This is a genomic window from Pseudomonas sp. LBUM1651 (genome assembly GCF_059716135.1).
In genome coordinates, this window is record NZ_CP166805.1 from 1,484,940 (window position 1) to 1,541,836 (window position 56,897).

Consider the following 56,897-nt stretch of genomic DNA (forward strand, 5'->3'; position numbering starts at 1 on the left):
TCGGACGTATCCTCCCAGGTCACACGGAGCAGTTGCTCCATTCGTTGGCCGCCCAGGTAGATTAAACCTTTGCAGATCGCCATCTCTCGGGGAGGCAGGGTATCCAAGTGACGTAAAAGCTCACCAAACTCTTCTGGCGTCAGGGATTCAGTCTGACCGCCGCGTGTATTAGCAAGGGTAGGACCTTGGTAGCTGGATTGACCCCGATGTCGAAAACTTTCGAATCGCTTACATCTCGATCCAAGGAGAGGTGTGCCTTCCCGCCATAGCTGAATGCAGCCTTTAGATATCGGTGGACGCTGGCAGCTGTTGATCGCATGTCAGTATTGGCCGTTTTTGCTTTGTTCCCGATACCTCGACCTTTAGGCTTGCGTGCGAGTAGCGCGCTCATCACTAAATGAATGTCTTCGCCGGTGATGGACTTTGCTGGACGCGTCATCAGATCTGGGTGGTGCTGGATCACGTGTGTCTGAAATAGGCGCTCTACTTCTTTTGCCTTGACCTTGCCGCGAGCGGTCAGATCTTTGACATATTCATTTAGTAGTTCTTCGAAGCTACCTTGTCGGGTCGCAAGCTGCTGCGCGAGCTCTACGGCCTGTCGTTGTGTTTTCTCTGCGGCGGCTCTGGCCGCCAAGTACACCTTAACGTCGCCGTGCTCGGAAGCAATTAATGCCATCTCTGCCGCTTTGTCGCGTAGCTCAGACAGCGTCAGTCCCGGCGCTCTGGCGCTCAAGCGATACTGGCCCAGAGAGATCATCGTGTCCTTTGCGTTGAGCCGATAGCGGAAGTAGGCGCTGATCGCACCACTTTGGCTGCGCTTGAACAAAAGGCTACCTCGGGAACGGCCAGGCACGCTTTCCGTCAACTTGGATGCTAGCGGCATGCCCTTGAGCTTTTGATCGTTCACGCTTTTGTCAGCTGTATTGGTGGCCAATTCTGGTCCCCACTTCTCGTGATGCAGAACGCTACAAGGAGAAACCTCAAGACACAAGTAGAATAGATAGGCCCTTTAAAAACAGATGTTTGCGGTGTTTCAGGAAGCGAACAGAATCAAGCTGACTCACCGAAGCATATGCCTCCTAAGGGGAAGGTTGGCAGTTCGAACCTGCCCTGGGACACCATCAAATTCCAGCCCTTCGGCTGTCAAAAAAGCCCCGCCAGGATCCTGCATCCGGCGGGGCTTTTTCATGGGCACTCACCCGACGACCAACATTGGAAAGACGCTCATTGCTGTGCCTTACTCCATAGACCACTCAGGGAGCGAAATCGATGCGACGCAGAGGCGCCCAGTTCTGGTTATGGACCAACACGCGACTACCTCTGCACACCCACGAAGAGGTGCTGGGCAATGGCGTGCAGATCGAGGTGCATGCGCGGATCAGTGTTGAAGGGGTTACCCAGGTTTTTCTAGGTGTCTATGGTGCTGATGGCTGGCCGATTTGTGAGGAGCATCATGAGCGCAACGTCGGTGAGCATTACTGCGCAGCACTGAAGTGGGGTACTCAGCGGGCGAGGGAGATTGTCGCGGACACTCAGGCGTTCGTCGCGCCGCACCGGGTGCAACTGACGTTGGGGCCGGTGATCACCGATGAGTCGGTCATCGCGTTGCGGCGGATGGAGATGACCGAACGTGAGCGCTTGAAGCTCAGGTCCGCCGATGCCTGGTCGGAGTATCTGGCCGCCAAGGAGGCCATGCTCGTATTGATGCGCTCCAGCAAGGTTGATCCCACGGTCTGGGCCGATCACAAGGAACGGCTCAGGCAGGCGATCGACCGGCGCGCCTGTGTGCAGCGCGCCTATCTGAACTGAACGCGACTCAGCGCTGGCGTCGCAACGTCTCGATGGTGCTGATCAGGTCATCGTAGGACACCGGTTTGCCGATGTGCTGGTCAAAGCCCGATTGCCGCGATTTCTGAATGTCACTGTTGGCGCCATAGCCGGTCAGGGCGATGGCCGGTACATCCTTCGCGAGCGGCAACTGACGCAGTGCACTCATCAGCTCGTGGCCGTTCATGACCGGCATGCCGAGGTCCGAGATGATCAGGTCGAATTGGGTGCTTTTCGCCGCGTCCAGCGCTGCAACGGGCCGGTCAAAGGCAATCACTTGCGCATCTTCCATCTCCAGCAGCATTTTCAGGGTTTCCAGCACGTCTGCGGAGTCGTCCACCAACAGGATCGTCAACCCGCTGAGTCTTCCGGAAGCATCGTCGGCGCACGCGGCGGGCTGTGCTTCGCCATGGGTCGTGGCCAAGGGCAAGTAGACGGTGAACGTACAACCCGTGCCCCTCCCGGCAGAGCTCACCTCGACCGTACCATGTTGCGCCTCGGTCAACTGGCGCACCAGCGACAGGCCAATTCCCAGCCCTTCACGGTTGTGGTTGATGTGTTGTTTTTCAGCCTGGCTGAACAGGTCAAACACATGCTCGAGGTTTTCCGGGGCGATGCCGGCACCGTTATCTTTAATGTCCAGCCGCGCCATGTCCCCGGACTGGCTGGCGATCAGTTGCACGCGGCCTTTGGGCGGGGTGAATTTGAGGGCGTTGTTCACCAGGTTCCAGATGATTTGCTCCAGCCGTGTCGGGTCGGCCTGGACCATTAGCGCGTCAGACGGCACCAGCAGTTCAACCTTGACGTCATGCTGGTCATCGAGCACGACGGTGTAGATGTCACGCAGCACACTGGCCAGGTCGACGGCGACCGGTTGCAGCTTGAGCTTGCCAGTGCGGACCCGGGCGACATCCAGCAGATCGTCGATGATCCGTGCCTGGCTGCTGACCGCGTCGCAAATGGTGTTCACCGCCTTGGCCGCCGGAGCCAACGACTTGGTCACCGGCAAGCGCCGCAGCAGCTCGGCGTTAAGCTGGATCAGGTTCAGCGGATGCTTGAGTTCGTGGGACATGACCGCGAAGAACTCATCCTTGAGGTAATTGGTGTTGCGGGTTTCGGCCAATTCCTGGCTCTGTGCTTCGTGCTGGCGTTTGTGGCCGGTCAGGTCACGGGCAATTTTCACGTAGCCCTGAAGGTTGTCGCCGCTGAGCAGGGTCATTTCGCCGCTGCAAAAGAAGCGGCTACCATCCTTGTGCAGATGCCAGCGCTCATCGTCGCTGCGGCCGTGGGTGCGCACGGCCAGCAATTCGTTTTCCGGCACGCCCGCCGCGCGGTCCTCGGGGGAGAAAATGAAGTCGTAGTAAGCGCCCTCGGCCTCGGCCTTGCTGTAGCCGAAAATCAACTTGGCGCCTTTGTTCCAGCTGGTGATCACGCCCTGTTCATCGAGGGTGATGATCGCGTAGTCGCGGGTGCTTTCGGCGACCAGGCGCATGCGTTCTTCGCCCAGGCGCAACTCCTCTTCGGCCGCCCGACGTTTGGTGATGTCGATGAACGTCAGTACGGTGCCGTCGATGTGGTCTTCGCTGGAGCGGTAGGGCAACAGGCGGGCGATGTACCAGCGGTTGTCGGTGCTGCTGACTTCGCGCTCGATCATGTTCAGCGATTCGAACACCAGCGCCGCGTCACCGGCCAGGTTGTCGTAATCCAGACGATGGGTGATGTCGAGCAGGGAGCGCCCGGTGTCCACCGGCAACATGCTGAAGATGTCGGTGGCGCGCGGGGTGAACCACTTGATGCGCATGGCGCGGTCGACAAACACGGTGGCAATGTCGGTGGAGGCGATCAGGTTGGTCAGGTAGTCGTTGATCTTGTCGGTTTCTTCGACCTTGGTTTTCAGCTCGAAATTGACCGTCAGCAACTCTTCGTTGATTGATTGCAGCTCTTCCTTGCTGGTTTCCAGTTCTTCGGTGGCCGAGCGCAGTTCTTCGTTGATCGCCTGCATTTCCTCGTTGGACGCCTTGAGCTCTTCGCTGGAGACTTCCGACTGTTCGATGGTGTCCTGCAGGTGCAGCTTGGTGCGTTGCAGTTCGCGCTCGAGGTTGGACAGCACTTGGTTTTCGTTCTGCAGCACGGTGGTCGCCGTCAGCTCCGAAGGGTCGACTTCGACCTCCTCGAAAATCACCAGCACGTACTCGCTGTCCGAGCCTTCATCCTTGTAGGGATGAGCGACCAGATCGATCAGGTAGCGCCGTTCATCACGCTTGATCGGCACCTCACGGGATTTGACTGACAGCGCGCTCTGCTGGACCTGGAACATCGTGGTGCGCAGTTCCAGGCGCAGTTCCGGCAGGATCAGCGTCAGCAGGTTGCGCGACGGCTCGCCACCGACATGTCGCAGGAAACGCCCGGCACTTTCGCTCATGTGCAGAATGTCGGCGTTGGCATCGACGATCACACTCGGTGGCGCAGACTGCTCTATGGCGCGTTGATGGATATCAGCGAAAGACAGTTTGCGCTGCACGTTGCTTTGCGCAGGCTGCTGGGAAATGTTGGTCCGCACGTAGCCTCCGCGGGGCATGGTCGGGGTGCGACGGCTGTTGGCCGTGCCGGTCTTGGCGCGGAAGATCCGGTTACGCTTGTCCACCGGGGCGAACAGTTCGTGGCAGGCATCTGCGCTCTCGGAGGAGCCGAGAAACAGGAAGCCGCCAGGGCGCAGGGCAAAGTGGAACATCTGCAGGATTTCGCGCTGTACCTCGCGATCCAGATAGATCAGCAGGTTGCGGCACACGATCAGGTCGATCTGCGAGAACGGCGGATCGGACAGCAGGCTGTGTTTGGCGAACAGGACTTTTTCGCGGATTTCCTTGCGGATCCGATAGTGGTCGTCTTCCTTGAGGAAGTAATGCCGCAGGCGCGAGGGCGGTACGTCGGTCACGATGGCTTGCGGATACAGTCCGGCACGGCCGACGCTGATGGCGCGCTCATCGATGTCAGTGGCAAACAGCTGCATCGACGCCGCGCTGGCGTCCAGTTGCAGTTGATCACTGAGCAACATGGCCAGGCTGTAAGCTTCTTCACCGGTGGAGCAGCCAGCGGACCAGACCCGGATTTCTTCCTTCTCGGGTTGCGCTGATACGGCGGCGCTGACCAGTTGCGGCACGACATCGCGCTCCAGCGCTTCGAAGGCTTCCCGGTCGCGGAAGAAGTTGGTCACGCCGATCAGCATGTCGCCGAGCAGGGCCTTGGTTTCTTCCGGATTGTCTTGCAGGTAACGATAGTAGGCCGCCAGGTCCGGCTGGGCCGTGACCTGCATCCGCCGTTCGATCCGGCGCAGCACCGTGGCGCGTTTGTAGTGCTTGAAATTATGGCCGGTGCCGGTGCGCAACTGGATGAGAACATCGTGCAGCAATTGTTCGGCTAGCAGCGATTCACGTTCGGAGATGACGGCAATGGTCTGTAATTCGGGGTCGCTGGCGGTGGGCAAGCTGATTTCCTGAGAGTTGCGCCACAGCTCCAGCAACTTTTGCGGCATTTCAACGACCGGCAGGACCAGGTCAACCATGCGGGTGTCGATGGCGGCGCGGGGCATGCCGTCGAACTCGGCGTCTTCCGGCGCCTGGGCCAGCGTGACGCCGCCCTGTTCCTTGATCCGCGACAGGCCGACAGCCCCGTCGGAACCGGTGCCCGACAGCACCACGCAGAAAGCCCGTTCCCGGTGCACATCCGCCAGGTCGCGGAAGAACAGATCGATGGACGCGTGACGGCTTTCCCGTGTTTCGCAGGCACTGACCTCTAGCAAGTCATCGTTCATCGACAGGCGTTGCGCCGGTGAAATGACGTACACCCGGTTTTTCTCGATGGACACCGTTTCGGTGACCTGCACGACCGGCATCTGCGTCGATTCCTGGATGATCCTGTCGGCGATGCTCTGGTGATCGGGGGAGAGATGCAGAATGATCACGAACGCCATGCCGTTGTCCTGCGGCATGTTTTCGAAGAACAACTTGATGGCTTGCAGCCCGCCTGCCGATGCGCCAATGCCCACCACCGGAAAGTCCAGGGTGCTGGGGCGCAAGGCCTTTCGCTCATCAGAAGTTGCTGAGCGATCGGGGGTGGTGGTCATAACTTCTGCCTTTGCCAACGAAGGAAGCGTCTTGATCTGAAACGGGTGGCAGACGCGTTGCAATAAATCAGGATAATCCCGTTTTTCAATAACACCTTCAAATATTTAGCCCAATTCGCAGCCCCTTGAAATTTGGACTCCAACTGCGCAAATGCATTCCCATTTTTTCAAGTGAATGGCCCTGCTGGCCGATAACCCGGACAGTCATGATCTTCTTCTTAAAATTGCCTGGAAATCTTCGATGCTGTCGTATCACCAAAAGCGTTTTCTGATCGTCGATGATTTTTCCGATTTCCGCAGCTCGGTCCGTTCCATGTTGCGTGAGCTGGGCGTCAAGGACGTGGACACCGCCGACACCGGCGAGCAGGCGCTGCGCATGTGTTCGCAGAAGTCCTACGATTTCATCCTGCAGGATTTCCACCTCGGCGATGGCAAGAAGAATGGTCAGCAGGTGCTCGAAGACCTGATGGTCGAGAAGCTGATCAGCCATGAAGCCGTGTTTGTCATGGTCACCGCCGAGACCAGCCAGGCGATGGTGCTCAGCGCCCTGGAGCATGAGCCCGATGCGTACCTGACCAAACCGTTCAACCGCTCGGGCCTGGCTCAGCGCCTGGAGCGTCTGGAGCAGCGCAAGACGTTGCTCAAGCCGATCCTGCAGGCCCTCGATCGCGGCAAACCGGTCGAAGTGCTCAATGCCTGCATCGCGCTGTGCAAACAGGACATCCGCTATTCGCCGCTGTGCCTGCGCTACCGCGCGGATGCCTTGCGGGACTTGAATCAGAATGAAGCGCTGGAGCGACTCTACGACGGCATCATTGCCGATCGGCCTTTGCCGTGGGCGTTTGCCGGGTTGGGCCAATTGCTGTTCAAGCGCGGTCAGGTCAGTCAGGCCAAAGGCGTCTACGAAAAAGCCCTGAAAGTGTTCCCGATGATGCCAGCGTTGTACGACGGTATGGCGGATGTGCTGGTCGCCGAAGGCGACACAAAGGCTGCGCAGCAAGTGTTGGAGGAGGCAATTCGCTTGTCGCCGCTGGCCGTGCGCCGGCAAGCGTTGCTGGGCAAATTGGCGATGGCCAACGAAGATTTCGACACGGCGTCCAAGGCTTATCGACAGGCGGTCAGTCAGGGCGCCCAGTCACGCTTCAAGGACGCGGAAAGCAACCTCGGTCTGGCCCATGCCTTGATCAGCAAGGGCAGCGAAAAAGGCCTGGATACCCGCACGCGGCTGGAGATCAACACCACGCTGAGTGCCGTGGCCAAGGAAAACCCTTCCGACCCGGGTCTGCAGATTCGTGCGCGGCTGATGAAGGCCACCAGTCTGTTGCTCAACGATGCCGAAACTGCGGAAAAGCTCACCGAGCAAGCGATGTTGCGCCTCGATGGCATGGAGCAGTTCATGAGTGCCGAAGCGGCGCTGTTGGTGGCCAAGCAGTTGCAAATGCTCGGGCAGGCCGATGCCGGCGCCTCGATGCTGAAAAACTGCGTGGAAATCTACGGTGACGATCCGACCGTGATGAAAAGCATCGCCAAACTGACCGACGACCCGACCATCCTCAACTCCGGCAACGATGCGGCGGAGCTCAACCGTCAAGGCGTGCGGGTGTACAAGACCGGCAACCTGGTGGAGGCGCGGGCGGCGTTCCGCAAAGCCCTGGCGATGCAACCGAAAAACATCAGTATCGCGCTGAACATGGCGCAGTCGCTGCTGCACGGCACCGACACCAGCGTGCCGTCGGCGGAGCTTGAAGAATGTAGGGCCTGCCTGAAAACGGTCGGCCTGATGCCCGACACCGACGCGCGGTATGCGCGTTATCAGAAACTGAAAATCAAGGCGTTCAGCGGATGAACCAAGACAACCAGGCACTGGATTTCTCCACGGTGATCGCTTCCACCGTGCACGACATGAAGAACTCGCTGGCGATGTTGATGCAGGCCCACAGCCAATGGCTGGCGCGCTTGCCCGACCCGGCGCGGCACACCCCGGAGCAGGGCGTGATCGAATTCGAGTTCGCCCACCTCAACGGCATGCTCGTGCAGTTGCTGGGGCTGTACAAACTCGGCGTCAATCAGATGCCGTTGCAACCGGCCTACCACGAACTGGATGACTTCATCGAAGCGCAGCTGGCCTGTCACCAGGACGTGTTCGCCAGCCGCGGCATCATGGCGACCTACGAAGTGGACCCGCTGAGCCCACTGGGTTTCTTCGACCGGGAGCTGATTGCGTCGGTGCTGGGCAATTGCATCAACAACGCCATCCGTTATGCCCGGCATGCGGTGTTGATCAGCGTCAGCGATGAGGCCGGGCAACTGGTGCTGACGATCAACGATGATGGCGACGGCTACCCGACCCAGATGATCGAGCGTCAGGCCGATTACGTGCAGGGCATCAACCACAGCAGCGGCAGCACCGGCCTGGGTCTGTATTTCGCCGGGCGGATTGCCGCGTTGCATCAGCGCAACGGCATCGGCGGGCGCACCGAAATCAGCAATGGCGGCCCGTTGGGCGGCGGTGTGTTCAGCCTTTATCTGCCGTAACGTTCTTTTTGTTTGCGGTGCTTGATATTCCGAACAGGCGGAGCCTATTTTGTACGGTCGCCGTTCGCGGCTTGCACAACAACAAAGGATTGCGTCATGACAACCGATGGCCAGCGCTCACTCGCACAGCGAATGACGGGCATTGATGAGATTGAATGTGTTACGCCTGACCTGAACGGCGTGCCCCGTGGCAAGGTCATGACAGCCGAGGGGTTTCTCGAAGGACGGCGGTTGCAGATGGCGCGGGGTGTGCTGCTGCAATGCATCATGGGCGGATATCCGCCAGCGCGTTTTTACGGCAGCGATGATGGCGACCTCGCACTGGTCCCCGATCCGGCACACATCCACCGCTTGCCCTGGAGCAAGCAACCACGAGCCTTCGCCATTTGCGACGCCGACGAACTGACCGGCGAAAGCTCGAGCCTGTCGACCCGTGGCCAACTCAAGGCGGTGATCGCGCGTTACGCGGCACTTGGCCTGGCGCCCGTGGTAGCGACTGAACTGGAATTCTTTGTCTTCGCGCCCAATACCGACCCGACGCAACCCTTCCAGCCGCCGCTGGGCCTGGACGGTCGGCGCGAGGACGGTTGTTCGGCGTTCAGCGTCAGCTCCAACAACGGCCTGCGCCCGTTCTTCAGTGAAGTCTACGAATGCATGGCGGCACTGGGCCTGCCCCGCGACACCTTCATGCACGAGATGGGCGTCAGCCAGTTCGAGATCAATCTGCTGCACGGCGATCCGCTGCTGCTGGCCGACCAGACGTTCCTGTTCAAGCATCTGCTCAAGGAAGTCGCGCTCAAGCACGGCCTGACCGTGGTCTGCATGGCCAAGCCGCTGGCGCACACGCCCGGCAGTTCGATGCACATTCACCAGAGCATCGTCGAGATCGGCAGCGGGCGTAACGTGTTCAGCGACGCGGCCGGTGAGCCGACCGCGACCTTCCGTCACTTCATCGGCGGCCAGCAGGCGGGCATGGCGGATTTCACCGCGTTGTTTGCGCCGAACGTCAACTCCTATCAGCGCTTGTGCCATCCGTTCGCATCACCGAACAATGCCTGCTGGTCCCACGACAATCGCGCGGCCGGTTTGCGTATTCCGGCCAGTTCGCCGGCCGCTCGTCGGGTCGAGAACCGCTTGCCGGGGGCGGATGCAAATCCGTATCTGGCGATCGCCGCGAGCCTGGCGGCGGGGCTGTACGGTATTGAAAACGAGCTGGAGCCGAGCGCAGCGATCCAGGGTGAGTTCGAGGTGCCGGATAATCTTTCGTTGCCGTGTACCTTGCATGCCGCTCTCGAACGTCTGAAACGTAGCCAATTGGCGAAGGAACTGTTTGGCAAGGAGTTCATCGAAGGCTACGTCGCTTCGAAGACCCTGGAGTTGACCAGCTTCTTTGATGAAATTACGCCCTGGGAGCGCCGTGTTTTAGCCGCCCAGGCCTGACGAACCTTCGTCTTCGGGCTATCTTTTCGGATAGCCCGTTTCTCACCGCAAGGAGCCGCTCGGAACGCCGATGCGCCAAATCTGGAAACCCTTTCGAGCGCTGTATTTTGCCTCGCTGATGATGTTGATCGGCTCGGGCTTGCTGAGTACTTACCTGGGCTTGCGCCTGGCGGCCGACCATGTCGACAGCCTGTGGGTCGGTGCGTTGATGGCTGCCAACTATTTTGGTCTGGTGCTGGGGGGCAAGATCGGTCACCGGTTGATTGCCCGGGTCGGGCATATCCGCGCCTATTCGGCCTGCGCCGGGATCGTCGGGGCGGCGGTGCTGGGCCATGGCCTGGTGGACTGGCTGCCTGCCTGGATATTCCTGCGGGTCATCGTCGGCCTCGGCATGATGTGCCAGTACATGGTCATCGAAAGCTGGCTCAATGAGCAGGCCGAAGCCTCGCAGCGCGGAACGGTGTTCAGCGGTTACATGATCGCGTCCTATCTGGGGCTGGTGCTGGGGCAACTGATTCTGGTCATGCACCCGGCGCTCGGTCTGGAGCTGTTGATGCTGGTCGCCCTGTGCTTTGCCCTGTGTCTGGTGCCGGTGGCCCTGACCCGGCGGATTCACCCGGCGCCTCTGCACCCGGCGCCGATGGAGCCGCGGTTCTTCATCAAGCGCGTGCCACAGTCGTTGAGTACGGTGCTGGGGGCGGGACTGATCATCGGTTCGTTCTACGGTCTGGCGCCGCTGTATGCCTCGCAGCAAGGGTTGTCCACGGAGCAGGTCGGTCTGTTCATGGGTAGCTGCATTTTTGCCGGCCTGCTGGTGCAGTGGCCGTTGGGCTGGTTGTCCGACCGTTATGACCGGGCGCTGTTGATCCGCTGCTTTGCGCTTTTCCTGGCCGTTGCCGCGTTGCCGCTGGCGATCATGAAGCAGGTGCCGCTGGAGGTGCTGTTTATCGCCGGCTTCCTCTGTGCATTGGTGAAGTTTTGCCTGTATCCATTGGCGGTGGCGTTCTCCAATGACCACGTCGAGGGTGATCGCCGGGTGTCGCTGACGGCGATGTTGCTGGTGACCTACGGTGTCGGCGCCAGTATCGGGCCGCTGGTCGCCGGGGTGCTGATGAAGATGTTCGGCAGCCAGATGCTCTATGCCTTCTTCAGTTTCTTCGCATTGGTGCTGGTGTGGCGGATCCGCCCGAAAGCGGTGACCAACCTGCACCAGGTCGACGATGCACCGCTGCATCACGTTGCCATGCCGGACAGCATGTCGAGTTCGCCGCTGGTGGCTTGCCTTGATCCACGGGTCGATGAACAAGTGGTGCAGGACCAGATGCAGAGTCCGGTCAATCCTGATCCAGCACCTGAACCGGAAGTGGAGACACAAACCACTCCACCTCCGGAGGACCCTGACACGGGTCGCGAGCAAAGCTTCACCGAGGCCAGACCCTAAATCGCAACACCTGTAGGAGCCGGCTTGCTGGCGATGGATTCAAATGCGCAGTGTTCATCCAGTTAACATGCGTCTTCGTTAACGATCATCGCCAGCAAGCCGGCTCCTGCAATGAACCGCGCAGACCAAACGAAAGGCGCAAAAAAAACGGGCAGTCACCGCAAGGGACTGCCCGTTTTTTATGCCGCTTCGAATTACATGTCGTCTTTGTCGAAGCGTCGTGCTTCGCGCTGGAGCTGATAGACGAAGCGCTCGACCTGACGCTGCACCAGGCCGCTCATGTTGTGAAAGCGGATGCCGGCGAAGGTGGTGGAGATTTTTTCTTCAAAGTGCAGGTAGCGCAGTTCGACCGGTGCCGTCATCTTGCCAAAGGGCAGGGCGGCGGAGAAACGGTCGTAGACCTGGCCCAGTTGCAGGCTGCCGGTAATGTCGCCGTCGAAGCGCAACTTGCAGCCGGTGGCGGAAATGTCCAGCAGCTTGCCGCTGATCGGTGCCTTGAGCTTTTCACCGTCCAGATCGACGTTGACCAGTTGCGCCAGCTTCAATGCCGCGCGAAAGGCATTGCGGCGCTGGTGATAGACCACTTCATCCGGCAGCGGGCCGCGATAGCAGCGACTGTCACCGGATTCGTCGATGGTCAGTTGACCGTTGCTTTCCCAGGCGATGCGCACGCCTTCGTGAAAGCCTTCGACCTTGAACGGTTCGCCGGCCAGCAGGAAGCGTTCGCCGTCACGCGGGATCATTTCGTCGAACGCGATGGTGCGGCCTTCGCGGTCCACGTCCACCAGATAGCTCTGGAAGCGCTGAGTGCGCTCATGGAACGTGATGATCAGCGGATCATGGCTTTCTTGCAGTTGGCGCAGGTTGCCGGAGATTTCCAAAGGCGTGGCAAGCACCTTGGGTGGCTGCGGGGCATCTTCCGCGGTTAAGGCATTGGACACGGTTCATCAATCTCCAGACAAAATATGACTACGGCTGGCCATCATATTGCCAGCATGTTGCGAGTCTTGATAGGGCGTGGTCATTTGAAGGCTCAAGCCTGACTGAGCGGGCGAGGCTTCGCAAGCTTGGCGGTTGATCCGCGGGCATCATAAAGGGCTGGCGGTTCGCCGCCGGTGAGGATTTTCAGCTGGTTGGCCGTGACGGTCTGCTGGACCAGGATCGACTGGCCATTATTGGCGTTCGCCGCCTGGCATTGAGCCAGAAGGTCGGTCAGCACATCGCTCTGCGCCAGCAACTCTTCGCCGATGCTCGAATGGCTGGCCAGTTGCTCCAGACCGCTGCGATTGACTGGCAGATTGAGGCTGACGAGGATTTCACTGCGCTTGCGGCCATGCTGTTCGAGCAGAATGATCAATGCCTGTTTCTGCGCCAGAATATCTTCGAGCAGTGGCATGTCACGACCGTGCAAGGCGATGGACTCGGTTTGCAGTAACTCCAGCAAATGTTGCGCTGGAGCAAAGTCGTCGGTGATCAGTTGCAGTAAGTTAGTGTCGTGCATGGCTGGCCTTGGGTTTTAAGCGTCCAAAAGCCTGGCGCGGGCCGTAGCCTAGCGCTGGGCTTCGAAGTTGAGCAGTTTGCTGGCTACACGGTTGCTGTCGACTTTGTAGCTGCCATCGGCAATCGCTGCTTTCAACTCGGCCACGCGGGCTTTGTCGACGGCAGGCTGATCGCGCAGCTTGTCAGTGACCTGTTGCAACTGTTGAGCCTCATGGCTGAGGTGTACCGATTCCCCGATTTTGACGGTACTGGCCTGTTCGGCCGGGGTATTCAGCGGCGCGGATTTGCCGGCTTCGGCAGTTTCCTTGGCAACGCTGGTACGTGTACTGCCCGTAAGTGACGAGGAACTGTTCAAACGGCTGAAATCGATGACCATGGTAAAAAACCTCTGAGTATTTGGACGCTTGCCATGTTTTCGGCTCTCCCTGTGAAAACTTTAGACCCATTTATCAATGAGCCTGCATGCGCCAGCACTTCTCCTGCATGCGGCACAGTTTAGGGAACAACCTCGGGCAACGCCACTTCTTCAGGAACAGGGTGTCTACATAGACACTTCCACCTGGCCCGGCGCGGTGACCTGCGCCTTGATGACCCGCTTGGAGTTGAGGTTTTTCACGCGGATCTGCTCGCTCATACCGCCATTGGACAGGGCTTCGCCGGGCATTCGCACGCTGAGCGTACCACTGCGGGCGGTAATCACCACTTGATCGCCCTTGCGAATGACTTCCGCCTGTTCGAGGTGTACGAGGGTGATCACCTGATCGGCGACCATTGGTCGGGTAAGTCGCTGGCCGATCGCCTGGTCGAGGGTCGTCAGGTAACCCTGGTTGATCAGGCTGATGTCACGCTCGCGCAGGAGCACGTCAGCGGGCTCGACAAAGTCGGCGCGGCGCAGCGGCCGGGTGGTGGTCACCACGTCGCGAAACAGGCGGACTTGAGCGGGTACGAACACCGTCCAGGGGGAGGTTCCCTCACAGCGAACCTTGACCGTGACCCGGCCCAGCGGCTTGGCCGGGCTCTCGAGGCTGGCTGTCAATTCCTTGTCGCACATGGGCATGCGCAGTCGCGGATCGAGCTGGTTGACCTGGATTTCGTAGCGACCTTCCGTTTGACTGGTCGCCAGATAGTCTTCTACGGTGAATTCAAGAAAGCCCTGGGTGACGCCGATAAGCATGTCAGGCAAGGTAACCGCGTCAGCAAGGGCAGGGCTGCCAGCGTTGAACAGGCAAACGGCCGACATTGCACAGAGCAGTCTGCGGAAGGGCGATGTCAGGCGTCGGAAAAATGTCGGTTCTGTGTTCATAAGAGTTAAAGAGCAAGCGCCGTGCCGTTTAGTGATGAATGTGCGTCGCAACACACTTAGCGTTGGTGTAGGAGTCTGGGCATGGCTGGTGTAATGGATTCGGTAAACCAGCGCACGCAACTGGTAGGGCAGAATCGCCTGGAGCTGTTGTTGTTCCGTCTCGACGGCCAGCAGCTGTATGGGATCAACGTGTTCAAGGTTCGTGAGGTGCTGCAATGCCCCAAGCTGACCCTGATGCCCAAGTCCAGTCCTGTCGTGTGCGGTGTGGCAAATATCCGGGGGGCGACCATTCCGATCCTTGATCTGGCAATGGCGACCGGTTCCGGGGCGCTGAAAGATCAAAGCAATCCCTTCGTGATCATTACGGAGTACAACACCAAGACCCAGGGTTTCCTGGTGCGCTCGGTGGAGCGCATCGTCAACATGAACTGGGAGGAGATCCATCCGCCTCCCAAGGGCACCGGGCGCGATCATTACCTAACGGCTGTGACTCGGGTCGACAATCAGTTAGTCGAAATCATCGACGTCGAGAAGGTCCTGGCAGAAGTGGCGCCGACACCGGAAGCGATTTCCGTCGGTGTGGTCGATGTCGAGACCCAGCACAAGGCGCTGTCGCTGCGGGTGCTGACGGTCGATGACTCGTCGGTGGCGCGCAAGCAGGTCACGCGTTGCCTGCAGACGGTCGGTGTCGAAGTGGTGGCGTTGAACGACGGACGGCAAGCGCTGGATTACCTGCGCAAGCTGGTCGACGAGGGCAAGAAGCCGGAAGAAGAGTTCCTGATGATGATTTCCGACATCGAGATGCCGGAAATGGACGGGTACACCCTGACGGCCGAGATCCGCAACGACCCTCGCATGCAAAAGCTTCATATCATCCTGCATACTTCGTTGTCGGGTGTGTTCAATCAGGCGATGGTCAAGAAAGTCGGTGCCGATGACTTCCTGGCCAAATTCCGTCCTGATGACCTGGCATCCCGGGTAGTCGACCGGATCAAAGCAGCAGACATCAGCTAGGGGCCTTCTGCCCCTGGTGATCAACACGATTTAAGAGGCGGCATCATTGTCTACGGGTAATTTGGATTTCGAACAGTTCCGGGTCTTCCTGGAAAAAGCCTGTGGCATTTTGCTCGGTGAAAACAAGCAGTACCTGGTCTCGAGCCGTCTCAACAAACTGATGGAACAGCAAGGCATCAAGTCCCTGGGTGAGCTGGTCCAGCGCATCCAGACTCAGCCGCGCAGTGGTTTGCGCGAGCTGGTGGTCGATGCCATGACGACCAACGAAACCCTGTGGTTTCGTGACACCTATCCGTTTGAAGTCTTGAAGAACAAGGTACTGCCCGAAGCAATCAAGGCAGCTCCCGGCCAGCGTCTGCGGATCTGGTCGGCAGCGTGTTCGTCGGGGCAGGAACCGTATTCGCTGTCGATGTCCATCGACGAGTTCGAGCGGGTCAACATGGGTCAGTTGAAGATGGGCGTGCAGATCGTCGCCACTGATTTGTCCGGCACCATGCTGACCAACTGCAAGACCGGCGAGTACGACAGCCTGGCCATCGGCCGCGGTCTGTCGCCCGAGCGCCTGCAGCGTTACTTCGACCCGAAGGGGCCGGGGCGCTGGGCAATCAAGGCGCCGATCAAGAGCCGGGTGGAGTTTCGCTCGTTCAACCTGCTGGACAGCTACGCGAGCCTCGGCAAGTTCGACATCGTGTTCTGCCGCAACGTACTGATCTACTTCTCCGCCGAGGTGAAGAAAGACATTCTGTTGCGCATCCACAGCACGCTGAAGCCGGGCGGTTATCTGTTCCTTGGCGCATCGGAAGCGCTGAACGGTTTGCCGGATCATTACCAGATGGTCCAGTGCAGCCCGGGGATTATCTACCAGGCGAAGTGATGGGTTGGCGGTATCGAAAAACGGGAGTCCTCAGGGGCTCCCGTTTTTTTATGCCTGATGATTTCTCATCCCGCCGCATTACCGGTAGGAGCGAGGCTTGCCCGCGAAGGCGGTGTCTCAGACACATTATGGCTAACTGACACATCGCCTTCGCGGGCAAGCCTCGCTCCTACAAGGGGTCGATGTCGCTCGTAGAAAGCGGCAGAAAAGCGGCAGACGGCGGAAACCCGTTGCCGCTTTTCTGGCATTGCCGCATTGCCCCTGCCCGCAAAGCCCCGGTTTATGGGGTTGTCTGAATTGGCACGCCGCTTGCTATGTTCATCGTACGAAAAATCAGGTCACCCGAAGGTTTCCCGACATGAGCATCAGCTTCGATAAAGCGCTCGGTATCCACGAACAAGCCCTGGGCTTCCGCGCTCAGCGTGCCGAAGTCCTGGCCAACAACATCGCCAACGCCGACACCCCGAACTACAAGGCTCGGGATCTGGACTTCTCGAAAGTGCTCGCCGAGCAGAGCGAGAAAACCAAGAACGGCACCTTTGCCTTGAACATGACCAACAACCGTCATATCGAAGCCGAAGGCCTGGGCAATGGCGACGAGTCGCTGCTGTATCGCACGCCGATGCAACCGTCGATCGACCAGAACACCGTGGACGCTCAGCTGGAACAGTCGAACTACGCGGAAAACGCGGTCAACTTCCAGGCCAGCTTCACCCTGCTCAACAGCAAATTCAAAGGGCTGATCTCAGCCCTGCGCGGAGAGTAAGTCATGTCTCTATCCAGTGTTTTCAACATTGCCGGTAGCGGCATGAGTGCGCAAACCACGCGCTTGAACACCGTGGCCTCGAACATCGCCAACGCCGAAACCGTCTCGTCGAGCATCGACCAGACCTACCGCGCCCGTCATCCGGTGTTCGCCACCATGTTCCAGGGCGGCCAGAGCGGCGGCAGCGATTCGCTGTTCCAGAACCAGGACGCCGCAGGCCAGGGCGTGCAAGTGCTGGGCGTGGTCGAAGACCAGAGCAACCTGGAAGCCCGCTACGAACCGAACCATCCGGCGGCCGATGCCAAGGGCTACGTCTACTACCCGAATGTGAACGTGGTGGAAGAAATGGCCGACATGATTTCCGCGAGTCGCTCGTTCCAGACCAACGCCGAAATGATGAACACCGCCAAAACCATGATGCAGAAAGTCCTGACCCTCGGTCAGTGATAAGGGGCGACTCAGATGAGTGTTACCGATACCACCAGCGGCCTTAGCCTCAACGACATCCTGGCCAACTCTTCGATCAAAACCAACACCAGTGCCGACGGCCTGGCGTCCGCAACGAACAGCGCCACCGGCAAAAATGCGCTGGGCAAGGACGCGTTCATGCAGTTGCTGGTGACACAACTGAAGAACCAGAACCCGCTGGAGCCGCAGGACAACGGCGAGTTCGTCGCCCAGTTGGCGCAGTTCAGCAGCCTGGAAGGCATCACCACGCTCAACACCACCGTGAGTGGCCTGGCCAGCAACTACAACTCATCCCAGGCGTTGCAGGCTTCGTCGCTGGTGGGGCGTTCGGTCATCGCGCCGGGCGACAAGGCCGTGGTCGATACCGCCAAGAGCTTCAACGGGACCATCGCGGTACCGGCATCGGCAGACCCGGTCACGCTCAAGATCACCGACGCCGACGGCAAGGTCATCCGCACCATCGACCTGGGCAGCCAGAATGCCGGCACCACCAGTTTCATCTGGGACGGCAAGAACGATGCTGGCGAAGTGGCCAAGGCCGGTACGTATACCTTCGGCGCTACCGCGACCTACGACAGCAAAGCGACCTCATTGGTCACTTACCTGCCGGCAACCGTCAACAGCGTGACCATCAGCCAGACCGGCGGTGAGTTGATGCTCAACCTGGCCGGCCTGGGCAGCGTCGCCCTGTCCAAAGTACAAACCATTGGTATGTAGAGCCGACTAACACGGCACAAAGGAGTGGAATATGTCTTTCAATATCGGCCTTAGCGGTCTCTATGCAGCCAACAAACAACTGGACGTGACCGGCAACAACATCGCCAACGTCGCGACCACCGGTTTCAAATCGTCCCGTGCAGAATTCGAAGACGTTTACTCGGCCACCAAGCTGGGTTCCGGCAGCAAAACCGTCGGTAACGGTGTGCGCCTGGCCAACGTTTCCCAGCAGTTCACCCAGGGCGACATCAACAACACCGGCAACGTGCTCGACATGGGCATCAACGGCTCCGGCTTCTTCGTGCTGAACAACAACGGTTCGATGTCCTACACCCGTGCCGGTACGTTCAAGGTCGACAAGGACGGTTATGTCACCAACACCGACGGCACTGCGCGTCTGCAAGGCTACGGTGTGGATGCCAATGGCAAGATCGTCAATGGCATTCTGACTGACCTGCGCATTGACACGTCGAACCTGGCGCCGAAGACCACCACCACCGTTTCGTCGACGATCAACCTGAACTCCACGGCTGACACGATCAACGTTGTTGCCAATCCGTTCGACCCGACCAAGCCGGCATCCTTCACCAAGCAGTTCAGTACCCCGATTTTCGACACTCAGGGTAACCAGCACACCATGGATCAATACATGGTCAAGACTGGCCCGAACACTTGGCAAACCTACACCCTGATCGATGGTCGCAACCCGAATGGCACCGACCCTAGTCCTACCGCAATTCCGGCGAACCCACCGGTCGCTTCGACCATGGTGTTCAATACTTCAGGCAAGCTGCTTTCCGTCACCACTCCGGGCCCCCCAGTGGTCGTCAGCCCTGACCTGCAAATCACGGGCTGGATTCCGGGCAAAGTAACCAACGGCGTATGGGCAGCCAACGGTGCCGCCGCCGACCCGGCAGGCGTGACCATCTCCATGGCCAACACCACGCAGTTCAACGCCGACACCGCGCGTTCGATTCCTGCGCAGAACGGTTATGCCACTGGCCAGATCACCAACCTGACCATCGATGGCAGCGGTGTGTTGCTGGCCAACTTCAGCAACAACCAGACCAAGCCAATCGGCCAGATCTCGCTCGCCAGCTTCACCAACGAACAAGGTCTGCAGCCCGTAGGCGGCACCAGCTGGAAAGAAACCTACGCGTCGGGTATCCCAGGCTACGATGCGCCGGAAACCGGCACCCTGGGTTCTATCCAGTCCAACTCGCTGGAAGAGTCCAACGTCAACCTGACCAGCGAACTGGTCGACCTGATCAAGGCGCAGAGCAACTACCAGGCGAACGCCAAGACCATCTCGACTCAAAGCACCATCATGCAGACCATCATTCAGATGACCTGATGTTGGTTGGCTGATAGCGCTTCACAAGGAGCCCCTCGGAAGAGGGGCTTTTTTGTGAGCGGGATTTTTATCGGGAGGGCAGGATTTTGTGTTGTCGGGGAGGGCCTCTTCGCGGGCAAGCCTTGCTCCTACAGGCTATGCGTCGTCCAGATGATCAGCGCGATCCTGTAGGAGCAAGGCTTGCCCGCGATGGCGTCAGATGGGCCACCACATTTCCATGGGCAAAAGAAAACCCCCGACCAATCCAGAGGACTGATCAGGGGTTGTCGAGTAAGCGCCTCGCGGCGCCTACCGGCTCAGCTTATTGGCAAGCTTCGCAATCCGGCTCGTCGATGGCGCAAGCCTTCGGCACTGGAGCAGGGCCGGCTGGCGCTGCCAGGACCGAATCTTCACCGTGGTTGCCGCCGCTGGAAACAGCGTTCAGCTTGCCAGTGTTGATGGTCGACTTCTCGGTGCTGGTCGCGGCCAGGGCACGGAGGTAGTAAGTGGTTTTCAGGCCACGGTACCAGGCCATGCGGTAGGTCACGTCCAGCTTCTTGCCCGAGGCGCCGGCGATGTACAGGTTCAGCGACTGAGCCTGGTCGATCCACTTCTGACGACGGCTTGCCGCGTCGACGATCCACTTGGTGTCCACTTCGAAGGCAGTCGCGTAGAGCTCTTTGAGTTCTTGCGGGATGCGCTCGATCTGCTGCACCGAACCGTCGTAGTACTTCAGGTCGTTGATCATGACCGCGTCCCACAGATTGCGAGCCTTCAGGTCGCGAACCAGGTACGGGTTGATCACGGTGAATTCGCCCGACAGGTTCGATTTCACGTAGAGGTTCTGGTAGGTCGGTTCGATCGACTGCGACACGCCGGTGATGTTGGCGATGGTCGCGGTCGGTGCGATGGCCATGATGTTGGAGTTACGAATGCCTTTCTGTACGCGGGCGCGAACCGGTGCCCAGTCCAGGGATTCGTTCAGGTCAACGTCGATGTACTTCTGGCCACGCTGCTCGATCAGGATCTGTTGCGAATCCAGCGGCAGGATGCCTTTGGACCACAGCGAACCCTGGAACGTCTCGTAAGCGCCGCGCTCGTCGGCCAGGTCGCAGGACGCCTGGATTGCGTAGTAGCTGACGGCTTCCATCGACTTGTCGGCGAACTCGACGGCAGCATCGGAACCGTAAGGAATGTGCTGCAGGTACAGCGCGTCCTGGAAGCCCATGATGCCCAGACCGACCGGACGGTGCTTGAAGTTGGAGTTCTTCGCTTGTGGCACCGAGTAGTAGTTGATGTCGATCACGTTATCGAGCATGCGGACTGCGGTGTTCACGGTGCGTTCCAGCTTGGCGGTGTCCAGCTTGCCGTTGACGATGTGGTTCGGCAGGTTGATCGAGCCCAGGTTGCAAACGGCGATCTCGTCCTTGTTGGTGTTCAAGGTGATCTCGGTGCACAGGTTCGAGCTGTGGACCACGCCGACGTGCTGCTGCGGGCTGCGCAGGTTGCACGGGTCTTTGAAGGTCAGCCATGGGTGGCCGGTTTCAAACAGCATGGACAGCATTTTGCGCCACAGGTCTTTGGCCTGGATGGTCTTGAACAGCTTGACCTTGCCCGGGTACTCGGTCAGGGCTTCGTAGTACTCGTAGCGCTCTTCGAAGGCCTTGCCGGTCAGGTCGTGCAGGTCCGGTACTTCGGACGGCGAGAACAGGGTCCACTTGCCGTCATCGAAGACACGCTTCATGAACAGGTCAGGGATCCAGTTGGCGGTGTTCATGTCGTGGGTACGACGACGATCATCACCGGTGTTCTTACGGAGTTCGATGAACTCTTCGATGTCCATGTGCCAGGTTTCCAGGTAGGCACAGACCGCGCCTTTGCGCTTGCCACCCTGGTTGACGGCGACGGCGGTGTCGTTCACCACTTTCAGGAACGGAACCACGCCCTGGGATTTGCCGTTGGTGCCCTTGATGTACGAACCCAGCGCACGAACCGGCGTCCAGTCGTTGCCCAGGCCACCGGCGAATTTCGACAACATGGCGTTGTCGTGGATCGCGTGGTAGATGCCCGACAGGTCATCCGGCACGGTGGTCAGGTAGCAGCTCGACAGCTGTGGACGCAGGGTGCCGGCGTTGAACAGGGTCGGAGTCGAGGACATGTAGTCGAAGGACGACAACAGGTTGTAGAACTCGATCGCACGGTCTTCTTTCTGCTTCTCTTCGATCGCCAGGCCCATGGCCACGCGCATGAAGAAGATCTGCGGCAGTTCGAAGCGGATACCGTCCTTGTGGATGAAGTAACGGTCGTACAGGGTTTGCAGGCCCAGGTAAGTGAACTGCTGGTCGCGCTCGTGGTTGATCGCCTTGCCGAGTTTTTCCAGGTCGAAGGTGGCCAGGACCGGGTTCAGCAATTCGAATTCAATACCTTTGGCGATGTACGCAGGCAGCGCCTTGGCGTACAGGTCGACCATTTCGTGGTGGGTCGCGCTGTCGGCGACGCCAAGGAAGCCCAGGCCTTCGGCACGCAGGGTGTCCATCAGCAGGCGTGCGGTCACGAACGAGTAGTTCGGCTCACGCTCGACCAGGGTACGGGCGGTCATCACCAATGCGGTGTTGACGTCGGTCAGGGCCACGCCGTCGTACAGGTTTTTCAGGGTTTCGCGCTGGATCAGGTCGCCGTCGACTTCTTCCAGGCCTTCGCACGCTTCGGTGACGATGGTGTTCAGGCGGCCCATGTCCAGAGGTGCAAAGGTGCCGTCGGCGCGGGTGATGCGGATCGACGGGTGAGCATTGACCGCTTCTTCTGCCGGGGCGTGGGCAGCGCGTTGTTTCGAACGACCGTCGCGGTAGATCACGTAGTCGCGAGCCACTTTCTGCTCGCCGGCACGCATCAGGGCCAGTTCGACCTGGTCCTGGATTTCTTCGATGTGGATGGTGCCGCCCGACGGCATGCGACGCTTGAAGGTCGCGGTAACCTGTTCGGTCAGGCGGGCAACGGTGTCATGGATTCGCGACGAAGCGGCAGCGGTGCCGCCCTCAACTGCGAGAAACGCTTTGGTGATCGCGACGGTGATTTTGTCATCGGTGTAAGGAACGACAGTGCCGTTACGCTTGATCACGCGCAGCTGGCCAGGCGCGGTGGCGGACAGATCCGAAGTCGAATCAGCGGCCTGCGGCAAGGTGCCCTGCGGGTTCTCGCGAGTTGTGTCGGTTTGCATGGGGGGTTGTCTCCACATTCTCTATGTTTGTTTGGGCACCATCACGGTGCCCACCGTTCCGTCCTGAAGCACTACAACCGGCGAGGCCGGGCATACCAACTTCGGGACAGATCAGGAAGGGGGCTATTGCGGCGCCGCTTCCATGCCGAAGTCTTTGGTCCCAGGCCTTGAGCCTGACACCGGAATCCTTTTGGGTGACAGTAATTGACTGCAACACCCGTACCGTTAACGCCGTTCCCGGCTCAAAAACAGTAGCCATCCGCACGCGCGGTTTGGTCTTTCGAAAATACGTTTGGTTCAACCGGACAGAGGCAATAAAAGCGCTTGAAATCGGTGTCCGGTTTGTGTTTGGTTTTTGGCGTAAAACCCTACATGTAGGGTTTTTTTCGCGCCGGGGTACAAGATAATGCGTTTCGGAGGGTGTTGCAACGTACTACCTGTGGATAAACCTGTGCGTAAATTGTGTGTGAAACAGGGAACCGGCGTGTAGGCCGCGACGCGGCTGGATCGGACCTTTCTTCACCGGTTTTCAATGATCGAAAACGCCCGATCGGATTTTTAAGGGCGCGAACCCTATCACAAAAAACCGGCGTGTCCGAACGCATTTGCCAGCTTGTGTTCTGGACGAGTGGCGTTTATACAATCGGCCGGTGCATACGCATTCTTATCCTCCCCAATCATTACAAAAAGACGGGCGGATCCTTCCTAATAAGTGTTGTTGGCAAGCAGAGGTCACCGTGGAGCAAGAAGCCTGGCAGGTATTGATTGTGGAAGACGACCAGCGTCTGGCCGAACTGACCCGCGATTATCTGGAAGCCAACGGCCTGCGCGTGTCGATCGAGGGCAATGGCGCCCTGGCCGCGGCCCGCATCATCAATGAGAAACCGGACCTGGTAATCCTCGACCTGATGCTGCCGGGCGAAGATGGCCTGAGCATTTGCCGCAAGGTCCGCGACAAGTTCGATGGCCCGATCCTGATGCTCACCGCCCGTACCGACGATACCGATCAAATTCTGGGCCTCGACCTGGGCGCCGATGACTACGTGTGCAAGCCGGTGCGCCCGCGCTTGCTGCTGGCGCGCATCCAGGCGTTGCTGCGCCGCAGTGAAACACCTGAACCGGTCCCGGAAAAACAACGGCGTCTGCAGTTCGGCCCGCTGGTGGTCGATAACGCGTTGCGTGAAGCCTGGCTGCATGACAACGGCATCGAATTGACCAGCGCCGAGTTCGATCTGTTGTGGCTGTTGGTGGCCAACGCCGGACGCATCCTGTCTCGCGAAGAAATTTTCACCGCCCTGCGCGGCATCGGCTATGACGGCCAGGACCGCTCCATCGACGTGCGCATTTCGCGCATCCGGCCGAAGATCGGCGACGACCCGGACCATCCGCGTCTGATCAAGACCATTCGCAGCAAAGGTTATCTGTTCGTGCCTGAAGCCTGCGTAGATCCCTCGCTGTGAATTCGATCTTCCTGCGCATCTATGGCGGCATGTGCGCGGCGCTGATTCTGGTGGCGGTGCTCGGCGTGCTGGCCCTGCACATGCTCAACCAGGTGCGCAGCGAGCAGTACCGCGAGCGCCTGGCCCACGGCACGTTCTCGCTGATGGCCGACAACCTGCAACCCATGAACGAAACCCAGCGTCACCGTGCCTTGCTGGTTTGGGAGCGGCTGCTGGGTATTCCCCTGGCGCTGAAAACCTTCGCCCAGACCGACCTCGATCTGACCCAGCGCACCCGCGTACTGCGCGGCCAGGCGCTGGTGGAACAGACCGGCCCCCATGCGGCGAAGGTGTATCGACTGGTCAGCGACAAGGAACAGTTGGTGCTCACCGGTGAGGTGCAGCAGATCAGCGAACAACTGGCCCGGGCGACGATTTATTTGCTTGCCGATGAACTGGTGCGGGTGCCGGTGGCCGAGCAGCCCAAGCGCCTGGCGCAGATAAAGGAAGAGAAGGGGTTCGGTTTCGATCTGCGGCTGGTCACGGTCGATGAGGCCGACATGGATGAAGATCAGAGCCGCCGCGTGGCCGAAGGCGACACGGTGATGGCGCTGGGCAAGGAGGGCGATTCGATCCGGGTGTTTGCCGGCATGGTCGGCACGCCGTGGGTGCTGGAAATCGGTCCGCTGTACCAGATGAATCCTTACCCGCCGGAATGGCTGGTGCTGATCGCGGCCCTCGGTTTGAGCCTGATCGGCTTGATCGTCTATTTACTGGTGCGCCAACTGGAGCGCCGTTTGCGTGGCCTCGAAGCGGCCGCCACGCGCATCGCCAAAGGCAGCCTGGAAACCCGCGTGCCGGCACGCGGCGCGGATTCGGTCGGGCGCCTGGCGTCGGCGTTCAACGGCATGGCCGAGCACCTGCAACAGTTGTTGGCGGTTCAGCGGGAGCTGGTGCGTGCTGTGTCACATGAATTGCGCACGCCGGTGGCGCGCCTGCGTTTTGGTCTGGAGATGATCGGCTCGGCCACTACGCCCCAGGCCTTGGAGAAATATTGCGAAGGCATGGACCACGACATCGAGGATCTCGACCGGCTGGTGGATGAGATGCTGACCTACGCGCGTCTGGAACAGGGTTCGCCGGCGCTGAATTTCCAGCGCATCGATCTGGATGCGCTGGTCAATCAGGTGATCGAAGAGTTGGCGCCACTGCGCGCCGACGTCACGGTGCAGCGCGGGTTGTGCCTGTCGGCCGCCGATTGTGACGACGCCTGGGTCGAAGCCGAGCCTCGCTATTTGCACCGGGCGATTCAGAACCTGGTGAGCAACGCCATGCGCCATGCTCAATCGCGGGTGACCGTGAGTTATCAGGTGGGGCAGCAGCGGTGTCGGGTCGATATAGAAGACGACGGGCCGGGGGTTCCCGAATCGGCGTGGGAGAAAATCTTTACGCCGTTCCTGCGACTGGATGACAGCAGAACCCGCGCGTCGGGCGGGCATGGGTTGGGTTTGTCGATCGTGCGGCGGATCATCCATTGGCACGACGGGCGGGCGTTGATCAGCAAGAGCAAGAGTCTGGGCGGGGCTTGCTTTAGCCTGAGTTGGCCGAGGAATCAGGAGAAGCGCTGAGATTTGATGTTGCCTGCCCGGCCGTCATCGCGAGCAAGCTCGGCTCCTACAGGGGTTTGTGTCTCACCAAAAATCTCTGTAGGAGCCGAGCTTGCTCGCGAAGAGGCCCGAACAGGCACTGCAAATCCTCAGGCCTTGATGCCGACCAGGCTCAACAACTGCCCATCCATCATCCCGAACTGCGCATCCAGCTCCGTGCCCTTTTGCCACTCACTGGACAGATCGGTCAGCAACCGCAACCGCACCTCACCGCTCTCGCTCCACTCCAGCACTTCGGCATGTTCAAAATAAAACCGCTGCTGAACGATCGGGTAGAGTGCCTTGAACAAACTCTCTTTCACCGAAAACGTCAGCGTCACCAGCATCGCCAGTTCATCGCGAGGTCCGGCGGCCATGCGCTGCAATTCCGCCGGCGTAAGAATTTCCCCGGCCAGGCGTTCCGCCCGTTCGGGGTTGAGCAGGTTTTCCAGGTCCATGCCCAAGCCGCGCCAGTGGGTTTTCTGCGCGACAATGGCCGCCGCCCGGCCGGTGGTGTGGGTGATCGAGCCGCTGATGTGCGCAGGCCAGACCGGCGCCCGGTCGTCGCCAATGGCGGGGACGACATTCAACCCTTCCAGCTGTTGCAGTGCGGCCCGCGCGCAAATCCGCCCGGCAAGGAATTCTGCCTGACGCTTGGCGACTGAGCGCTGGATAGTCGCGGGTGGCTCGATGGCACTGCGCTGGAAATCATCGATGGCCAGTTGCGAAGTGTCGAATTGCGTGCTCAGCAGCACCGTATCGGGCAGCACAAACGGCAGCGGCCAATGGGCATCGAGCGGGGTGCAGCAAACGGGCAGTGCGGGGAGGGCATTCATGTCGGGCATTTTGCCGGGTTGCCTTCGGGCTGGGTAGTAGCAAAGGCTTTTGTGGCGAGGGAGCTTGCTCCCGCTGGGCTGCGTAGCAGCCCCAAAACCTGCAATCGTAAAATGGCAGACACGCCGCGTTTGCCGGGTTTACGACTGCTTCGCAGCCGAGCGGGAGCAAGCTCCCTCGCCACAGAGGTCACTGCTCAGCCGAATATCTTCTTGAAGAAGGCCTGCATGTCCGCCCACGACTTTTCATCCGCCGCTTTGCTGTAACCAATATCCGGCCCGCCATGATCGCCATGGCCCAGGCGATCCGCATCCGGATTGCTGAACCCGTGCTTGGCACCTTCAAGGTTGACGAACTGGTAATCGGCCCCGGCCTTGTCCATCTCGGCCTTGAACGCCGCCACGTTTTCCGCCGTGACCATGCTGTCCAGCGCACCGTGCTCGACCAGGATTTTCGCCTTCACGCTGCCCGGCGTCGCAGGCGATTTCGTCGCCAGCGCCCCGTGGAAACTCACGACGCCCGCCAGCGGCAAGCCCTGACGTGCCGCATTCAGTACCACCGCGCCGCCAAAGCAATAACCAATGGCAGCCACTTTGTTCGGGTCGGTTTGCGCCTGTTTCTTCAACAGATCGAGCCCGGCCTGGAAGCGGGCGCTGGACGCAGCGCTGTCTTTCAATGCGGCCTGCATGAAGGTCATGGCGTCCTTGGGATGTTCGGTGTTCTTGCCGTCGCCGTACATGTCGATGGCCAGCGCGCTGTAACCCAGACCGGCCAGGTCACGGGCGCGACGCTTGGTGTAGTCGTTGAGCCCCCACCATTCGTGCACCACCACCACGCCCGGGCGTGGGCCTTTGATCGCGTCGTCGTAGGCGTAATAACCGATCAGCTTCGTGCCGTCGGGGCTCTGATAGGGGATTTCCTGAGTCTTGATGGCGGCCTGACTGAGCCCGCTCAAGACCAGCAAAAGCAAAGCGAGGAATACGCGCATGGTCGGATCTCCTGCAAAAAGTCGTTAAAACAGCCGGTGCGATTCGGTTCAGCTCAGGTTCAGAGTGCGTTCAGGGGGAGTTCAGGGCCAGGTGAGTAACCTTGCGCCATACCCGAAAAGCACATGGCACATGAGGAAACTCCCCAATGACTACATTCAAGAAACTGCTTCTGGCTTTCACCGTCATGGGTGCAAGCGTAGCCGCCCACGCGGCTGACGATAACTTTGCCAGCCTTACTTTTGGACAGACCAGTGACAAGGTCAAAAAATCCCATGCATTGAACGACAACCTCAACAGCCCTAACGCCGACGGCGTGATCGGCAAGGACAACACCTGGGGTGTGCGTCTGGGGCAGCAAAACAGCCAGGGCCGCTACTACGCCACTTACGACAACGTGTCGGGCTCGCACAATGGCATTAAACTGCGTCAGGAAAACCTGCTGGGCAGCTACGATCTGTTCTATCCGGTGGGCGGCAGCACCAAACTGTTTGGCGGCGCCACGGCCGGTCTGACCAAATTGACCCAGGACTCCCCAGGCTTCAGCCGCGACAGCGACATCGGTTACGCCGTCGGCGGCCAGTTGGGTGTGTTGCAGCAGGTTTCGCAAAACACCTCGGTTGAACTGGGTTACCGTTACCTGCGCAGCAATGCCAGCACCGAGATGAGCGAGCGCGGCGGCAGCAAACAGGGTTCGCTGGACCTGACCAGCAGCGCCCAGACGTATCTGTCCGCCAACTACGCTTTCTGATAAGCATTGCCGGTCAGTCAAGCGCAATCCCTGTGGGAGCGAGACCGGCTTGCCGGCGATGGCGGTGGGTCAGACAACATCAATGCTGACTGTGATGGCCTCATCGCCGGCAAGCCGGTCTCGCTCCCACAGGTTCTGCGCTGGTTCGAAACTGCTGTTGGAGATAACGATTTGCGTAGGAGAGCGTCATGAAACTGCTGGTCGTCGAAGATGAAGCGCTGTTGCGCCATCACCTGCAAACCCGCCTGACGGATAGCGGCCACGTGGTCGAGTCCGTGGCCAACGCCGAAGAGGCGCTGTACCAGACCGAGCAGTTCAACCATGACCTGGCGGTGATCGACCTCGGGTTACCAGGCATGGGCGGGCTCGATTTGATCCGCCAATTGCGTTCACGGGGCAAGACTTTCCCGATCCTGATCCTCACCGCGCGCGGCAACTGGCAGGACAAGGTCGAAGGCCTCGCCGCCGGCGCCGATGATTACGTGGTCAAGCCGTTCCAGTTCGAGGAGCTGGATGCGCGCCTGAACGCCTTGCTGCGCCGTTCCAGCGGTTTCACCCAGTCGACCATCGTCGCCGGGCCGTTGCTGCTCGACCTCAATCGCAAACAGGCGTCCCTCGACGAACAGCCGCTGGCGCTGACCGCGTATGAGTACCGGATTCTCGAGTACCTGATGCGTCATCACCAGCAGGTGGTGGCCAAGGACCGCTTGATGGAGCAGCTCTACCCGGACGACGACGAGCGCGATCCGAACGTGATTGAAGTGCTGGTCGGCCGCCTGCGCCGAAAACTCGAAGGGCCGGCCGGGTTCAAGCCGATCGACACCGTGCGTGGCCTCGGCTACCTGTTCAATGAGCGCTGCACTTGATTCGTTCTCTTCGTGTCCGTTTGATGCTCGCCGCCACGCTGTTGGCGGTGTTGTTCATGCTGGCGTTGTTGCCGGCGATGCAGGGCGCGTTCAGCCTCGCGTTGCAGGATTCCATCGAGCAACGCCTGGCGTCGGACGTCACCACGCTGATCTCCGCCGCCCGGGTCGAGGGCAACCACCTGCAGATGCCGGCGCAGTTGCCCGATGAGCGCTTCAACCTCACCGACAGCCGTTTGCTCGGCTACATCTATGACCGCGAAGGTCACCTGGTGTGGCGCTCGAAGGGCACCCGCGAAGAGAACATCAATTACAAACCGCGTTACGACGGGCGCGGTAACGAGTTCGCGAGAATCAGCGAAGCCGACGGTCAGGAATTCTTCGTCTATGACGTCGAAGTCAAATTGCTCGGCGGCAAAAGCGCGGCATTCAGCATTGTCACGCTGCAACCGGTGCGCGAATACGAAGTGACCCTCGAAGGTCTGCGGGAAAACCTTTACCTCGGCTTCGGCGCCGCGCTGCTGGTGTTGCTCGCTTTGCTGTGGATCGGCCTGACCTGGGGTTTGCAGGCGTTGCGTCGGCTCAGCCAGGAACTCGACGAAATCGAAAGCGGCACCCGCGAAAGCCTCAGCGAACAGCACCCGCGCGAACTGCTGCGCCTGACCGACTCCCTCAACCGTCTGCTGCACAGCGAGCGCGAACAACGCAGTCGTTATCGCGATTCCCTCGACGACCTGGCCCACAGCCTGAAAACCCCGCTGGCCGTGTTGCAAGGGGTCAGCGAGGACATGGCGCAGCGCCCGGAGGATCGTGATCAGGCATGGGTGCTGCAAACCCAGATCGAGCGCATGAGCCAGCAGATCAGCTATCAGTTGCAGCGCGCCAGCTTGCGCAAAAGCGGTCTGGTGCGCCATCAGGTGCGGCTGCGGCCGGTGCTGCAAAGCCTTTGCGATACGCTGGACAAGGTCTACCGCGACAAGCGCGTGCGGGTGGCTTTCGATCTGCCGGAACACTGTTATGTGCCGATCGAGCAGGGCGCCTTGCTGGAAATGCTGGGCAACTTGCTGGAGAACGCCTATCGCCTGTGCCTCGGCGAAGTGCGCATCAGCGTGCGCGAAACCTTGAGCGGGGTCGAGTTATGCGTCGAGGACGACGGGCCGGGTGTGCCGCCGGATCAGCGTGCGCGGATTCTGCAGCGCGGCGAGCGGCTGGACCGTCAGCACCCGGGGCAGGGGATCGGGTTGGCGGTGGTCAAGGACATCATCGAGAGCTACAACGCCAGGTTGACCCTGGGTGATTCACCCATGGGCGGCGCGGTGTTCCGGATTCATTTTCCGGTGGTGTGACGGGAGTTTGATGGTGCACCTTCGGACCTCTTCGCGAGCAGGCTCGCTCCCACAAAGGATCTATGTCACACCGAAGATCCCCCTGTGGGAGCGAGACCGGCTTGCCGGCGAAGAGACCCGCCCATCCACCACGAAACCATGGGCTTATCTTCAATTCTCTTGTGCGCGATAAGCCCCAGGCGTCAACCCGGTCCATTTCTTGAACGCCCGATGAAACGCCGAAGGCTCGGAAAACCCCAACTGCTCGGCAATCTGTTGCAACGACAGATCTGCACGCCCCAGGTGATAAATCGCGATGTCCCGGCGCAATTGATCCTTCAACTCCTGAAAACTCGAGCCCTCTTCACGCAAGTGCCGGCGCAAGGTCTGCGGGCTGATGTGCAGGTGTGCGGCCACCGTTTCCAGGTCCGGCCAGCGTGCGCTGTCGCGGCTGAGCAAGCGGCGCAACTGGCTGCTCAGGCTGTCGCCGTCGTCCGGGCGCGACAACAGGTCGGCGGGTGAGCGTTCGAGGAAATGCTTGAGGGTTCGTTCGTCCTGCAACAACGGCATGTTCAAGTAGCGACTGTGAAACAGCAGGCTGCTCTGCGGCGCGCCAAACTCCATCGGGCAGGGGAACAGCAAATCATATTCGGCCCCGTGCGCGGGCCTCGGGTAACTGAACGTCGCCTGCTCCAGCCGGATGCGCTGGCCGATCAGCCAGCTGCCGAGTCGATGCCAGACCATCAACTGGCTCTCGGTGAGGAAATGGTCCGGGTCGCGGAACTGCGAATCGTCGAGGCTCAGACGGATCATTTCCTCTTCGCGAGTCAGGGTCAGCCGCGGACCCTCGGTGAACAGGCCATAAAACAATAAGCCGCGATGCAGCGCCTTATCGAGATTTCGGCAGTGAATCACGGCGTGGCACATCATCGCGAAGCTGCCGGTTTTGCTCGGGACCGGCCCGAAACCGAGGTATTCATCGTCGAGTGCCAGCCACAACCCCTGTATCAATCGGGTGAACTGTTCAGGCGCGATTCGCGCACGCGGCTCCTCAAGCAACTGCGGGCTGATGCCGAGTTGTTGCAACAGCTCTGAGCAGTCATGACCCAGGCGGCGCGCGCCACCGAGGGCGGCGCGGGCGAAATGACTGGCGATGGTGCGTTCGCGCATGGCAGGCAGTTCCGTCAATGAACGACGGATGGTAGCCGTGCTGCCTGTCGATGAACAAGGCGGATATCCGCCAGATTGCAGGACGAGGTCTGGCGGATGGGCGGAAATCCGCCATTTTTTTGAGGTGAGCGAGGGGCACGTGAAACCTGTAACCCCTGATGTCAAAAGGCATGCAGGGGTTTTGGCAGAGGTGGCACGCCACTTGCGATGCAACAAGCAGAGACCTGCCATCGCGCAGCTCGACAAAACAAATCCCTCCAGTGCAGGAGGGTTCGCAAATGAGGTGTCGTTGACAACAGATGGATGTTGTCGCGGGACGCTCTTGAGGAACTTTGCAATGACGACTCGTCAGCCACTGTACAAATCCCTGTATTTCCAGGTGATCGTTGCCATCGCCATCGGCATCCTGCTTGGTCACTTCTACCCGCAGACCGGTGTGGCCCTCAAGCCACTGGGTGACGGGTTCATCAAACTGATCAAGATGGTCATCGCGCCCATCATCTTCTGTACGGTCGTCAGCGGTATCGCCGGCATGCAGAACATGAAATCGGTCGGCAAGACCGGCGGCTATGCGCTGCTGTACTTCGAAATCGTTTCCACCATCGCCTTGCTGATCGGTCTGGTCGTGGTCAACGTCGTGCAACCGGGCGCCGGCATGCACATCGACGTAACGACTCTGGACACCAGTAAAATCGCTGGCTTCATCTCGGCCGGTAAAGACCAGAGCATCGTCGCCTTCATCCTCAATGTGATCCCGAACACCATCGTGGGCGCTTTCGCCAACGGCGATATCCTGCAAGTTCTGATGTTCTCGGTGATCTTCGGTTTTGCCCTGCATCGCCTGGGTGCATACGGCAAGCCGGTTCTGGACTTCATCGATCGCTTTGCTCATGTGATGTTCAACATCATCAACATGATCATGAAGCTTGCGCCGGTCGGTGCCTTCGGTGCCATGGCCTTCACCATCGGTGCTTACGGTGTTGGCTCGCTGGTACAGCTCGGCCAGTTGATGATCTGCTTCTACATCACCTGCATCCTGTTCGTGGTTCTCGTACTGGGCGCCATCTGCCGCGTGCACGGTTTCAGCGTGTTGAAGCTGATCCGTTACATCCGTGAAGAACTGCTGATTGTGCTGGGTACTTCGTCTTCAGAATCGGCTTTGCCACGCATGCTGATCAAGATGGAACGCCTGGGTGCACAGAAATCCGTTGTGGGTCTGGTGATTCCGACGGGTTACTCGTTCAACCTCGACGGTACTTCGATCTACCTGACCATGGCCGCTGTGTTCATCGCTCAGGCGACCGACACCCAAATGGACATCACCCACCAGATCACCCTGTTGCTGGTGCTGTTGCTGTCCTCCAAAGGTGCTGCGGGCGTCACCGGCAGTGGCTTCATCGTGCTGGCCGCCACCCTGTCCGCCGTTGGCCACCTGCCGGTTGCCGGTCTGGCGCTGATCCTCGGTATCGACCGCTTCATGTCCGAAGCCCGTGCGCTGACCAATCTCGTTGGTAATGCTGTTGCGACCCTGGTCGTGGCCAAGTGGGTGAAAGAGCTGGACGAAGACAAGCTGCAAGTCGAGCTGGCTTCTGGCGGTCGCGGTATCTCTGACGAACGTGAAGAGGACGACCTGGGTGTGGCCGAAGGCCCGACCCCAAGTAACGTCAAGTAGGACGCGTTGTCATGGAAAAACCCGCTTCGGCGGGTTTTTTCATGACTGCGATTTGAGCTCAACGGTCACAGTTGCTGACACATCAGGTGATTGCTGCAATCGCGTTGCCTGCCTAGGCTGGAAGCATCGTTTACGGAGATCGCTCATGCTCGGCCCACTGGCATCCCTCAAGGTTCTGGATTTCTCGACACTGCTGCCGGGGCCGTTTGCCTCGCTGTTACTGGCCGACATGGGCGCCGAGGTGTTGCGCATCGAATCGCCGACCCGCATGGACCTGCTGCGCGTGCTGCCGCCCCATGACCAGGGCGTGTCGGCCAGCCACGCCTACCTCAATCGCAACAAGCGCAGCCTCGCGCTCGACCTCAAGCAGCCCGAGGCGCTGGAGGTCATCAAGCAGTTGCTGCAGGACTACGACATTGTCCTGGAACAGTTCCGCCCCGGCGTAATGGAACGCCTGGGCCTGGGGTATGAAGCGTTGAAGGCGATCAACCCGAAGCTGATCTACGTGTCGATCACCGGTTACGGTCAGACCGGCCCCTACAAGGACCGCGCCGGCCACGACATCAATTACCTGGCGCTGGCGGGGCTGGCGAGCTACACCGGTCGCGCCGAGAGCGGGCCGTTGCCTTTGGGCATGCAAGTGGCGGATGTCGCCGGTGGCTCGTTGCACGGAGTGATAGGCCTGCTGGCAGCGGTGATCGCCCGGCAGCAAACCGGTTTGGGGCAGCATCTGGATGTGAGCATGACCGACTGCGCGTTCAGCCTGAACGCCATGGCCGGTGCGGGTTATCTGGCCTGCGGCGAGGAGCCGGGCAGGGAAGATCAGATGCTCAATGGCGGCAGCTTTTACGATTATTACCGTTCGCGGGATGGCCGCTGGTTATCGGTGGGCAGTCTGGAGCCGGCCTTCATGAAGCAATTGTGCACGGCGCTGGGGCTGGAGGAGCTGGCGGCCCTGGGCTTGTCGCCTCAACCTGCCCAGCAAAAGAAGCTCAAGGACGCGTTGAAGACCGAATTCGAGAAACACGATTTTGCCGAGTTGTGTGCGCTGTTTTCCGAACTTGATGCGTGTGTCGAGCCGGTGTTGACCTTGAGCGAAGCGGTTCAGCATCCGCAGTTGAGCGCTCGGGAAGTGGTGACCGACGTGCCGCGGGGGGACGGGACGAGCCAGGCGCAGATGGCGTGTCCGTTGAAGTTCTCGGACGGATTGCCCGAGCCTCGGCATATTGGTGCGGCGCTGGGACAACATACGGATCAGGTGTTGGGGGAGTTGGGGTTCAGTGTCGAGCGGATCGCAGAGCTGCGGCGTGCCAAGGTCGCTGTGTAATGGTTTTTAGGGCCCCTTCGCGAGCAGGCTCGCTCCCACAGGTATTGCGATGCTTTTGTAGGAGCAAGGCTTGCCCGCGATGAGGCCGGGACAGGCACCACAAATCCCACTACTCGACCCGCATCTCCCCACTAAACACCAACGTGCTCCGGCATCTGCGACACAAATATCGCCGCCCCTGCCGCACCAGGCTGTGCCGTTGCGCCGAAAACGGGAAATCGCTATCGACGCACGGGCACCTGTAGATATAGCGGGTCACGCTGCGACGCTTGACGTCATAGGTGTGGCAACGATTGGGCGGCAGTCCGTACACGCCGCGCATGATCAATTGCCACTCTTCGCCGTGGGGCTGAATGCGATCGCCAAACAGCTGATGAGCGATCAGGTGCGCCACTTCGTGGGCCACGGTCTGCTTGAGGAAGTCTTCGGTGTTTTCCCGGTACAACTGCGGATTGAAGCGCAGCAGATTCTCGTGCAGATGCGCGACACCGGCTTTTTGCCCACGCAGCTTGAGGCTCACCACGGGGCGTTGGAAGGTTCGTTTGAAAAAGGATTCGGCTTGTTGGAAACAGTCTTCGACGCGGATATTGAGTTGCTCGGGCATGCTTGATGGATCTCCAGAGACGTTGAGTATGCCGCAACCCTGGGGGCTTGCGAATCGCCGAGGCGCCGAGTGGTTGTTACCCTCACATTAGAAGGCCGCCCTGCGGCGGCCTGTATTGGCAGATCTTGTTTTTGGGTGGTGTGTTGCTAATTCGTATAGACCGGCCCCACGCCGAGTCCCCAGACAATAACCGTGAACGCCATAATGGCCACCAGCACCACCAGGCCTACAGCGAGCACCGAACTTGAAAACAGGAATCCCTCGTCTGATGGAATGTTCATGAAAGTGGGTAGCCCCACATACAACAGATACACCGTGTAGCAGATGGCCGCCGTCCCGACGATCATCCCCAGCCACATGTGTGGGTACAGCGCCGCGAGGCCGCCAATGAACAGCGGGGTTGCGGTATAGGTCGCAAACGCAACGCAACGGGCCAGGCTCGGATTGGCGTCATAGGTGCGCGCCATCCAGTGGATGAACGCGCCCATCACTGCAACGCCGCCGAGCATCGCCAGGTACGACATGATCGTCATCCATAGCGCACTCTCTGTCGTCAGCATCACCGGCGCTCGGCTGCCAATGACCCAGCCGACCTGTGTGGTGCCGATAAACGCCGACACGGCGGGGATCGCCGCCAGAATCAACGTGTGGGTCAGGTACATGTGGCTGATGCTTTCCTCTTGGTCGCCACGGATTTCTTTCCATTCCTGGTCGGGGTGGGTGAAGAGCCCCACTACGTGATGGATCATGCCAGTCACTCCTCTTGTTTTTACCGTCGCCCCCCAGTGGAGCGCCTACAGGCCAAAGTGGCCAAGTAAGTAAAGGTCTGGATATGTGTGCGACCTCAAGTCGCAGTATAGAAAGGTCTTACCGGCGCAGGTTGCAGGGCGTTAGAGCAAATCGCGCTGTAAACACATCTGTTAATCGCTGCAGGGACTTGCGCAAACACTGTGGCGAGGGGGCTTGCCCCCGTTGGAGTGCGAAGCGCTCCCAAATTCAGCCAACATTTTTCTTCATGCAGAACATGGGAGCAGGTTTTGCGACTGCTTCGCAGCCGAACGGGGCGATGCGGCGTTTCGACAAGCCCCCTCGCCACAGGGGTATCCTTCACTCAGATAAAGTGCAGTTCCCAAGGTCTTCGCCAGCGTAGGGTTTTTGCGTAAAATGCCGGCCTTTCGTCACACCTCACGGATTTCGCGTCATGGGCACTCTCACGGTCAACCAGAACAAACTGCAAAAGCGCCTTCGCCGTCAGGCCGGTGAGGCTGTTGCCGATTTCAACATGATTGAAGACGGCGACAAGGTCATGGTCTGCCTGTCCGGTGGCAAGGACAGCTACACCATGCTCGATGTGCTGATGCATTTGCAGAAGGTCGCGCCGATCAAGTTCGAGATCGTCGCCGTGAACATGGACCAGAAGCAGCCGGGTTTCCCTGAAGACGTGCTGCCGGCTTACCTCAAGACCCTGGGCATCGAATACCACATCGTCGAGAAAGACACTTACTCGGTGGTCAAGGAACTGATCCCGGAAGGCAAGACCACCTGCTCGCTGTGCTCGCGCCTGCGTCGTGGCACGCTCTACACCTTCGCTGACGAAATCGGCGCGACCAAAATGGCCCTCGGGCATCACCGCGACGACATCGTCGAGACGTTCTTCCTCAATATGTTCTTCAACGGCTCGCTCAAGGCCATGCCGCCGAAGCTGCGTGCCGATGACGGTCGAAATGTGGTCATCCGCCCGCTTGCCTACTGCAACGAAAAAGACATTCAGGCCTACTCGGACTTCAAACAGTTCCCGATCATCCCGTGCAACCTCTGCGGTTCTCAGGAAAACCTGCAGCGTCAGGTGGTCAAGGAGATGCTGCAGGACTGGGAGCGCAAGACGCCGGGCCGTACCGAAAGCATTTTCCGCAGCTTGCAGAACGTGATCCCGTCGCAACTGGCGGACCGCAACCTGTTCGACTTCACCAGTTTGAAGATCGACGAAACCGCGGCCTCGCGGTTCGTCAATGTAGTGAACCTCTAAACACAATCACTGTGGGAGCCAGCCTGCTGGCGATAGCGGTGGGTCAGACACATCATTGTTGACTGACCCGCCGCCATCGCCAGCAGGCTGGCTCCCACATTGGTCTATTCACTTACTCATCAGGAGAGGGCATGCGCGATTACAAGTGGCTGCACGAATACTGTCTGAACCGCTTCGGTTCAGCGGCTGAACTGGAAGCCCATCTGCCCGTTCCCAAGACCGCGGCGCAATTGCGCAAGATCAGCGACGACCGCTACCTCTCGACCATGGCGCTGCGCGTGTTCCGCGCCGGGCTCAAGCACAGCCTGGTGGACGCCAAGTGGCCGGCCTTCGAAGAAGTGTTCTTCAAGTTCGACCCGGAAAAGGTCGTGCTGATGAGCGCCGAACACCTTGAACGCCTGATGCAGGACGCGCGGATCATCCGTCACCTGGGCAAGCTCAAGAGCGTGCCGCGCAATGCGCAGTTCGTGCTGGACGTGGCGCATGAGCAGGGCAGCTTTGGCGCGTTGATCGCTGATTGGCCGGTGACGGATATCGTTGGGTTGTGGACGTATCTGAAAAAACGCGGGCATCAACTGGGCGGGTTATCGGCGCCACGATTCTTGCGGATGGTCGGCAAGGACACGTTTGTGCCGAGCTACGACGTGGTGGCGGCGTTGAATGCGCAGAAGATCGTCGACAAGGTGCCGACCAGTCTGCGGGACCTGGCGACGGTGCAGGGTGTGTTCAATCAGTGGCATGAGCAGAGTGGCGGGCGGGCGATGAGCCAGATTTCGATGATGCTCGCCTACACAGTGAATCATTGAGACCGAGTTGCGCCAATCGCCAGCAGGCTGGCTCCCACATTGGATCTGTGGCGTACACATTCCCCTGTGGGAGCTAGCCTGCTAGCGATTGCAATCTGTCAGGCGACGGAGATTTCACCCTCACCCGCCAACTTGCGATTCAACTGAAACCGCCACCGCACATACAGCAGCGCCGAACAAAACACCGCGAGGCTCGCGCCCATTTCCAGCAAACCGAACAGCTGCCGGTTCGGGTCATACGCCGCCAGTGCGCCCTTGATGAAATACAGGTTCACCACAAAGCACATCCACGAATGCCCACGCGCGCTGCCGATGATCATCCCCGGCGCCAGCAACAGCAGCGGCACCAGTTCGATCAGCAAAATCACCCACGGCCGTGCGCCATGCAGGTCGGCGACCACCAGGTAATAGACGCAGAGCAATCCCACCAGTGCGAAGTAGCACAGCAGACTGATGACGCGCATCGCCCGAACCCGCGGTTCGAGCCATTCAATGGAAGGCAGCACCTTCGGCTTTTTGGCCATGTCAGCTCACCAACTTTTGCGCGGTCTTCGCCAGGCGCAGACCCAAGGCTCGGCACAGCGCCACTTCATGTTCATTCAAACCGCTTTTGCCATCGGCGCCGGCGTGATGACTGGCGCCGTACGGCGTGCCGCCGCCGCGAGTTTCCAGCAGCGCGGATTCGCTGTACGGCAGGCCGGTGATCAGCATGCCGTGGTGCAGCAACGGCAGCATCATCGACAACAGCGTGGTTTCCTGACCGCCATGCAGGCTCGCGGTGGAGGTGAACACGCCGGCCGGTTTGCCGACGAGGGCGCCGGTCAGCCACAGGTTGCTGGTGCCGTCGAGGAAGTACTTGAGCGGCGCCGCCATGTTGCCGAAGCGCGTCGGACTGCCGAGGGCCAGGCCCGCGCAGTTCTTCAGGTCGTCGAGGCTGGCATACAGCGCGCCTTCGTCCGGAATGTCCGGCGACACCGCTTCGCACTCGGTGGAAATCGCCGGCACGGTGCGCAGGCGCGCTTCCATCCCGGACTGTTCGACACCGCGGGCGATCTGCCGGGCCATTTCATTGGTCGAGCCGCTGCGGCTGTAATACAGAACCAGAATGTACGGCGCGCTCACGGCAGCAACTCCAGCACGTTCTCCGGCGGACGGCCGATGATGGCTTTGTCGCCGACCTCGAGAATCGGCCGCTCCATAAGTTTCGGGTGCGCGGCGATGGCGGCGATCAATTGCGCCTCGCTCAGACCGGCGTCGGCGAGGTTGAGGGTTTTGTACTCGTCCTCACCGGTGCGCAGCAGTTGCCGCGCGCTGAGGCCGAGCTTTTTCAGCAGACCCTGCAGTTGCGCGGCGTCCAACGGGGTCTCGAGGTAGCGGACTACGGTCGGGGTCAGGCCGCGGGCTTCGAGCAGTTCGAGCGCACCGCGGGATTTCGAGCAGCGCGGGTTGTGATAAAGCGTCAGATCGGTCATGTGCGGGTCGCATCTTGCGTAAGGTGGCGGCTATTCTAACTGTGCAGCGCGTAATCCAGAACCTTGGGAGGCGATGGGTCGCAGGCGCATTCAATTTTGAACAAGGATCACGACATGACAAGGCGACTGGCAGCGGCATTGGCGATCTTCGGGACGTTGATGCTAGGGGGCTGCGGCAACGACTATGGCATCGATCAGAACGGCCATAAAGTCGCCGCCGAACGTCTGGACAAACAATGGCTGGTGCTCAATTACTGGGCCGAATGGTGTGGCCCGTGCCGGACCGAGATCCCGGAATTGAACGGGCTGGCCGATCAGTTGAAGGACAGGAAGATCGGTGTGTTCGGGGTCAACTTCGACAATGTGCAGGGTGAAGAGCTGAAAAGTGCCAGTGAGAAACTGGGGATCAGGTTCACCGTGTTGGCGTCGGATCCGGCGGAGCTGTTTGATTTGCCGCGCAGCGAGGCGTTGCCGGTGACATACATCATCGATAACAAAGGCAAGGTGCGCGAACAGCTGATGGGCGAGCAGACGGCGGCGGGGGTAATGGCTAAGCTTGAGGCGTTGCAGGCAGGCAACTGAGTCATGTAGTCACCTGAGCAGGTTCCACCTTCCGTTGTAGGAGCGAAGCTTGCTCGCGAAAAACGCCCGAACAACGCGTTCATCCAGACTGCCCGCGTTTTCGTTGACGTCCATCGTCGGAACGCCGCCCGGAGCAAGCTTCGCTCCTGCAGGGAGCATGCGGGGGAATGCATGCTGCGGGATCAACCCTCTTCAAGCCACCAACGCAACGGCTTGCCTTGCGCTGGCCAGAAGCGCATCTGGTCGATCGGCGAAACATCCCAGCGCTGCACGTTTTCCAGGGCCTGGAGGAAGCGCTTTTCCTGTTCCATGAGCGCCGGCGCGCACAGCTTGCGAGTACTGCCGACCTTGCCGAAGCTCAGTTTGTCGCCGTCGAGCGTGTACGGCGCGAACCAGTGATTGCAGCCGCCATTGCCGTAGGCGCGACCGTCTTCACCGAGTGTGACGGTCAGGTGGCTGTAATCCATCAGCGGGCGTTCGCCGATCCATTCCAGAATATAACTGCGGTTCTGCTGCAATTGCACCGGCTCGGCGGCGCAGCCCAGCAGGCTGGCGCCGACCATCGCGGTCAGAGCAAGGCGTTTCATCACGCAGGCTCCTGGCATTTCGGGCACAGGTGTTTTTCGCCGACGGACTTCCAGCCCAACTCCGCAATTCGTGCCTTAGCGGCAGGCTTTTCGGCCTTGTTGCCCAACTTGGCATCGACCGCGAACTCGAAGCTGAGCTCTTTGGCGCAGCTGTCGCAATTGACTTTCCAGGTGTGGATCGCCAGTTCGCCGAACACCGGGCCGCTGGCCACCGCGACCCATTGGCCGGGCGGGTTGATCAGGTGGCGAACCGTTTCGACGGTCAGGCGCATGGACAAGTCCTTGGCACCTTTGAGGGTCACGACCAGCACGTCATTGTTACGAATCGAGCCGCCGTTGCCGGTGACTTGATAACGCCCCGGCACCAGGGCGCGGCATTCGGTGAGGGTGTGTTGCGGGTTCATCAGGCTATAGCGAAAATCGTGTTCGACCATGGGTCCTCCAAATATGCGCGGCATGCTAGCACGGACATCGACGCCGCACCGCGCAGGGAAGTGACCTTCGATCCGGTTCAGCCAGCATCGACCTGATTTTGCAGAGTGCCCGCCGCCCAGGCTGCAATGTTCTGCAACGTTGTCGCGGCAATGGCGCCCAGGGCTTCGCGGGTCAGGAAAGCCTGGTGCGCGGTGACGATCACGTTCGGGAAGGTCAGCAGGCGTGCCAGCACGTCGTCCTGCAACGGCAAATCGGATCGGTCCTCGAAGAACAGCTGCGCTTCCTCCTCATACACGTCCAGCCCCAGATAACCCAGTTGGCCATCCTTCAACGCGTCGATCAGCGCCGGCGTGTCCACCAGACCGCCACGTCCGGTGTTGATCAACATGGCGCCGGGTTGCATGTGCGCCAGTGACTCGCGGTTGATCAGGTGTTTGCTCTGCTCGTTGAGCGGGCAATGCAGGCTGATGATCTGCGACTCGGCCAGCAGCTGCGGCAAGCTCAGATAACGCGTGCCGAGGGCTTCGACCTGCGGATTGGGGTAAGGATCGTAAGCCAGGAGCTGACAGCCGAAACCGTTCATGATTTTCGCGAAGGTCGCGCCGATCTGCCCGGTGCCGACCACACCGACCGTCTTGCCCACCAGGTCAAACCCGGTCAGCCCATGCAGGCTGAAATCCCCTTCGCGGGTGCGGTTGTAGGCGCGATGCAGGCGCCGGTTGAGCGCCAGGATCAACGCCACCGCATGCTCGGCCACGGCATGGGGCGAGTAAGCCGGAACCCGTACGACCGACAACCCCAGACGCTTCGCTACTGCAAGGTCGACATGGTTGTACCCGGCCGAACGCAGGGCGATCAGGCGTGTGCCGCCGGCGGCGAGACGTTCGAGCACCGGGGCACTGAGGTCATCATTGATGAAGGCGCAGACGACTTCGTGATGTTCCGCCAGCGCCGCCGTGTCCAGGCTCAGTCGCGCCGATTGAAAGTGCAGCTCGATGCCGGCGGGGAGGTCGGCGCCGAGAAAACTGTCGCGGTCGTAGGTCTGGCTGCTGAAAAGTATCGTGCGCATGGCGTCCTCCTGGAAAAATTCACGGTGTGTGCCTGTTGCCGAAAACTCAGGCCCGCCCGGATCTCTGTAGGAGCTTGGCTTGCCAGCGAAGGCGTCCTCGAGAGCGACGCAAAATTTGAGGGCCCCTTCGCTGGCAAGCCATGCTCCTACAAGGGGTTGCGGTGAGCCTAGCGCTGAAGGTAATCAACGCCATTGCGCTGCATCAAGCATTTATACGGGCATGAGCCGCCAGGCGATTGATGGCGCGGTCGAGGTCTTCCAGTGCGCGGGGCGCTTTCGGGTCTTGTTGCTTGAGCAGGGTTTCGCTGCGCTGGCAGGCCGCGCGCAGTTGCGGCACGCCGCAATAACGGGTCGCGCCATGCAGGCGATGCACCCGTTCGATCAAGGCATTGTGGTCGTTGGTTTCCCGGGCTACGCGGATCGCTTCGCGGTCGGCTTCCAGGGACGCCAGCAACATCGCCAGCATGTCCGCTGCCAGATCCGCCTTGCCGGCGGCCAGGCGCAAACCTTCCTCATGGTCCAGCACCTGCAACTCGTGGGCGCTACCATGGCTGTCGCTGGAACGCTCCGGCCCTTGATTGCGCAGCGCCAGGCCGGTCCACTTCAGCACCACCTGCGCCAGTTGCCGTTCGCTGATCGGTTTGGTCAGGTAATCGTCCATGCCGCTTTGCAGCAGCGCGCGTTTTTCGTTGGCCATGGCGTGGGCGGTAAGGGCTACGATCGGCAGCGGGGTGCAATGCCGTTCGCTTTCCCACTGGCGAATGGTTTCGGTGCTCTGGCGCCCGTCCATGCCAGGCATCTGCACGTCCATCAGCACCAGATCGAAGGTCTCGCTCTGCACTGCCTTGACCGCGGCGTAACCGCTTTCCACCGCGAGCACCTTGGCGCCCAGGTCTTCAAGCAGGGTTTGCACCAGTAGCAGATTGGCCGGGTTGTCGTCGACACACAGCACCTTCGGCGCACGGCTGGACACCGGTTCGCCGGGGTCGCTGCGTTGCTGGCGCGGATTGACCAGATCGGACAAGGCCCGGCGCAACTTGCGGGTGCAGGCCGGTTTGGCTTGAAGCTGACTGTGCGGGTTGGGCACCGAAAGGTGAAACAGCGTCTGCTCGGTGGTCGGGCACAGGACCAGCACTTTGCAGCCGAGGTGTTCGAGGTCCCAGATGTGCTGATTCAGGCGTTCCGGCGGCATGTCGTTGCTGGTGATGCCGAGCACGGCGAGGTCGATCGCCTGATCGGACTGGTGCGCGCCAGTCACGCCATTGGTCAGGCTTTCCAGGGTATTGAACGGCGTCACTTCCAGGCCACAGTCTTCCAGTTGATGCTGCAATGCCTGACGGGCCAGTTCGTGGTTTTCCAGTACTGCGACGCGGCGTCCGAGCAGCGGCGGACCGGGCAGGTCTTCAGCGTCGTCGCGGGTTTTGGGCAGGCTCAGGCTGATCCAGAATTCCGAACCTTCGCCCGGCGTGCTGTCGACGCCGATCTCGCCGCCCATCTGTTCGATCAAACGCTTGGAAATCACCAATCCCAAACCAGTGCCGCCGGGTTGCCGGGACAGCGAGTTGTCGGCCTGGCTGAAGGCCTGGAACAGCGCCCGCACGTCCTCGTTCGACAAGCCGATGCCGGTGTCCTGAATGCTGATGCGCAGTTGCACGCTGTCTTCGTGTTCTTCTTCGAGCATGGCGCGGGCAACGATGGTGCCTTCGCGGGTGAACTTGATCGCGTTGCTCACCAGGTTGGTGAGGATCTGCTTGAGTCGCAGCGGATCGCCGACCAGCGACAGCGGCGTGTCGCGATACACCAGGCTCACCAGCTCCAGCTGTTTGGCGTGGGCGGCCGGGGCGAGGATGGTCAGGGTGTCCTGGAGCAAATCGCGCAGGTTGAACGGAATATGGTCGAGTACCAGCTTGCCGGCCTCGATTTTCGAGAAGTCGAGGATCTCGTTGATGATCCCCAGCAGGCTGTCGGCGGATTTCTCGATGGTGCCCAGGTAATCGAGCTGGCGCGGGGTCAGCTCGCTTTTTTGCAGCAGGTGGGTGAAACCGAGAATGCCGTTGAGCGGCGTGCGGATTTCATGGCTCATGTTGGCCAGGAACTCGGATTTGATCCGGCTCGCTTCCAGGGCCTCTTTACGCGCCAGGTCCAGCTCGATGTTCTGGATTTCGATGGTTTCCAGGTTCTGGCGCACGTCTTCGGTGGCCTGGTCGATGCTGTGCTGCAATTCTTCCTGCGCATTTTGCAGGGTGCCGGCCATGCGGTTGATGCCGGACGCCAGTTCATCCAGCTCCTGACTGCCGAGGGGCGGCAGGCGGGTTTCCAGATGACCGTCCTTGAGTTGCGCCACCGCCTGCTTGATCTGGCTCAGCGGCCGGTTGATGGTCCGGCCCATGCGCAACGCCAGCAGCGCCGCACCGGCGAGGCCCGCGCCGATCAACAAAAGGCTGGCGAACAGGCTGCGATAACCGCGCAGCAGCATGCCGTTGTGGGACAGTTCGAGTTCGACCCAGCCCAGCAGGCGGTCGGCTTCATCGGGAATCAGGTCGCCGGCCAGATTGCGGTGCTTGCCGAACACCGGCAGCAGGTAACGCGTCGCATCGTTGCCACTGCGGCGCAGCATCTGCGAGCCATTGCCCAATGGTGCCTGATTGAGCATGGTCGGGCCGGCGTGGGCGAGCAGCGTGCGGTCCGGGGCGAGGAAGGTCACCGCGCGCACGTCGGCGGTTTCCAGGGATTGGGTGGCGATGCGTTCCAGCAGTTCGGCGTCCTTGTGACCCATGGCCGGGGCCACGAGAGGCGCGAGCTGTTCGGCGATCATTTCGCCGCGCTGCATGAGTTGGGTCTGCAGGTCGGATTGCTGCATCCAGGTGAAATAGCCGCCCAGCACCAGGGCCATCAGGCTGGTCGGAAGCAAGGTCAGCAACAACACGCGGCCTTTAATTCCCAGTTTCTTGAGCACGCCTCTCTCCTGCATCCAGCCATTTAGGAACCTGCGCGTACATCCGGCACGCGCCACTTGCGCAGTGTAGCGATTTGCTTGCGGGCAATCTTCGTAAAATTGATGACGTCATTCGTCGGGTCATTGAGTGCTTTGGCGTCGCGGGCAAACCTTGGGTTGCCCCCGGCGAGGCAATCTTGAATAATCGCCAACTGAGAATTATTTGCAGATACTCATGACTCCCATTTCTGTCGGCCAATCCCGCATCCTTTCCATCGAAGACGACCTGGTGCTCGGTGCCTATGTTTACGAGCAACTGGGCCGCAGCGGTTTCCAAGTGACCTGGTGTCAGAACGGACAAGAAGGCCTGGCGATTGCCCGGGAACAAGCCTTCGATGTGGTGCTGATGGACATTCTGCTCCCGGGCATGAACGGTCTGAACGTGCTGACCCAATTGCGCCAGAGCCATTCCACTCCGGTGGTGCTGATGTCGGCGCTGGGGGCCGAGGCGGATCGCATCAGCGGTTTCCGCCTCGGCGCCGATGACTACTTGCCCAAGCCCTTCAGCATGGCCGAATTGCGCGTGCGTATCGAAGCGATCCTGCGGCGCGTCGCGCTGGATCGTCGGCCGGCAGTCGAACCGGTTGCCTTGGCGGTGGACAGTCTGCATTTCGACGATGAACGCTTCGAGGTGTTCTTTGGCGAGCACGCCGCCGGCCTGACGCGCAGCGAGTACCGATTGCTGGACACGCTCAACCGCAACGGCGATGAAGTGATGAGCAAGGCCTTCCTTTATCAACATGTGTTGCAACGGGGATACGCGGCCCACGACCGCAGCCTCGACATGCACATCAGCCAGATCCGCAGAAAGCTCAAGGCCATCGGCTACACCGAGCGGCAAGTGCGCACGGTCTGGGGCAAGGGTTATGTCTTGAGTGCTGCCGATGAAATGGTCTGACCTGCCGGGCCGGCATTCGCTGTTCTGGAAACTCGCCTGTCTGCTGGTGGCGTTCTGTCTGCTGATGATCTGGCTGAGCTGGTCCTGGGGCCGCTACATGGAAGAGCGCAACCAGTTTCTGTCGGATGAAGCCCGCGGCACTCTGGCAGGTTACGCCGCCGAAGCCGAGCAGGCGTGGGAGCAGGGGCAGAGTGCCGGTGTCGATGCCTGGCTACAGGAAATGCGCCAGCGTGAAGCGGGTTGGGCGGGCGTCATCGGCGGTGATTTACAGTCATTGAGCAGCCAGCCGCTGACGGACCCGGAAATCCAGCGGCTGACATTCCTGCGCGGCCTCGATTGGCCTATCCACAAAAAACGTTTGCCATGGTTGCGCGTACCATTTCCCGGCGACTCGTCGGCCGGCAGCCTGGTCATCGAACTGCCCCAGCGTTTCATGCCCGGGCGCTATCGAGTGTTCTGGCGCGTGATCACCAACGGTGTGATTCCAGGGCTGTTCACTTTGCTGCTGTGCGTCGGGTTGTATCGACTGCTGGTGGTTCCTCTCAATCAACTGCGCGAGCAGGCCAACGCCTGGCGTGCCGACCAACTGGGCGTGCGACTGTCGCGCCACACAACCAACCGTTCCGATGAATTGGGTGAGCTGGGCCGCGCGTTCGATCACATGTCCGAGCGCCTGCAAAGCACGGTGGCCCTGCAACAACAACTGCTGCGTGACCTGTCCCATGAATTGCGCACGCCATTGAGCCGTTTGCGCGTGGCCAGCGAGGGCGAGCAAAGTCTGACGCAACTGCGCGAACGCATCGGTCGCGAAGTCGATGGCATGCAGCGCCTGGTCGAAGACACGCTGCAACTGGCCTGGCTCGACACCGAGCGCTCACCCTTGCCCGACGAAGCGATCCAGATTCCGGCACTTTGGGAAATGCTTACAGAAAACGCCTGCTATGAAAGCTGCTGCCCGGTGGGCCAGTTGCAGTGTGCGGTGGATTCATCCTGCTGGGTGCGCGGCAATCTCAATACCCTGGCGCAGGCGCTGGAAAACATATTGCGCAATGCCATTCGTCATTCGCCGAAAGGCGGTGTTGTGCGACTGGATGGGCGGCGCGATGGCGACTTCTGGCATCTGTGGCTGGAGGATGAAGGGGGCGGGGTGGCTGACGAGGATCTGGAGCGGATCTTCTCGCCCTTCACTCGGCTTGATGGTTCGCGGCCGGGGGATGGAGGGTTCGGGTTGGGGTTGAGCATTGCGCGGAATGCGGTGCAGCGGCAGGGTGGGCGGCTTTGGGCTGAGAACAGCGGCTCAGGGTTGCGGCTGAATATGCGGTTGGTGGCTGATGCCGATGGCGTCAGTGATTACGCCTTCGCGAGCAGGCTTGCTCCCACAGTGGGACGGTGCCAACCAAAAATAGTGTGATCAACCCGAATCCCCTGTGGGAGCGAGCTTGCTCGCGAAGAGGCCCTCCCATCCACCACCGCTTTGATTTTGCCAGAGCGTTCCCGAGATTCTGTACGACATTTCCCAAAGGGTATCACCGGTCATTTCAAGCTTCCTTGACGGTTTAAGCTCACGCTTTAACTCATGTTCAAGGAATCAGGCATGACTGCTCCCCACGTTCCCGGCAACACCACCGACGACCGTTTCAATGAAGTGCTTGCGCTGATTCACGGCGCCAGGCAGCAGGCCATGCAGGCGGTGAATACACGTCTGATCGAGCTGTATTGGCAGGTGGGTGGTTACATCAGTCGCAAGATCGAACTGGCGGAATGGGGGGACTCCGTCGTCAGTCAATTGGCTGAGCATCTGGCTCAAACTCAGCCAGGGTTGCGTGGGTTTACCCGGCCAAATCTGTTCCGCATGCGCCAGTTCTACGAGACTTATCGGGACGACGTAATTGTCTCACCGCTGGTGAGACAATTACCCTGGACCCATAACATGATCGTCCTCAGCCAAAGCAAACACCCGGAAGAGCGCGAGTTCTACCTGCGGATGGCCGTTCATGAAAAGTGGTCAAAGCGCGAGCTGGAGCGTCAGTTTAAAGCTGCGTTGTTCGAGCGCAGCATGACCCAACCGGTCAAAGCCTCCGCAGCGCTGAGACAAACCCACCCCTCAGCACTTGAGATATTCCGCGACGCCTACATGGTCGAGTTTCTCGACCTGCCCGGTGCCCATACCGAAACCGATCTGCATCAGGGTTTGCTGATGCGTCTCAAGGAATTCCTGATCGAGCTTGGCCGCGATTTCTGCTTTGTCGGCTCCCAATACCCGTTGCAAGTTGGCGGCCGGGATTTCGCCCTGGACCTGTTGTTCTTTCACCGGGGGGCTTAACTGCCTGGTGGCCATTGAGCTCAAGGTCGGTCGTTTTGAACCGGAGTATCTGGGCAAGCTGAATTTCTATCTGGAGGCGCTGGATCGGGGTGAGCGCAAGCACCACGAAAACCCTGCCATTGGTGTACTTCTCTGTGCCAGCAAGGACGACGAAGTGGTCGAGTACGCCCTTAATCGCAGCCTTTCGCCAGCGCTGATCGCTGAATACCAGGTCCAACTTCCCGACAAACAATTGCTGCAGGCCAAATTGCATGAATTCTATGCCTTGAATGTCGCCGGTTTGACGTAACAAGCATTGTTTGGGGGGTATTTAACTTGTGGTTGTAATTCAAGAAGGATAACCAATGAACGTAATAATAAGAACGTCCGCCTTGTCGAAGCAAGCTGATGCCTACTTTATTAAAAATCCGCACGAGACAAACAATGCGCACACGATAACCGATGCCAAGGACGCTGCTGGGGTGTTAAACCTGGCAAGCGATACTTTGGTTGGAGAGTTAAAAGATTTAATTAGAGGGTATGATTTTACATCGATAAGCACTAATGAGCTTGCGAAAATAGGATCTAAACTCTATGAGATTGAGCTGATAGACGGACATGTGGCAAGTCATTTTATATCCGGAAATATGGCTTTTGATCAGTATGGTCGTCAGACTGAAAAAGACGTCAGATATAATGCGATTGCGTTGTTCAATCAAAAGCTGGGTGATAACAAGGCATACGCTAGTAATTGGCCCATGTACGCTCACCAAGAGTCATTCAAGGAGGTGACGAGAGCTTTGCTGGGCGCAAATCAAGTCATAAATGCACTCTCCTATTTTTCCCGTTCAACTAGAAATGATCTGTCCATCAGCATTCAGGCCTGAGTCACCCGGCGCCCGAAAATTTTTTAGGCGCCGGTCACTCTGTTGTCTATCGGTTGTAGCGGGTAGTTGCAGAATATTGTCTGTCGACAGTTAGTGTGTTGGAGTGGCGGATTCTGTAAGTTCCCAGAGGACCAAGCACTGAAGCGGTATTGCCGGTGCCGCCGGCGACCTCGCTCCAGATTGATCCAGTTAATCTTTCAATATACAAGTCCGGGGGCAAACCCGCGCCTACGGCAGTAATAGTGGAAGAGATGTTGGCTTGTCGGCATCCGTTTGCACCCGTAATAGTAAAAGGCCCGTGTGCAATGACATCGGAGTTGGCGGGTACGGTGCCGCTGTAAGTGTCCCGAATACTGGTGCATGCTATAGAAGCCTGACTCACAAGGATCAGCCCTGCGAGAGAAAACGTTATAAGGATTCTCATATATACGCTCATCGTAAAGTTGGTTGGTTATGCGGTAGGGATTCAGAAGATATTCCGCATAAAAAAAGATTATCGATGAAGCCCCTTACCCACCAGTTCACGCCAACCACCAAACCTCGAGTGAAACGTCCGACTAAAGCGCTCTTAAAGGCCGGTGTTTTTGAGAAAACGAGTTTTTCCTACCTTTCTAATGCCCTTGTCTGTAAGGCGAAGCGTGCAATCATCGATTGCTCAGATGGTGCACCCTTATTCCGTTAAGCCATAAGCACCGCACTTTGCGTGATATGGTCTGCGAACGTTTGCCGGTATGATAGGCGCCCCCGCAGTCTGGATTGCGAATACGCCATGACCTTGCAGTACCCAACCATCGCCGATTGCGTCGGCAACACTCCGCTGGTCCGTTTGCAGCGCCTGCCCGGCGCCACCAGCAACACCCTTTTGCTCAAGCTCGAAGGGAACAACCCGGCGGGTTCGGTCAAGGACCGTCCGGCGTTGTCGATGATCACCCGCGCCGAATTGCGCGGGCAGATCCACGTCGGCGATACGCTGATCGAAGCGACTTCGGGCAACACCGGGATCGCCCTGGCCATGGCCGCGGCGATCAAGGGTTACAAGATGATCCTGATCATGCCGGACAACTCCAGCGCCGAGCGCAAGGCCGCGATGACGGCCTATGGCGCCGAGCTGATTCTGGTCACCCAGGAAGAAGGCATGGAAGGCGCCCGCGACCTCGCCCAACGAATGGAGGCCGAAGGCCGTGGCAAGGTGCTGGACCAGTTCGCCAACGGCGACAACCCGGAAGCGCACTACACCACCACCGGCCCGGAAATCTGGCGTCAGACCGAGGGCACCATCACTCATTTCGTCAGCTCGATGGGCACCACCGGCACCATCATGGGCGTGTCGCGCTACTTGAAAGAGCAGCGCGACAGCGTGCAGATCATCGGCCTGCAACCGATGGAAGGCTCGGCGATTCCGGGCATCCGTCGCTGGCCGCAGGAATACCTGCCGAAGATTTATCAGGCCGATCGCGTGGACCGCATCGTCGACATGGCGCAAAGCGAAGCCGAAGACGTGACCCGTCGTCTGGCCCGCGAAGAAGGCATCTTCTGCGGCGTGTCCTCGGGCGGTGCCGTGGCAGCGATGCTGCGCCTGTCCAAAGAAGTTGAAAACGCGGTGATCGTCGCGATCATCTGCGACCGTGGCGACCGTTACCTGTCGACCGGCATTTTCGACGCGCCCAACTGATGGCCAAGCACGAGAGAGGCCTGCGCTTCCAACCCACCGGCGGCAGCAAGGCCCCGCAAATTCCGACCGGCAAAAAGCAGCGCCTGACCATCGAGCGCCTGGCCAATGACGGTCGCGGCATCGCGTTTTTCGAAGGTCGTACCTGGTTTGTCCTCGGCGCATTGGCCGGGGAAGAAGTCGAGGCGCGCGTACTCGGTGCCCACGGCAAAGTGGTCGAGGCACGCACCGAGCGGGTGTTCCAGGCCAGCGAATTGCGTCGCCCGGCGCCGTGTCCGCATGCTGGTCGCTGTGGTGGCTGCAGTGTTCAGCATCTGCCTCATACCGAACAACTCGCCCTGAAACAGCGCATGCTCGCCGAGCAATTGTCCAAGGTCGCCGGTGTCGAACCCGAAGAATGGGCAGCGCCGTTGAGCGGGCCGGAGTTCGCTTATCGCCGCCGTGCCCGGGTGGCGGTGCGCTGGGACATGAAGGCGAAAAAACTCGAAGTCGGCTTCCGCGCGGCAGGCAGTCAGGACATCGTTGCGATCAACGAATGCCCGGTGTTGGTACAGCCCTTGCAACCGATCATGACCCGCTTGCCGGAGATGTTGCGGCGCTTGAGCAAACCTCAGGCGCTGGGGCATGTGGAATTGTTCAGTGGTTCGTCGTTGGCGGTGTTGCTTCGGCACATGGCGCCGTTGTCCGACGCCGATATGACGATCCTCAAGGATTTCTGCGCGTTCCATGAAGCTCAATTGTGGCTGCATGGAGAGGGTGAACCGCAACCGGTCGAGGCTGATCAGTCGTTGGGCTATCGCCTTGAACAGTGGGACTTGAACCTGGCGTACCGGCCGGGAGATTTCATTCAGGTCAACGCGGCGGTCAACGAGGCGATGGTCGCCCAAGCGCTGGACTGGCTGAAGCCGACAGCGGATGAACGCGTTCTCGATCTATTCTGTGGTTTGGGTAACTTTGCCTTGCCGCTGGCCAAAGCCGTTCGCGAAGTGGTGGCGGTCGAAGGTGTGCAGACGATGGTCGAGCGGGCAGCCGAAAACGCCGCTAGCAACAATCTGCATAATGCGACGTTTTTTCAGGCCGATTTATCCCAGCCTTTGACCGATGCCGAATGGGCGCGCGAAGGCTTTTGTGCGGTACTCTTGGACCCACCGCGTGACGGTGCTTTCGAGGTGGTGCGCAAGCTCAAGACCCTGGGCGCCGAACGATTGGTGTATGTGTCGTGCAACCCTGCAACTCTGGCGCGCGACACGGTCGAATTGATCAAGCAGGGCTACCGGTTAAAACGTGCCGGGATTCTCGATATGTTTCCTCAGACGGCACATGTCGAGGCCATGGCGTTATTTGAAGCGAGCTAGGACGGCTCGTCTGGTCCGACTGACCCGCCCGTGCAGCACTCGTCCTGGCCCCGCGAGTGCACCCCGGCAACGAAGGTCAGCGATTTGACGCATTGAATCTGCGTCGTAGGGAAGGTAAAGCAAGATGGTACAGGTGAGAGCACACCAGCCGATCAACACTGACGGCAGCATCAACCTCGAGGCTTGGCTCGATCATGCGGTCAGTGTCGATCTGGCACTGGATCGCGAAGCCTTGAAGGACGCGTGCGAGTTCGCTCGCACCGCCGAACAACAAGCCAATGCGGCGAAGAATCTATGGTCCGAAGGGACCTCGAGTTTCCGCACGGGCCTTGAGATCGCCGAGATTCTCGCCGACCTCAAACTCGATCAGGATTCACTGGTCGCGGCGGTCCTGTACCGCGGCGTGCGCGAAGGCCAGATCGAACTGCCGGCGGTCAGCCAGCGCTTCGGTCCGGTGGTCGCCAAACTCATCGACGGCGTGTTGCGCATGGCGGCGATCAGCGCCAGCCTGAGCCCCCGTCAATCCTTGGTGCTGGGCACTCAGGGCCAGGTGGAAAACCTGCGCAAAATGCTTGTGGCCATGGTCGACGACGTGCGCGTCGCGCTGATCAAACTGGCCGAGCGCACCTGCGCGATCCGTGCGGTGAAAACCGCAGACGACGAGAAGCGCAACCGCGTCGCCCGTGAAGTCTTCGACATCTACGCGCCGCTCGCCCACCGTCTCGGTATCGGTCACATCAAGTGGGAACTGGAGGACTTGTCCTTCCGTTACCTCGAACCCGATCAGTACAAGCAGATCGCCAAGTTGCTGCACGAGCGGCGTCTGGATCGCGAGCGGTTCATCGCCGATGTGATGAACCAGCTGAAAGTCGAATTGCAGGCCACCGGGGTCGATGCCGACATCAGCGGTCGGGCCAAACACATCTATTCGATCTGGCGCAAAATGCAGCGCAAGGGTCTGGAGTTCAGCCAGATCTACGACGTGCGCGCCGTGCGCGTGCTGGTGCCGGAAATGCGCGACTGCTACACCGCGCTCGGCATTGTCCACACCTTGTGGCGGCACATCCCGAAGGAATTCGACGACTACATCGCCAACCCGAAAGAGAACGGCTACCGCTCGCTGCACACCGCGGTGATCGGGCCTGAGGGCAAGGTGCTGGAAGTGCAGATCCGCACCCACGCCATGCACGAAGAAGCCGAGCTGGGCGTTTGCGCGCACTGGAAGTACAAGGGCACCGACGTCAAATCCGGTTCCAACCACTACGAAGAGAAAATTTCCTGGCTGCGTCAGGTGCTCGAGTGGCACGAAGAGCTGGGCGATATTGGTGGTCTGGCGGAACAACTACGGGTTGATATCGAACCGGACCGGGTGTACATCTTCACCCCGGACGGTCACGCCATCGACTTGCCGAAAGGCGCGACGCCGCTGGACTTCGCCTACCGCGTGCACACCGAGATCGGTCACAACTGCCGTGGCGCGAAGATCAACGGGCGCATCGTACCGCTCAACTACAGCCTGCAAACCGGTGAACAGGTCGAGATCATCACCAGCAAGCACGGCACTCCGAGCCGCGACTGGCTGAACTCGAACCTGGGTTACGTCACTACCTCGCGAGCGCGGGCGAAGATCGTTCACTGGTTCAAATTGCAGGCGCGCGATCAAAACGTCGCGGCCGGCAAGACCTTGCTCGAACGCGAACTCACGCGCCTCGGTCTACCCGCGGTCGATTTCGACAAGCTGGCCGAAAAGGCCAACATGAAGACTGCCGAGGACATGTTCGCCGCACTCGGTGCCGGCGATTTGCGCATGGCACAACTGGTGAACCTGGCGCAGCAACTGGTCGAACCGGAGCGCGGCAACGAACAGCTGGAACTGATTCCGCGCAAGGCCACCGGTTACAAACCGGGCAAGCGCGGCGATATTCAGATCCAGGGTGTCGGCAACCTCATGACCCAAATGGCGGGCTGCTGCCAGCCGTTGCCGGGCGATGCGATCGTCGGTTACATCACCCAGGGCCGTGGCGTGAGCATTCACCGTCAGGACTGCGCCTCGGTGCTGCAACTGGGCGGGCGCGAGCCGGAGCGGATCATCCAGGTCAGCTGGGGGCCGGTGCCGGTGCTCACCTACCCGGTGGACATCATCATCCGTGCCTACGACCGCTCCGGTTTGCTGCGTGACGTCTCGCAAGTGCTGCTCAACGAGCGGATCAACGTGCTGGCGGTCAACACCCGCTCGAACAAAGAGGACAACACCGCGTTGATGTCCCTGACCATCGAGATTCCGGGGCTGGATGCATTGGGACGGTTGCTGGGGCGGATATCCCAGTTGCCGAACATCATCGAAACCCGCCGTAACCGCACGCCGTGATGCCGATGGAACCGAACTTGTAGGAGCCGAGCTTGCTCGCGATGGCGATTTACCTGACACACCGCTATCGCGAGCAAGCTCGGCTCCTACAGGTTTGCGGTTTACCCGAGCTATCGAGTTGCCGATGCAGAGAGTGATTGATGTACAAACTTGAAGATTTGCTGCACCTCATGAACCGTCTGCGCGACCCGCAGTTCGGCTGCCCATGGGACATCAAGCAAACCTACGCCACCATCGTCCCGCACACCCTCGAGGAAGCCTACGAAGTCGCCGACGCCATCGAGCGCGGTGACTTCGATCACTTGCAGGGTGAACTGGGCGATTTGCTGTTCCAGGTGGTTTATTACAGCCAACTGGCGCGGGAAGAAGGGCGCTTTGAATTCGCCGGTGTCATCGACAGCATCACCCGCAAGCTGATCCGCCGTCATCCTCACGTGTTCCCGACCGGCGATCTGTATGCGCCGCTGGATGTTCCACGTCTAAGTGAAGAACAGGTCAAGCAGCGTTGGGAAGAGATCAAGGCCGAAGAGCGCGCCGAGAAGTCTGCGGCGCCGGAACAACTGTCCTTGCTCGATGATGTGCCTGCCGCGCTGCCGGCGTTATCCCGTTCAGCCAAGTTGCAGAAGCGCGCAGGGCAGGTCGGTTTCGACTGGCCGGACGCCTTGCCGGTGCTGGACAAGGTCCGCGAAGAACTCGATGAAGTGCTCGAAGCGATGGCCGACAATGACTCGGTAGCGATTGCCGATGAGGTCGGCGACTTGCTGTTTTCCGTGGTTAACCTGGCGCGTCATCTCAAGGTCGATCCGGAAACCGCCTTGCGTGGCGCCAACAGCAAATTCGAAAGACGCTTCCGTTTTATCGAACAGGCATTGCGCGACACCCACCGTCCCATAGAAGATTGCACCCTCGAAGAGTTGGACGCCTTGTGGGGCGAAGCCAAACGTCAGGAAAAGAATTTGCCCAGCTGCGGTTGAGCAGTGGCCTAAGTGAGAAATAAGCACCATGAGCATTTCCCTTCGCGACCAGTTGCTAAAGGCAGGGCTGGTCAACCAAAAGCAGGCCAAACAGGTCGGCAAAGAGAAGCAGAAACAACAGCGTCTGGCCCATAAAGGCCAGATCGAACTCGATGATTCCCAGCAGCGTGCGGCCCAGGAAGCCATGGCCGAAAAAGTCAAGCGCGACCAGGAGCTCAACCGCCAGCAGCAGGAGAAGGCCGAGGCCAAGGCCCGCGCCGCGCAGGTCAAGCAATTGATCGAAGTCTCGCGTCTGCCGAAGCTGACCACCGAGGATTACTACAACTTCGTCGACGACAAGAAGGTCAAGCGCCTCTCCGTCAACACGCTGATGCGCAACAAGCTGAGTAACGGATCGCTGGCGATCGTGCACCATGCCGGCGGTTACGAAGTGATTCCCCGTGAAGCGGCCCTGAAGATCCAGGAGCGCGATCCACAGCGCATCGTCCAGCTGAACGTGCAGACTGAAGAAGCGGCAGCCGAGGATGATCCGTACGCGGCCTATCAGATCCCTGATGATCTGATGTGGTAAGCCCTTAGGTCGCAACAACGACAAACCCCGCTCATGGCGGGGTTTGTCGTTTTCAATGCTGTCATTGTTTATGCGGATCGGAGCTCTCGTTGCTGCTCCAGTTTTTCCAGTTCGGCCTTGTAGCTGTGGGCGTCGGTTTCGGAGTGGAACATCCCCACCAACATGCCTTGTTGGTGCACGTCCCAGATCCGTATACCGGCGGCTACGCCTTCGTGGGACTTATGTGAATCGTCGCGTTCAGTCACTTTTACAGTCATCTGCTAGCTCCAATCTCTGTGATATCTGCAGCAAGGCGTGTGCAGGACTCTGTTATATGTTTGGTTAGCTTGCTAAGTAAACGACAGAGTTTGGTAACGGATTTTTGCAAAAATGGAGAAAGTCCTGCAGCCCGCGGAATACGCGGCATTCGGTCGCAGGGCGCTGAGTTTCATGACAAAAGCTTCATGTTCGCTAGGAAGAAAACCATCGATTGAGGCCGAAGGTAAAAAACCTTTAGGAGCCGAGCTTGCTCGCGATGAGGCCATTACATTCACCATCATAATTGACTGTGAGGCCGCCATCGCGAGCAAGCTCGGCTCCTACGGGTTTTGTGCCTGGCTAGGGCTATCTGTTTTAAAGGCACAAAAAAAACGCCCCGAACCAGTCGGGGCGTTTTTATGTGCTGCGTAGGCGGGGTCTTACTTACCCTGCCAGCGCTGCAGTACCAGCGTAGCGTTGGTGCCACCG

52 protein-coding genes and 1 pseudogene (2 of these 53 cut by a window edge) are annotated in these 56,897 nt (G+C 59.7%); 31 read left to right on the forward strand and 22 right to left on the reverse strand.

Features of this window, described 5'->3' with window-relative positions; genetic code table 11:
* Together ACA066_RS06900 and ACA066_RS06905 are read right to left on the reverse strand one after the other, a co-directional pair.
* Positions 1-41: the beginning of a site-specific integrase gene (locus ACA066_RS06900; RefSeq protein ID WP_497698620.1), read on the reverse strand. 490 nt of this gene lie to the left of the window's left edge; the window shows 41 of its 531 coding nt (coding positions 1-41); it begins with the start codon at positions 39-41; the stop codon falls past the left edge of the window.
* 98 nt (positions 42-139) lie between these two features.
* Positions 140-934: a hypothetical protein gene (locus ACA066_RS06905; RefSeq protein WP_497698621.1), complete on the reverse strand. Its 795-nt coding sequence runs from the start codon at positions 932-934 to the stop codon at positions 140-142.
* Positions 935-1,269: 335 nt separating this feature from the next.
* Between ACA066_RS06905 and ACA066_RS06910 the strand changes: the two genes are divergently transcribed.
* Entirely contained in the window at positions 1,270-1,809 is a 540-nt protein-coding gene (locus tag ACA066_RS06910) for a hypothetical protein (protein ID WP_497698622.1), read from the forward strand.
* A gap of 7 nt (positions 1,810-1,816) precedes the next feature.
* On the opposite strand, the gene ACA066_RS06915 is transcribed toward ACA066_RS06910, so the two are convergent.
* Positions 1,817-5,950, reverse strand: coding sequence for a CheR family methyltransferase (locus tag ACA066_RS06915; protein WP_497698623.1), 4,134 nt, complete (start codon positions 5,948-5,950; stop codon positions 1,817-1,819).
* A 241-nt stretch (positions 5,951-6,191) separates the two neighbouring features.
* On the opposite strand from ACA066_RS06915, the gene ACA066_RS06920 reads away from it, so the two are divergent.
* The 4 genes from ACA066_RS06920 to ACA066_RS06935 all read left to right on the forward strand — a co-directional run bounded on the left by ACA066_RS06920 (position 6,192) and on the right by ACA066_RS06935 (position 11,366).
* Positions 6,192-7,796 (forward strand): response regulator, encoded by a 1,605-nt coding sequence (locus ACA066_RS06920; protein WP_497698624.1) that lies wholly within the window; start codon positions 6,192-6,194, stop codon positions 7,794-7,796.
* Positions 7,793-8,485 carry a sensor histidine kinase gene (locus tag ACA066_RS06925; protein WP_497698625.1) on the forward strand — a complete coding sequence of 231 codons (693 nt, stop codon included), beginning with the start codon at positions 7,793-7,795 and terminating at the stop codon, positions 8,483-8,485. Before ACA066_RS06920 ends, ACA066_RS06925 begins: the two co-directional genes overlap by 4 nt.
* 198 nt (positions 8,486-8,683) lie before the next feature.
* Positions 8,684-9,925, forward strand: a complete 1,242-nt coding sequence (locus ACA066_RS06930; protein ID WP_497699821.1) for a glutamine synthetase family protein — start codon at positions 8,684-8,686, stop codon at positions 9,923-9,925.
* A 70-nt stretch (positions 9,926-9,995) separates the two neighbouring features.
* Entirely contained in the window at positions 9,996-11,366 is a 1,371-nt protein-coding gene (locus ACA066_RS06935) for an MFS transporter (protein ID WP_497698626.1), read from the forward strand.
* 194 nt (positions 11,367-11,560) lie between these two features.
* Here the strand turns inward: ACA066_RS06935 and ACA066_RS06940 are convergent, their stop codons facing one another.
* From ACA066_RS06940 to flgA, 4 genes are all read right to left on the reverse strand, one after another.
* Positions 11,561-12,307 (reverse strand): flagellar brake protein, encoded by a 747-nt coding sequence (locus ACA066_RS06940; RefSeq protein WP_497698627.1) that lies wholly within the window; start codon positions 12,305-12,307, stop codon positions 11,561-11,563.
* Positions 12,308-12,399: 92 nt separating this feature from the next.
* Positions 12,400-12,867 carry a flagella synthesis protein FlgN gene (locus ACA066_RS06945; protein WP_497698628.1) on the reverse strand — a complete coding sequence of 156 codons (468 nt, stop codon included), beginning with the start codon at positions 12,865-12,867 and terminating at the stop codon, positions 12,400-12,402.
* Positions 12,868-12,915: 48 nt separating this feature from the next.
* Positions 12,916-13,242 (reverse strand): flagellar biosynthesis anti-sigma factor FlgM, encoded by a 327-nt coding sequence (gene flgM, locus ACA066_RS06950; protein ID WP_497698629.1) that lies wholly within the window; start codon positions 13,240-13,242, stop codon positions 12,916-12,918.
* A gap of 165 nt (positions 13,243-13,407) precedes the next feature.
* Complete coding sequence (gene flgA / locus ACA066_RS06955) at positions 13,408-14,169, reverse strand: flagellar basal body P-ring formation chaperone FlgA (RefSeq protein ID WP_497698630.1); 762 nt, start codon at positions 14,167-14,169, stop codon at positions 13,408-13,410.
* An 81-nt stretch (positions 14,170-14,250) separates the two neighbouring features.
* On the opposite strand from flgA, the gene ACA066_RS06960 reads away from it, so the two are divergent.
* From ACA066_RS06960 to flgE, 6 genes are all read left to right on the forward strand, one after another.
* On the forward strand, positions 14,251-15,183 hold the full coding sequence (locus ACA066_RS06960; protein WP_010457160.1) for a chemotaxis protein CheV: 933 nt from the start codon (positions 14,251-14,253) through the stop codon (positions 15,181-15,183).
* 46 nt (positions 15,184-15,229) lie between these two features.
* Positions 15,230-16,057: a protein-glutamate O-methyltransferase CheR gene (gene cheR / locus ACA066_RS06965; protein WP_192227950.1), complete on the forward strand. Its 828-nt coding sequence runs from the start codon at positions 15,230-15,232 to the stop codon at positions 16,055-16,057.
* Between the two features lie 358 nt (positions 16,058-16,415).
* Positions 16,416-16,823: a flagellar basal body rod protein FlgB gene (gene flgB, locus ACA066_RS06970; protein ID WP_017340199.1), complete on the forward strand. Its 408-nt coding sequence runs from the start codon at positions 16,416-16,418 to the stop codon at positions 16,821-16,823.
* 3 nt (positions 16,824-16,826) lie between these two features.
* On the forward strand, positions 16,827-17,270 hold the full coding sequence (gene flgC / locus ACA066_RS06975; RefSeq protein WP_007937507.1) for a flagellar basal body rod protein FlgC: 444 nt from the start codon (positions 16,827-16,829) through the stop codon (positions 17,268-17,270).
* A gap of 15 nt (positions 17,271-17,285) precedes the next feature.
* Positions 17,286-18,008: a flagellar hook assembly protein FlgD gene (gene flgD / locus ACA066_RS06980; RefSeq protein ID WP_497698631.1), complete on the forward strand. Its 723-nt coding sequence runs from the start codon at positions 17,286-17,288 to the stop codon at positions 18,006-18,008.
* 31 nt (positions 18,009-18,039) lie between these two features.
* Positions 18,040-19,362 carry a flagellar hook protein FlgE gene (gene flgE, locus ACA066_RS06985; RefSeq protein WP_497698632.1) on the forward strand — a complete coding sequence of 441 codons (1,323 nt, stop codon included), beginning with the start codon at positions 18,040-18,042 and terminating at the stop codon, positions 19,360-19,362.
* A gap of 301 nt (positions 19,363-19,663) precedes the next feature.
* On the opposite strand, the gene ACA066_RS06990 is transcribed toward flgE, so the two are convergent.
* On the reverse strand, positions 19,664-22,558 hold the full coding sequence (locus tag ACA066_RS06990; RefSeq protein WP_497698633.1) for a ribonucleoside-diphosphate reductase subunit alpha: 2,895 nt from the start codon (positions 22,556-22,558) through the stop codon (positions 19,664-19,666).
* 737 nt (positions 22,559-23,295) lie between these two features.
* Here ACA066_RS06990 and ACA066_RS06995 point away from each other — a divergent pair.
* The gene (locus ACA066_RS06995) at positions 23,296-24,018 is read left to right on the forward strand and encodes a response regulator (protein ID WP_497698634.1); all 723 of its coding nucleotides are present in this window, start codon (positions 23,296-23,298) and stop codon (positions 24,016-24,018) included.
* Complete coding sequence (locus ACA066_RS07000; protein WP_497698635.1) at positions 24,015-25,625, forward strand: ATP-binding protein; 1,611 nt, start codon at positions 24,015-24,017, stop codon at positions 25,623-25,625. Before ACA066_RS06995 ends, ACA066_RS07000 begins: the two co-directional genes overlap by 4 nt.
* A 128-nt stretch (positions 25,626-25,753) precedes the next feature.
* Here the strand turns inward: ACA066_RS07000 and ACA066_RS07005 are convergent, their stop codons facing one another.
* Both ACA066_RS07005 and ACA066_RS07010 read right to left on the reverse strand, forming a co-directional pair.
* Positions 25,754-26,479 (reverse strand): 4'-phosphopantetheinyl transferase family protein, encoded by a 726-nt coding sequence (locus ACA066_RS07005; RefSeq protein WP_497698636.1) that lies wholly within the window; start codon positions 26,477-26,479, stop codon positions 25,754-25,756.
* Between the two features lie 194 nt (positions 26,480-26,673).
* A complete protein-coding gene (locus tag ACA066_RS07010; protein ID WP_497698637.1) occupies positions 26,674-27,465 on the reverse strand; it encodes a dienelactone hydrolase family protein in 792 nt (263 codons plus the stop codon).
* Positions 27,466-27,611: 146 nt separating this feature from the next.
* On the opposite strand from ACA066_RS07010, the gene ACA066_RS07015 reads away from it, so the two are divergent.
* From ACA066_RS07015 to ACA066_RS07025, 3 genes are all read left to right on the forward strand, one after another.
* Entirely contained in the window at positions 27,612-28,214 is a 603-nt protein-coding gene (locus tag ACA066_RS07015) for a porin family protein (RefSeq protein WP_253430735.1), read from the forward strand.
* Between the two features lie 188 nt (positions 28,215-28,402).
* A complete protein-coding gene (locus tag ACA066_RS07020; protein ID WP_008029360.1) occupies positions 28,403-29,080 on the forward strand; it encodes a response regulator in 678 nt (225 codons plus the stop codon).
* Positions 29,077-30,423 carry an ATP-binding protein gene (locus ACA066_RS07025; RefSeq protein ID WP_497698638.1) on the forward strand — a complete coding sequence of 449 codons (1,347 nt, stop codon included), beginning with the start codon at positions 29,077-29,079 and terminating at the stop codon, positions 30,421-30,423. The genes ACA066_RS07020 and ACA066_RS07025 overlap by 4 nt, the downstream gene beginning before the upstream one ends.
* A gap of 150 nt (positions 30,424-30,573) precedes the next feature.
* Here ACA066_RS07025 and ACA066_RS07030 read toward each other — a convergent pair whose 3' ends face one another.
* Positions 30,574-31,572, reverse strand: a complete 999-nt coding sequence (locus ACA066_RS07030) for an AraC family transcriptional regulator (protein ID WP_497698639.1) — start codon at positions 31,570-31,572, stop codon at positions 30,574-30,576.
* Between the two features lie 337 nt (positions 31,573-31,909).
* On the opposite strand from ACA066_RS07030, the gene ACA066_RS07035 reads away from it, so the two are divergent.
* Complete coding sequence (locus tag ACA066_RS07035) at positions 31,910-33,244, forward strand: dicarboxylate/amino acid:cation symporter (protein WP_497698640.1); 1,335 nt, start codon at positions 31,910-31,912, stop codon at positions 33,242-33,244.
* A gap of 145 nt (positions 33,245-33,389) precedes the next feature.
* Positions 33,390-34,571, forward strand: a complete 1,182-nt coding sequence (locus ACA066_RS07040) for a CaiB/BaiF CoA transferase family protein (RefSeq protein ID WP_497698641.1) — start codon at positions 33,390-33,392, stop codon at positions 34,569-34,571.
* A gap of 109 nt (positions 34,572-34,680) precedes the next feature.
* Here the strand turns inward: ACA066_RS07040 and ACA066_RS07045 are convergent, their stop codons facing one another.
* Entirely contained in the window at positions 34,681-35,175 is a 495-nt protein-coding gene (locus ACA066_RS07045; RefSeq protein ID WP_497698642.1) for a SprT family zinc-dependent metalloprotease, read from the reverse strand.
* Positions 35,176-35,321: 146 nt separating this feature from the next.
* Entirely contained in the window at positions 35,322-35,924 is a 603-nt protein-coding gene (locus ACA066_RS07050) for a Yip1 family protein (protein ID WP_007899096.1), read from the reverse strand.
* A gap of 452 nt (positions 35,925-36,376) precedes the next feature.
* On the opposite strand from ACA066_RS07050, the gene ttcA reads away from it, so the two are divergent.
* Positions 36,377-37,201 carry a tRNA 2-thiocytidine(32) synthetase TtcA gene (ttcA, locus tag ACA066_RS07055; protein ID WP_497698643.1) on the forward strand — a complete coding sequence of 275 codons (825 nt, stop codon included), beginning with the start codon at positions 36,377-36,379 and terminating at the stop codon, positions 37,199-37,201.
* 131 nt (positions 37,202-37,332) lie between these two features.
* Positions 37,333-38,007: a DNA-3-methyladenine glycosylase I gene (locus ACA066_RS07060; RefSeq protein WP_497698644.1), complete on the forward strand. Its 675-nt coding sequence runs from the start codon at positions 37,333-37,335 to the stop codon at positions 38,005-38,007.
* Positions 38,008-38,105: 98 nt separating this feature from the next.
* Here ACA066_RS07060 and ACA066_RS07065 read toward each other — a convergent pair whose 3' ends face one another.
* Genes ACA066_RS07065 through arsC form a run of 3 tightly spaced genes read right to left on the reverse strand, consistent with a single transcriptional unit; the run spans position 38,106 to position 39,479 of the window.
* A complete protein-coding gene (locus ACA066_RS07065) occupies positions 38,106-38,531 on the reverse strand; it encodes a DUF2069 domain-containing protein (RefSeq protein WP_497698645.1) in 426 nt (141 codons plus the stop codon).
* A 1-nt stretch (position 38,532) separates the two neighbouring features.
* Complete coding sequence (gene wrbA, locus ACA066_RS07070) at positions 38,533-39,129, reverse strand: NAD(P)H:quinone oxidoreductase (protein ID WP_008011647.1); 597 nt, start codon at positions 39,127-39,129, stop codon at positions 38,533-38,535.
* Positions 39,126-39,479 carry an arsenate reductase (glutaredoxin) gene (gene arsC / locus ACA066_RS07075; RefSeq protein WP_497698646.1) on the reverse strand — a complete coding sequence of 118 codons (354 nt, stop codon included), beginning with the start codon at positions 39,477-39,479 and terminating at the stop codon, positions 39,126-39,128. Before arsC ends, wrbA begins: the two co-directional genes overlap by 4 nt.
* Positions 39,480-39,593: 114 nt before the next feature.
* Here arsC and ACA066_RS07080 point away from each other — a divergent pair, with 114 nt between their 5' ends.
* On the forward strand, positions 39,594-40,061 hold the full coding sequence (locus tag ACA066_RS07080; RefSeq protein WP_497698647.1) for a TlpA disulfide reductase family protein: 468 nt from the start codon (positions 39,594-39,596) through the stop codon (positions 40,059-40,061).
* A gap of 182 nt (positions 40,062-40,243) precedes the next feature.
* On the opposite strand, the gene ACA066_RS07085 is transcribed toward ACA066_RS07080, so the two are convergent.
* From ACA066_RS07085 to ACA066_RS07100, 4 genes are all read right to left on the reverse strand, one after another.
* On the reverse strand, positions 40,244-40,648 hold the full coding sequence (locus ACA066_RS07085) for an META domain-containing protein (protein ID WP_497698648.1): 405 nt from the start codon (positions 40,646-40,648) through the stop codon (positions 40,244-40,246).
* Positions 40,648-41,082 carry a hypothetical protein gene (locus tag ACA066_RS07090; protein WP_497698649.1) on the reverse strand — a complete coding sequence of 145 codons (435 nt, stop codon included), beginning with the start codon at positions 41,080-41,082 and terminating at the stop codon, positions 40,648-40,650. The genes ACA066_RS07085 and ACA066_RS07090 overlap by 1 nt, the downstream gene beginning before the upstream one ends.
* 77 nt (positions 41,083-41,159) lie before the next feature.
* Positions 41,160-42,152 (reverse strand): 2-hydroxyacid dehydrogenase, encoded by a 993-nt coding sequence (locus ACA066_RS07095; RefSeq protein ID WP_497698650.1) that lies wholly within the window; start codon positions 42,150-42,152, stop codon positions 41,160-41,162.
* 202 nt (positions 42,153-42,354) lie between these two features.
* The gene (locus ACA066_RS07100; protein ID WP_497698651.1) at positions 42,355-45,108 is read right to left on the reverse strand and encodes a response regulator; all 2,754 of its coding nucleotides are present in this window, start codon (positions 45,106-45,108) and stop codon (positions 42,355-42,357) included.
* A 214-nt stretch (positions 45,109-45,322) separates the two neighbouring features.
* Between ACA066_RS07100 and ACA066_RS07105 the strand changes: the two genes are divergently transcribed.
* From ACA066_RS07105 to ACA066_RS07145, 9 genes and pseudogenes are all read left to right on the forward strand, one after another.
* On the forward strand, positions 45,323-46,045 hold the full coding sequence (locus ACA066_RS07105; RefSeq protein WP_497698652.1) for a response regulator transcription factor: 723 nt from the start codon (positions 45,323-45,325) through the stop codon (positions 46,043-46,045).
* Positions 46,032-47,456, forward strand: a complete 1,425-nt coding sequence (locus ACA066_RS07110; RefSeq protein ID WP_497698653.1) for a sensor histidine kinase — start codon at positions 46,032-46,034, stop codon at positions 47,454-47,456. The genes ACA066_RS07105 and ACA066_RS07110 overlap by 14 nt, the downstream gene beginning before the upstream one ends.
* 183 nt (positions 47,457-47,639) lie before the next feature.
* Positions 47,640-48,657: pseudogene (locus tag ACA066_RS07115) on the forward strand (PDDEXK nuclease domain-containing protein).
* Positions 48,658-48,712: 55 nt separating this feature from the next.
* Complete coding sequence (locus ACA066_RS07120; protein ID WP_497698654.1) at positions 48,713-49,234, forward strand: hypothetical protein; 522 nt, start codon at positions 48,713-48,715, stop codon at positions 49,232-49,234.
* 769 nt (positions 49,235-50,003) lie between these two features.
* The gene (cysM, locus tag ACA066_RS07125) at positions 50,004-50,906 is read left to right on the forward strand and encodes a cysteine synthase CysM (RefSeq protein WP_497698655.1); all 903 of its coding nucleotides are present in this window, start codon (positions 50,004-50,006) and stop codon (positions 50,904-50,906) included.
* Positions 50,906-52,258 (forward strand): 23S rRNA (uracil(1939)-C(5))-methyltransferase RlmD, encoded by a 1,353-nt coding sequence (gene rlmD / locus ACA066_RS07130; protein WP_497698656.1) that lies wholly within the window; start codon positions 50,906-50,908, stop codon positions 52,256-52,258. The genes cysM and rlmD overlap by 1 nt, the downstream gene beginning before the upstream one ends.
* Before the next feature lie 124 nt (positions 52,259-52,382).
* Positions 52,383-54,626: a GTP diphosphokinase gene (relA, locus tag ACA066_RS07135; protein WP_497698657.1), complete on the forward strand. Its 2,244-nt coding sequence runs from the start codon at positions 52,383-52,385 to the stop codon at positions 54,624-54,626.
* A gap of 140 nt (positions 54,627-54,766) precedes the next feature.
* Positions 54,767-55,600 carry a nucleoside triphosphate pyrophosphohydrolase gene (gene mazG, locus ACA066_RS07140; RefSeq protein WP_497698658.1) on the forward strand — a complete coding sequence of 278 codons (834 nt, stop codon included), beginning with the start codon at positions 54,767-54,769 and terminating at the stop codon, positions 55,598-55,600.
* Between the two features lie 28 nt (positions 55,601-55,628).
* Positions 55,629-56,171 carry a DUF2058 domain-containing protein gene (locus ACA066_RS07145; protein WP_084321993.1) on the forward strand — a complete coding sequence of 181 codons (543 nt, stop codon included), beginning with the start codon at positions 55,629-55,631 and terminating at the stop codon, positions 56,169-56,171.
* A 68-nt stretch (positions 56,172-56,239) separates the two neighbouring features.
* On the opposite strand, the gene ACA066_RS07150 is transcribed toward ACA066_RS07145, so the two are convergent.
* Complete coding sequence (locus tag ACA066_RS07150) at positions 56,240-56,428, reverse strand: hypothetical protein (protein ID WP_497698659.1); 189 nt, start codon at positions 56,426-56,428, stop codon at positions 56,240-56,242.
* A gap of 112 nt (positions 56,429-56,540) precedes the next feature.
* Here ACA066_RS07150 and ACA066_RS07155 point away from each other — a divergent pair, with 112 nt between their 5' ends.
* A complete protein-coding gene (locus ACA066_RS07155) occupies positions 56,541-56,840 on the forward strand; it encodes a hypothetical protein (protein ID WP_497698660.1) in 300 nt (99 codons plus the stop codon).
* A gap of 8 nt (positions 56,841-56,848) precedes the next feature.
* On the opposite strand, the gene fabB is transcribed toward ACA066_RS07155, so the two are convergent.
* Positions 56,849-56,897: the 3' portion of a beta-ketoacyl-ACP synthase I gene (fabB, locus tag ACA066_RS07160; protein ID WP_497698661.1), read on the reverse strand. Its footprint extends 1,172 nt past the window's final position; only the last 49 of its 1,221 coding nucleotides appear in the window; its start codon lies off the right edge, out of view; it ends in the stop codon at positions 56,849-56,851.

What these genes read in the sequence shown, in the direction of transcription:
- relA (WP_497698657.1), top strand. Translation starts at nt 52,383, where the DNA reads ATGGTACAGGTGAGAGCACACCAGCCGATCAACACTGACGGCAGCATC.
- arsC (WP_497698646.1), bottom strand. Translation starts at nt 39,479, where the DNA reads ATGACCGATCTGACGCTTTATCACAACCCGCGCTGCTCGAAATCCCGC.
- ACA066_RS06935 (WP_497698626.1), top strand. Translation starts at nt 9,996, where the DNA reads ATGCGCCAAATCTGGAAACCCTTTCGAGCGCTGTATTTTGCCTCGCTG.
- ACA066_RS07060 (WP_497698644.1), top strand. Translation starts at nt 37,333, where the DNA reads ATGCGCGATTACAAGTGGCTGCACGAATACTGTCTGAACCGCTTCGGT.
- cysM (WP_497698655.1), top strand. Translation starts at nt 50,004, where the DNA reads ATGACCTTGCAGTACCCAACCATCGCCGATTGCGTCGGCAACACTCCG.
- ACA066_RS06925 (WP_497698625.1), top strand. Translation starts at nt 7,793, where the DNA reads ATGAACCAAGACAACCAGGCACTGGATTTCTCCACGGTGATCGCTTCC.
- ACA066_RS07095 (WP_497698650.1), bottom strand. Translation starts at nt 42,152, where the DNA reads ATGCGCACGATACTTTTCAGCAGCCAGACCTACGACCGCGACAGTTTT.
- ACA066_RS07110 (WP_497698653.1), top strand. Translation starts at nt 46,032, where the DNA reads ATGAAATGGTCTGACCTGCCGGGCCGGCATTCGCTGTTCTGGAAACTC.
- rlmD (WP_497698656.1), top strand. Translation starts at nt 50,906, where the DNA reads ATGGCCAAGCACGAGAGAGGCCTGCGCTTCCAACCCACCGGCGGCAGC.
- ACA066_RS07035 (WP_497698640.1), top strand. Translation starts at nt 31,910, where the DNA reads ATGACGACTCGTCAGCCACTGTACAAATCCCTGTATTTCCAGGTGATC.
- ACA066_RS06990 (WP_497698633.1), bottom strand. Translation starts at nt 22,558, where the DNA reads ATGCAAACCGACACAACTCGCGAGAACCCGCAGGGCACCTTGCCGCAG.
- ACA066_RS07105 (WP_497698652.1), top strand. Translation starts at nt 45,323, where the DNA reads ATGACTCCCATTTCTGTCGGCCAATCCCGCATCCTTTCCATCGAAGAC.
- flgE (WP_497698632.1), top strand. Translation starts at nt 18,040, where the DNA reads ATGTCTTTCAATATCGGCCTTAGCGGTCTCTATGCAGCCAACAAACAA.
- ACA066_RS06960 (WP_010457160.1), top strand. Translation starts at nt 14,251, where the DNA reads ATGGCTGGTGTAATGGATTCGGTAAACCAGCGCACGCAACTGGTAGGG.
- ACA066_RS07155 (WP_497698660.1), top strand. Translation starts at nt 56,541, where the DNA reads ATGGAGAAAGTCCTGCAGCCCGCGGAATACGCGGCATTCGGTCGCAGG.
- ACA066_RS07020 (WP_008029360.1), top strand. Translation starts at nt 28,403, where the DNA reads ATGAAACTGCTGGTCGTCGAAGATGAAGCGCTGTTGCGCCATCACCTG.
- ACA066_RS07085 (WP_497698648.1), bottom strand. Translation starts at nt 40,648, where the DNA reads ATGAAACGCCTTGCTCTGACCGCGATGGTCGGCGCCAGCCTGCTGGGC.
- ACA066_RS06915 (WP_497698623.1), bottom strand. Translation starts at nt 5,950, where the DNA reads ATGACCACCACCCCCGATCGCTCAGCAACTTCTGATGAGCGAAAGGCC.
- mazG (WP_497698658.1), top strand. Translation starts at nt 54,767, where the DNA reads ATGTACAAACTTGAAGATTTGCTGCACCTCATGAACCGTCTGCGCGAC.
- ACA066_RS06930 (WP_497699821.1), top strand. Translation starts at nt 8,684, where the DNA reads ATGACAGCCGAGGGGTTTCTCGAAGGACGGCGGTTGCAGATGGCGCGG.
- ACA066_RS06945 (WP_497698628.1), bottom strand. Translation starts at nt 12,867, where the DNA reads ATGCACGACACTAACTTACTGCAACTGATCACCGACGACTTTGCTCCA.
- ttcA (WP_497698643.1), top strand. Translation starts at nt 36,377, where the DNA reads ATGGGCACTCTCACGGTCAACCAGAACAAACTGCAAAAGCGCCTTCGC.
- ACA066_RS07150 (WP_497698659.1), bottom strand. Translation starts at nt 56,428, where the DNA reads ATGACTGTAAAAGTGACTGAACGCGACGATTCACATAAGTCCCACGAA.
- ACA066_RS07045 (WP_497698642.1), bottom strand. Translation starts at nt 35,175, where the DNA reads ATGCCCGAGCAACTCAATATCCGCGTCGAAGACTGTTTCCAACAAGCC.
- ACA066_RS07005 (WP_497698636.1), bottom strand. Translation starts at nt 26,479, where the DNA reads ATGAATGCCCTCCCCGCACTGCCCGTTTGCTGCACCCCGCTCGATGCC.
- flgD (WP_497698631.1), top strand. Translation starts at nt 17,286, where the DNA reads ATGAGTGTTACCGATACCACCAGCGGCCTTAGCCTCAACGACATCCTG.
- ACA066_RS07050 (WP_007899096.1), bottom strand. Translation starts at nt 35,924, where the DNA reads ATGATCCATCACGTAGTGGGGCTCTTCACCCACCCCGACCAGGAATGG.
- ACA066_RS07040 (WP_497698641.1), top strand. Translation starts at nt 33,390, where the DNA reads ATGCTCGGCCCACTGGCATCCCTCAAGGTTCTGGATTTCTCGACACTG.
- ACA066_RS07080 (WP_497698647.1), top strand. Translation starts at nt 39,594, where the DNA reads ATGACAAGGCGACTGGCAGCGGCATTGGCGATCTTCGGGACGTTGATG.
- flgC (WP_007937507.1), top strand. Translation starts at nt 16,827, where the DNA reads ATGTCTCTATCCAGTGTTTTCAACATTGCCGGTAGCGGCATGAGTGCG.
- flgM (WP_497698629.1), bottom strand. Translation starts at nt 13,242, where the DNA reads ATGGTCATCGATTTCAGCCGTTTGAACAGTTCCTCGTCACTTACGGGC.
- ACA066_RS07030 (WP_497698639.1), bottom strand. Translation starts at nt 31,572, where the DNA reads ATGCGCGAACGCACCATCGCCAGTCATTTCGCCCGCGCCGCCCTCGGT.
- ACA066_RS07065 (WP_497698645.1), bottom strand. Translation starts at nt 38,531, where the DNA reads ATGGCCAAAAAGCCGAAGGTGCTGCCTTCCATTGAATGGCTCGAACCG.
- ACA066_RS06920 (WP_497698624.1), top strand. Translation starts at nt 6,192, where the DNA reads ATGCTGTCGTATCACCAAAAGCGTTTTCTGATCGTCGATGATTTTTCC.
- ACA066_RS07145 (WP_084321993.1), top strand. Translation starts at nt 55,629, where the DNA reads ATGAGCATTTCCCTTCGCGACCAGTTGCTAAAGGCAGGGCTGGTCAAC.
- ACA066_RS07090 (WP_497698649.1), bottom strand. Translation starts at nt 41,082, where the DNA reads ATGGTCGAACACGATTTTCGCTATAGCCTGATGAACCCGCAACACACC.
- flgA (WP_497698630.1), bottom strand. Translation starts at nt 14,169, where the DNA reads ATGAACACAGAACCGACATTTTTCCGACGCCTGACATCGCCCTTCCGC.
- ACA066_RS07120 (WP_497698654.1), top strand. Translation starts at nt 48,713, where the DNA reads ATGAACGTAATAATAAGAACGTCCGCCTTGTCGAAGCAAGCTGATGCC.
- ACA066_RS06910 (WP_497698622.1), top strand. Translation starts at nt 1,270, where the DNA reads ATGCGACGCAGAGGCGCCCAGTTCTGGTTATGGACCAACACGCGACTA.
- flgB (WP_017340199.1), top strand. Translation starts at nt 16,416, where the DNA reads ATGAGCATCAGCTTCGATAAAGCGCTCGGTATCCACGAACAAGCCCTG.
- ACA066_RS07010 (WP_497698637.1), bottom strand. Translation starts at nt 27,465, where the DNA reads ATGCGCGTATTCCTCGCTTTGCTTTTGCTGGTCTTGAGCGGGCTCAGT.
- ACA066_RS07015 (WP_253430735.1), top strand. Translation starts at nt 27,612, where the DNA reads ATGACTACATTCAAGAAACTGCTTCTGGCTTTCACCGTCATGGGTGCA.